The organism is Amylolactobacillus amylotrophicus DSM 20534 (assembly GCF_001434555.1).
Taxonomy (GTDB): Bacteria; Bacillota; Bacilli; order Lactobacillales; family Lactobacillaceae; genus Amylolactobacillus; species Amylolactobacillus amylophilus.
On the sequence record NZ_AZCV01000002.1, the window covers coordinates 1 to 56,280 of the forward strand.

Sequence of the window (56,280 nt, forward strand, 5' to 3'; positions counted from 1 at the left end):
GACAAGACTAGTTATCTTGGTTTTTATCACAGCTACTCCCCCATAATTTTTATGAATATTAAACGACAAGTTAGTGCCATTCTATATCTTATTACCTCAAAAATAAAATTATTCGTAAATTGCTTTAGTTGAAACCTTAAGGCTTACATTAACTTTTACCAGAATTTCCACCAACGTTTAATAGCTCTATTTGTGTGTATGCCATCTTTATTACTACCAGATTTAACAATCTTCTGTTTAGCTATTTTGCTTTTTTTATCTTGGATGTTAAAAAGATCATTTCCGGTCGACAAGTTGTCGTTAGTTTTTTGAGTTAGTTGCCCACTTAGCTTTTGTACATGATCTTTTAATCGACGGTTATCTGCTAATGTTGCTAATTGTAATTGTTGCTGCTGATCCACCAATTTTGTTAGATGATCTATTTGTCGGTCTTTGGTCGCAAGCTGTTTGTCACGTTGAGACTTTAAATCTTCTATTTCTCTTCTTAGAGTGGCAATTAGCTCATTATTTTCTTTGCTAGTCTTTGTCACTTTTTTGCTACCTGTTTGTTGGGTATTTGCTACCAAAGGCTTTGCTACCTTGTCCCTAACAATCCTTTCAGCTGTAAGGCTGATCATGTTTGTACCTTGACTATCTTTTTGTCGGTTCTTTGTTGGTAGTCTTTGGTAGTGGTATTGAATAGTTTGTTTAGAGACCTTCAATTCGTCAGCAAGTTCCCTAATAGTTTTAGGCATGATTTCCAAACCCCTTTCGGAGTTCAGCAAGTGCTTCTGGTCTTGCTTGATCTCTTATTTTTTTATCGTGCTCGGCCTGTTTATCAGCCAATGCTTGTTTCTCAGTAGAGCCTAAAGTTAACCCCTTAACCTTGTCAATGGCGCGCCATTTTTCCTGCTCTGTTAATTCACCATTATGCTGAATGTTAAAGAGTTTTTGACGTTCATCTTGAAATTGACCTTGTGAGAAGTGAGGTATACCTCAAAATTCCGTAACTATTTTTTTAGCTATTCATTTGATTTCAGAGCATCAATCATATCGATGCCCTTTAGTTTCCTGTGGGTCACGAGCATCACGATGATAGTGAACACGATGGTTAACAGAATCGAAGTGACATAGCCTACCACGCCAATTGTTAACGGGAAGATCACTTCGTCGGTCATCGCTTGTCGTAGTATGAACCACAACAAGCCATTACCAAAGGCGACACCTAATATGATACCAAAGATGGTTAGGACAATATTCTCACGCACAATATACATCGTCACCTCGCGGTCAAAGAAGCCCAACACCTTGATTGTGGATAACTCACGAATACGCTCCGAAATGTTAATGTTGGTCAAGTTGTACAACACGACGAATGTTAATAGACCGGAGAGTAGGATGAATACCGCGACAATTGGACCTAAGTTAGCAATCTGATCGTCAAGTACCTTCTTTTGCTCACGGACGAAGCTGACGTTCACGACCTGCGCATCTTCGAGCAGCTTATGACCCAAATTATCTTCCTGATTTGCTGAGAGCTGATCGTATTTCAACAGCCAGGAATTTACCGCTGGTTTACTCTTCATGACCCGCTCATAATAAGATGGCGTCATGTACATAAAGTGGCCCAGGTAATTCTCCGCCACCGCGGCCACCTTGACTCGTACTGTCTGGTTGTCACCGTTCACTACGTTGAACGTATCACCCCGTTTAACATGCAATAAACTTGCGGCTTTTCGCGACAAAAGCACGCCTTCATTTGTCAGCTTGGCGTTAACCTTCAAGTATCTGTCAAAATCCGCTTTTGCTGTAGGGACCATCACATTGACAGACTCAATGGTCTGCTTCTTGTTCTTGATGGTCACCGATTCGCTGTGCACGGGTAAATGGCTTTCGTGTTTAGTCTCCTTAGCTAGAATACTTGCTAGCTTATCCTGATCGGTGTTTTCGGTGATAGCCGAAATCGCCCGGTAGGAGATTACCTGGTCGAACTGTCTCACGCTAGTCTCCGCAATCGAGTCTCTGATACCAAAGCCGGTCAATATGAGACCTGCACCACCGGCAATCCCGACGATTCCCATCCACATCCGCGATTTGAACCGAAACAGATTCCGATAACTAACCTTACGGTTGAAACTTAGTCTGCTCCAAAGTGGTTTAATTCGTTCCAGTAGAATTCGTTTACCAACCTTTGGCGTCTTAGCGAGCATTAGGTTAGCTGGTTTCTCTCGGAGCTCTCGATAAGTCACTAGCAGGACTGCGCCAAGCGTGGCAAATAAGGCCAAAAGCACCGCTAGCAAGATAGTTAACCATTCAAATGTGACTGTTGTCTCTTTAAAGACGAACATGTTGGCCATCATTCTAGTCACGATTTTCGGCAGCGTAGTAATGCCAATCACACTCCCCAGAACAATACCAATAACGGCAGCGATGAGCGCATAGAACACGTAGTTTCGTTCAATCTCCCTCCTGTGGTAGCCGAGCGCCTTTAGCGTACCAATCTGGGTCCGCTCCTCCTCAACCATTCTGGTCATTGTGGTAAAAGTAATCAGAATGGCAATTAAAAAGAAGAACAAGGGGAAGACATCTGCGATGACCGAAATCTGTTCCGACAAGTCGCCGTAGGCTGAATAACCGGATAGAGCCGTGCGCTCATTCAGCTGATACTTAACGGGATGATCCGTCAACGATTGTTTATTAGCGTTCAACTGACTAAACGCCCGATCCAGTTGCTGTTGTTGTGCCGTCAACTCTGGTGTGGTAGACTGGCGGCCGCCACTAGCTGCAGTAATCTGTGCCTTTGCGGCAGTTAGCTGTTTTTGTGACTGTTCAATTTGCTTAAGCTGCGCGGCAATCTTCTTTAAGAGACTATCCTGCCGTGCTTCTGCCCTACCGGAGAATACCTGCTTAATCTTTTTAGTTTCCTGTGCCACCTGGGTTTGATAGTCATCCTTAAATGGATTCAATGCTGCCAGGCGGTTAAAGCGAAAACTAATCTGACTAGGCTCTCTTTGGGTGAAATTGTTCTGTCTGAGATAGACAAAATAGTCGACTGTTCCCTGACTAGAGCTCGGCCTAGAGTGCTTGTTCACGAACTGCGGTGAAGTTACAAACCCCACAATTTTGTATGATTGCTCCTTTAATAAATCGGTTTGAACCTTAACGTTCTCACCAATGCGATACTCCTTTTCTTCGCGAGCCAGATCATCAACCACAACTTCGTTGGCCGACCGCGGTAGCCGCCCCTTCGTCAGGCGCGGCAGATTCAGTTGTCGCTCGGCAGAGTATGAATAGAATTGCAGCAGGTGCTTACTGTCCGTATCAACGGTCGTGACAATCTTCTCAGCTTCGACTACAGCACCCTGAACCCGCTGGGCAAGCTCTTCATCTTTTGTCGTCAAACCAGCAGTGGACACCAACTGAACGTCACTCGCGTGTTGGGTATTCAGATAGATCCGTGCATTCTTGTACAAGTCGGGTCCGGCAGACTTGATACCGACGAACAGAAGTACGCCGAGCAGAATAATCAAAACTATGGCAATGAAGCGTCCCCGACTAGCTGCAATCTTTCTCAACAGCAATTTAGTTTGTAGTTTACTCTGCATAATTACCACTCAATCTCTTCTACTGGGACTGGGTGCTCGTTTAATTCAATCTTTCTTACCTGTGCGTCGTTAATGTAGATGACCTTATCGGCCATTGGCGCGATGGCCGAGTTGTGGGTGATAATGATCACTGTTTTTTGCTGCTTGCGACTCACATCCTGCAGGAGCTTCAAAACCTGCTTACCAGTCTCATAATCTAGTGCGCCAGTCGGTTCATCTGCTAGTACCAGCTTCGGATTCTTTGCCAAAGCGCGCGCAATGGCCACACGCTGTTGCTCACCACCCGATAATTGCGCCGGGAAGTTATCCAATCTTTTGCCGAGGCCCACCTCTTGTAAAACAGTGGTGACATCGAGTGCATCACTAGTGACCGCGGAGGCCAGCTCCACATTTTCTAATGTCGTGAGATTTGGAATCAGGTTATAGAATTGAAATACGAAGCCGACATCTGTCCGGCGATACGCCGTCAGCAAACGGTCGTTCATTTCGGCAATATTAGTTCCATCGACATAAATCTCCCCGTTCGTGGGTGAATCCATCCCGCCAAGAATGTTGAGAATCGTCGACTTGCCAGCACCGCTTGGACCAAGAATCACCGTTAACTCTCCTTGGTCAATCGTAAAGTTGATATCCTTATTAGCAATTATCTGGGTTTCGCCCATTTGGTAAATCTTATTCACATGTCTTACATCAATATATTTTGTCATCTTGCTCCTTCGCTATGAGAATTGGTCCTACCAAATCTTCAGAACTTGATCGCGGCGCATATTGGACAGGTTAAATTGATGCACGTTCTGCTTCTCGTTTGGCGGAAAATCTTTCATAAAATCCAGGATGTTGACTAACCCTGTACTGTACGTCCAGACACCCTTCTCTTTTTTGATTGGGCCAATCAGCTCATTTCTGAGCGGTTTAGCAGAAATCAAGAAATGTTTGTTGTGAAACTTAAAAACAAAGAATGGTAGCTTATATTCAGCAATTAATTCTGCATCCGTCTTGGCCAAGTTAATCACATTACGGTATGACCCGAACTTCCGTGAGAAATCGTCATTAAACGAGAAATAGAAGTTACTGATATGCACCCCAGGAAAGTTCGTTGCTGTAACCTGATCCGGGATGGCATAGACGTTGTTGTACTTAAACAGATTGCGCTCACGTTGAGCCAGCGCACTATCCATGGCATTTGGTGTAATCGAGATTACACCCTCCGGAACTGTTGGACTCTCCTCGTACCAATCATACATCTTCTTAATGACATCGGGCTTTACCCAGTGGTATTGCACCCGTACCTCGTTTCTGGATAATAGTCCCTCAAGCGTATTGTGCTCCATTAAATCAACCACAAAAAGCTCGTAGTGATACTTATCGGCCAGTGGCTGATACCGCTCAATTGATCCGGGCGCCACATGCGTGCCATCGACAATGACAGTTTCACCACGAGCCATCTTCCCCTCTACCAAACGGTCAACGAGTTCCCTTGTTTCGGCGTTTGCTTCCTGGGTGATGATGTGGTGTAACTGCTGGCTAGGCTCATCGAAACTGTAGGTTAAGTTCCGAAAGAGTAATCTGATTTCATCTTGTGAGATAGTATACGGCTGCAAATGGTGCCGTGAAATGAAGGACGATTTTCCAGAACCAGGCGCTCCCCGTAATAAAAATAATTTTCGCACTGTTTCTTCCTCAATCTTCTAGTTATGTCTAAATTTTAGCATAAAAACGGGCAAAAAAAAGAAACGATAACTATCGTCTCTTACTTTTATTACTCAAAGTAACTAATGAACTCTACTATTTCAGTTCATCTTCTGACACTGAATTAAGTTGGGCCTCAATATCCGCGGTGATTTCCTTTAGTGTATCTCCCTCAAATGGTGATGCCAAGTGGCCAATCTGCAGCAATTCCATCATCGTCTTTGAGCCACCTGCCTTGGCCATTGCTAGGTAATCACTCCAAGCGGCCTCATCGTGCTCAACCTCGCGCCGTTTCCAGAACTGTTGGGCCACAACCTGGGCAATCGTATAATCGATGTAGTAGAAAGGCACATCGAAAATATGGCCCTGGCGATACCACCAAGTACCCCGCTCAAGGTCAGGATCGGCAGAATAATCCTTGTAAGGCTGGTATTCCTGCTCCAGTTTGCGCCAAGTAGACTTCCTCTCTTCCAGTGTCATTTCCGGATGAGTGTAGACCTCATATTGGAAGTGATCAACCAAAACACCGTATGGTAGGAACGTCATCGTACCTGCGAGATGACTGAACTTGTATTTCGGTGTTTGCTCCTCGAAGAAGAGCTTCATCCAAGGATAGGCCATGAATTCCATGCTCATGCTAAAGAACTCTGCAGCTTCAGTCGTTGGGAACTGCATGTCAGGCATCTTGATCCATTGCGCCATATATGTTTGGAATGCGTGTCCCGCCTCGTGCGTAAGCACATCGACGTCACCCATCGTGCCGTTAAAGTTGGCAAAAATAATTGGCGCGTGCCACTTCGGAATAAATTCGCAGTAGCCACCGCCTTCCTTGCCCTTTTTGGTTACAAGGTCCATCGTCTCATTGTTCACCATGAAGTCAAAGAAACGACCAGTTTCAGGCGACATTTCATGATACATCTGGTTGGCTTTTGCCACCAGCTCCGCCGGCGTGCCCTTCGGAGTGGCATTTCCCGTTGGAAACTCCAGTCCGAGATCAAAGTAGTCCAGCCTATCCTTACCAAACCGCTTGGCCTGACGCTGGTAGAACCTCGTCACTGCTGGTGTGACGTATTGCTTGATCGCCGCACGATAGTCATTGATCATCTCTTGGTCATAGCCAAACCGGTCACGGTTAGCAAAACTCATCTCGGCAAAGTTAGCAAAGCCAGATTCGTGGGCAATCTTAGTCCGGAGCTTAACGAGCTCGTCGTAGATGCGATCAAAGTCGGTCTCGTGCTCAACGAACCAGGCGGTCCGGGCCTGAGCCGCAGCCTGCCTGACTTCTTGATCCGTGTCGACCGAGTATTTACCAAGTTGTGATAAATTCAGCAACTCTCCCTGAAATTCAATCTCGGCGCTAGCAATTAACTTATTGTATTCCGTATTCAACATACTCTCTTTTTGGTAGTCCGGAATCAATTCTTGTTTGAACGTTTTAACTTTATTCTGCGCCATCAGCACAAAGGGCTCTAGGATTGTTCCGTCGGCAACCAGGTCATCCCGAAAGGGTGACGCCAGAACCGCTCTCGCAAAAGCAGTCTGTAAGTCCTCAACGTGGGGAAAATTTGTGTTCCAGAAATCATTTTCCTGACTGTAGAACTCGTCACGTGTGTCGATTGTATAACGGAAGCTGGCTAGCTCCTGATAAGAAATCACATCGCTAAAATAGCCATTAATCTTCTCCACGGCTAGTTTCGCGCTGGCAAATCCACCGGCGTTCTGGAAGTTGGTGAGTTCAGCTGTCACCTGCTCTTTCAACAATTCTAGGTCGGGGCGTACGTATTCCACTTCGCTTAATTTAGTCATCAATCTACTCCTCGCTTATTAATTGTTCTCATTATACTCTAAAAATACCACGCGTAAGCGGTGGATTATTAAATAAAACTTTTTCGTGAAAACGTAGACAAAATATTTGAATTACTAACTTTTTGTAAGTATAGTAATGTTGTAAGTAAAATTTTTGAATATTCAATGATGGAGGTCATAACGATGACAGAGAAGATTAAATCAGGTATTTCAATGGTCAAGGTCCTTGAGGACTGGGGTGTCGACCATGTCTATGGTATTCCTGGCGGTTCATTCAACAGCATCATGGACGCACTGCATTCAGAACAAGACAAAATCAAGTTTATCCAAGTGAGACATGAGGAGGTAGGTGCATTAGCAGCTGTCGGTGATGCTAAGATCTCCGGTCAAATCGGTGTGGCAATCGGTACTGCTGGACCAGGTGCAACCCACCTATTACAGGGTCTATACGACGCTAAGATGGATCACGTACCAATGTTAGCGTTAGTCGGCCAAGTTGGCGCCCAGGCAATGAATACCGATGGGTTCCAAGAAATGGACGAAGTCCCAATGTTTGGTGATGTCGCTGTTTACAACAGAACGGTGATGACGCCAGAATCACTGCCACACGTTGTAGACCAAGCCATCAAGCATGCCTACGAGCAAAAGGGACCTGCAGTTGTTGTTATTCCTGTCAGCATGGGCTGGGTTGATATTGATGATACGTTTAAATCTACCGCCGCAAACTACACTGTTAATTATCCAGCACCAAAAGATGATGATCTCCATAAAGTACTGGACATGATTAAGGCAGCAAAACGGCCTTTAATTTATATTGGCCAAGGAGCAAAACGCGCATCGACTGAAGTACAAGAATTTGCGCAGATGTATTCACTACCAATTACATCAACTGCACCAGCAAAGGGCATCGTACCGGATTCAAATATTGCCTATCTGGCTAGCGCAGGCCGGGTAGCTACGAAACCAGCTGTTGAGGCGCTGCCCCAAACGGACCTGATCTTCTTCGTTGGTTCAGACTTCCCATTTGCACAGTACTTCTTCAACCCAGCTGCCAAATTCATTCAGATTGATATTGATTCATCGAAGTTTGGTAAGAGACACCATACGGACTTGGCAATCATGGCAGACGCTAAGAAGTCGCTCCAGCGTTTAATCGAGTTAGGCGAGCAACAGCCTGAATCTGCTTGGTATAAAGCAAATATCGAGAATAATAAGAATTGGAAAGCTTGGGTTAAGAAGATGGGCGAGAGCACGATAACCCCACTACGAGTTGAGCCAATCTTTAAGGAGATTAACCGGATTGCAAAAGACGACGCTATCTTTACCGTTGACGTCGGTAATGTAACAATCGATGGTCTCCGCTTCCTTGACATGAATCCAAAACAAAGCTTCACTACTTCCGGTTGGTTTGCAACTATGGGCTACGCAATGCCAGCAGCAATTGGTGGCCAACTCAGTTACCCCGACCGTCAAGTCTTCTCAATCTCCGGTGATGGCGGCTTCGCAATGGTTGCACAAGATATCATCACCCAGGTGAAGTACAACTTACCAATTACCAACGTGATTCTTTCTAACGAATCATTTGGCTTCATCAAGGCAGAACAAGATGACACGAAACAAAGCCATTATGGTGTAGATATCGCTGGCGCTGACTGGGGTGCAGTTGGAACTGCGCTTGGTGCTAAGGGCTTCACGGTCCACAACGTTGACGAGCTACACGAGGCATTTAAATTTGCGAAGGACACAAAGATTCCGATCGTAATTGATGTTAAGATTGCAGATGAGCGCCCACTGCCAGTGGAACAGCTCCAACTAGATCCTGATAACTTCAGTGCAGAAGAAATCAAAGCCTTCAATGAGATTTACGATAGCGCTGATTTAGTACCATTCTCTAAGTACCTCAAAGACTTCAATGCATAATTAATCCTGTCAAACATGGCAACATTAAAAAAACTCGAATCCATTTAAATTGGACTCGAGTTTTATTTTGCCCTACCTGATTACAATCAACACAATTGCGCCAATCATGAATGCGAAAGCCAGTAACATCATCAATACACCGTGGCGGGTTCTGTTGTCTCTAAATGCCTTAATTGCCATGAAAAAGTCGACCACGCTCATTAGAACGACGAAGAGAATGCCAAATATATATGTATCCATTATTTTACCCTCAAAAAAAAGGATGAAAATCAGTTCATCCAATAATAGTTTAGCGTTTTAATTTATCAATACGATCACTAATCTCATCACCAGCACGCCTGATAGTCCGCTTGGTATCTTCGTAGATATCTTGTGATTTATCCTTAATCTTGTCTGTGTCGATGTTCTCGGCCTTTTCTTTCACCTTCCCTGCGACGTCCTTCGTCGTTTCAGATACCTTCTTGAAAGTGTCGCTCTTCTTCACATCTTCTACACTCTCAGTAATCTTATTTTTGATTTTATCGAAATCAAATGCCATTGCTGCTACCTCCTAATCATTCTTACCAATCTCTATCATCTGTTCATCTGCACCACGCCGACATTCAGCCTGCAATGTGACGTGATTGATTGTAAACTTATTATACAATTGCTCGGCAACTTTGTCATAGATTGTTTCTAGCTCACTAACTGTCATGGCAGAATCGACATTGATATGCGCATCCATCATAATTTGCTCACCACTGAAGCGCCAAATGTGCACATGATGGATATTTTTGATTTCCGGAACCGCTAACACCGTCTCCTTAACCGCTTCAAGCGCAATATCCGGATTAGACTCCATCAATATGTTAATACTCTCAACTACTATTCTGACTGCCTCACGTAATACAATGAGCGCAACCAGAATCGTAATGGCAGGATCGAGCCATGTAATATGCCAGAACTTGATGAAGATTGCAGCAACAATGACCCCCACTGAGGAAACGGCATCTGATAACATATGCAAAAAAGTCGATTTAACATTTAGATTGCGTTTGCTGTCGGCATGCATCACGACCATGGAAATAAAGTTGCCTAGTAGTCCAACGATGGACACTACCAACATCACATTGCCACCAATCTCCACCGGCTCGCTGAACCTTCTTAAAGCTTCGACAATCAAGAAGCCGGAAATGACGAGCAAGATGATTGCATTAGTAAAGGCAGCAAGAATCTCCGCCCGTTTATAACCGAACGTCTTCTTGCTATTCTTGTGCTTTTGAGAAATTCTGTGGGACACGAAGCTCAGTAGGATTGCCCCCACATCTCCTAGATTATGGACCGCATCTGACAAAAGTGCGAGGGAACCAGAGACAACGCCACCAATAAATTCGGCCAACGTGATTACCACATTAAAGACAGTAACCCAGAGAAATTTTTTAGATAATCGATCGTGCATGTTCGCCCCTTCTTAGCTATTTTATCAGCCGTTATTTTTTACTTACGACCTCAGTATAGCAAACTGGACGAAAAAAAGAAGCTAGCTAATTACCCTAGCTTCAATATCAATTTCTGGACAACGGTGTGCTTGACGGAACTTATCAATTGCTCGTTGCATTTTCTTCTTCGCAATCACAGTACGATAAACCAGATCATATGCGTGTTCATCATCACAATTATCATATTCCAGGATGGTGACAAAGGCTGAGTTCTCATAGATTTTCTGGACACGGCCAGTAAACTCCTTCTCCATCACTCCGTTTGGTTGACAAATAACTAATTCTCCGACTTTAAGTTCTGACATAAACAACACCCCTTTCTATTTAACACATATTATACTTATGGTTTAGATAAATCAAAAGCCCTGTCAATAAAATGTAATAAACTACATTGTTATTTATTGATACACATTTATACTTATAGTCGGACCGGAAATGATGAAAATCCCTTATTATTCACGGTTTTGAGCAATTGCTTCTTCGTCGGATTTAACACTACAAGTTATTATCAGAATTATTTTTGTTATGTAACAAAATATACTGCAGGAATACCGCACACTCTCGTCATAGCAAAAATCTAATAAGCGTTATCAACTCGTGATTTTTCGGATCAATTTACTTCCCTTCAGCAGGAGCAACTATAATAAATAGTATTATACAAATGAGAAAGATACGTTCGTCTTCGCTGGGAAAACAGCTTTAGCTAAAGGTCCCTTGTGAAGCAAATTGATTTATACAGATAAAATAAGAAAAATGGAATTCTACACTCCTCTAGAAGGTAGAAGTTCAAACTTAGTTGCAAAGATTATGTGGCTGAGCATCTTTACAAGTATTATTAAACTCTATTCTGACCCTTTTGTCATCGATTTTGGGGTACCTACTTTTTTTATTTTTCCGAAAAATCCGGAACCCCAATAGATTGAACATTAATTATCCTATAATAATGAATTTTTTATCATTAACTGCCTAATCATGTAAAATATAAGTAAGCAGATAGGATGCTACCAACATTTATTATAGGAAAGGTGATGACATGCAGTATTCATTATTATTTGAGAAAGATGATCACCTCAAATATCAAATTATTCGCACAATTATTCATCACCCAGGTATGACCGTCAGTCAGAACCATTTATTCAGTCAACTAGATTGATCACCCTATAAACTCGAGCAATCGCTAAACGAACTGAATGCCGACTTCATCAGTCTTGGCCACTCCACAGACACACACATCGATTTAACGCAAAAAGGAATCATTCAGGGCTTTAAGCTGAGTACGTTATTACTACAAGAGCTAGGTCTCAAGTACATCAACAAATCACCCTTATTTACCGTATTGAAATACGAATTTTTCTACGACCAAGCCGTTACGAAGACTCGCTTTAGAGAATAAAATTACCTTAGAAGGATACGCATAAGACACCGGAAACGCAGGCCTTTCTTGATACTCAGGCTAAGACGCTCTCAGCTGCGACTGGGTTCGTCTCCTTTGACCCTGTTGTGCCAGACGGTTATGTGTTAGCAGACAAGTTGCTCTACTCTCATATTTTTACCTATGTGGGGAAACGAGCAGAAGGTGGTCTACATCCCCGTGGTTCACCAAACTGTCCACATGGATAATGATTGGTTAGACTATCTCACTAACCTTAGTTACGAATTCTATGACTCACAGGACCAAGAGATTAACGAAAACTTCGACACTTACAAGATTGCCTGCTTACAGGAACGTGACTTAGCCACCAAACAAACTAGGTATATTCCCTACTCTGGTCGAATCAATGGCTTACGTTTGACCAAACTACCTACTGTAGAGCTCCCGACGTTGCCATACGTGAAATATTTCGTCAACAACGTTACAGAAACACGCTCACTCGGTGGCTTCTGGGTCAGCTTTTCCTCGAATTATCAACTAGTAGATGGTGCGTTGCTCGAGCTACCACCTGAGAACATTCGGGTAACCATCAACAAGCAAGCAAATAATGAGACGGAGAAACCGGTAATGGCAATCCTGGCGAATCCGAGAACCCTGGTGATAAACCGGTGGATCCGACTGAGCCAGCTGAACCACCCGAATTGGTTATTCCGGAGAACCCACCAGAGACAGTGGCACCAACGATTCCAGCAGTGCCAATTACTCAGCCAGATAATCCAGCAACTGTAACAACACCAACAAAAGTAGCACTCGTTGATCCGCAACCAACACCTGTACTAGAACGGGATCTGGTTTCCAGTCCAACAAGTACTCCAAATTATGTTGCGCAAACCACACCGACATCGGCGGATAGGATGGCACCAGACGTACCGTCTAAGGAATCCAGTCGAAATAGTCAGGTCGGTCCCAGCTCCATCGTTAAAATTCAGCTACCAAAAACCCAAGCTGCAGTTGCCATACCTGCTAACTCCGACAAGAAGCATCAGAAACCGGATAAACCAGAACCAATGATTGCCTACCTTGGCGGAGGAGGCAGTTCAGGAGTAGCCTTACCTGGTGGTGGTACTGAATCATCCCAACTTGGGCTATACTTTGCTAGCCTCTCGGGTGTGGTGAACTTTGGTTCCAGATAGTATCAATCCTAGAGATGAGCCCATAAAAACTAGAAATGACGATGCTGATTAATTACATATCAGTGTCGTTTTTTTCTTCACTAGAATATTCCGGAAAACAAATAGAATAATATTCTAAATGAAATGCATGAATAATTTTTTTCAAGTATACTGTAGTCATAAGGAATGGTATTCAAGATGATTAATATTAAGAAATTTGTTAGTATTCGTAAAAAACTCGGTCTATCACAAACGGAATTATCTCAGGGCATATGTACACAGGCCACCCTCAGTAAGTTCGAAAACCTCGGCCGCATTCCATCAATTAGAATTATCACGCAACTCTGCGACCGCATGAACATCTCATTAAGCGACTTAATGGTGGACGCCACCGTCACCGCTGTTGATGCACTGTTTGACAAGGCTGATTTCAATCTCATTACCTATGATTATGATGCAATTCGAAATATTCTCAGCCAAATCGTACCTGAGAAGCTCACTGCTTCTGAAAAATGGCATTACAATTATCTGAAGGGTAGTGTGGCGCTATATGACGAGCATGATCTAGTGGCTAGCCTATTCTACTTCAACACCATTTTAACTGATCCAGAAATAGACGATACAAGCATTTACTACCTTCTCGCATTATCTGGCTGTGGTCAAATATACGAGAAGAAGAACGACGTCGAAAAGGCAGAGCATTATTTCAACATCGTCTTTGACAGCGTGATGCATAAGCATATTGATGATTCACACTCAGCAATTCAGATCCTCAGCATTCTCTTGAACGGCGGTGTCTTCTATGCACAAAAGCAGGACTACGATACGAGTAACTCGCTCCTCAACTACGCGTACCATACGTGTTCGGACAACCACATCACATATTATCTTGCACGGATCATCTACCAGCTGGCACAAAACGCCATTGCGACTAAGCAGCCACAGCATCTGATTCAGGAATATATCAGCGATGCTCGCGCATTTGCCCGCCTAAACAACAACACTACTCTACTCCAGAAAATTGCAGCACTCAACAAGAATTGAGTTGCATGATTCTATTAACACGTTATCATTGCCTTCAGTTTCTCATTTTGTCATGCTTGAATTAGATAAAATGCACTGGAGGTTTTTTTGAATGCTGAAATATTTCAAGGTTGACCAGAATGGACTCAAAGAAGCACAAGGGCAAGATCATAACATAATCCTTTTAGAAGAGGAGCACGACCCGAAATACACGGATCAATTAATCGAAAAATATGACCTCCCAAACGACCTCTTCCTGGGTTCCAATCTGCCTGAAGAAGTGACACGGTTGGAGCACCTCGAAGGAACGAAGCTAAATAACCCAACTTCTCTCGTCCTCATGGATTTGTCCGCCAACATGGAACATTCGATTGAAGAACGGCTACAGCCCCTCTCATTTATCAAGTCCGACGAATTATTAATCCTACATATCTGTGAGAACTCCGATTTCTTCGAACGACTCCTAGAGAAATTCGGTCCCCAAATCACGAATTACACCGAGTTTGTTGCGTGGAGTATCTTTCAGATTTCGACCCACTTTCTAAAGGACCTACAGGAACGTAAGAAGATTATTGACGATCTGGAGAATTCCGCTAAGACGACCGCAAAGAATGAGGAGCTTTTTCGCATGATCGATGCTGAACGCAACATGACATACCTCCAGGAGACACTCAATAACCAGCATTCCACGCTGAAAGAACTATTTGAAGAGACCGATTTCGTGGCAGAACTCGATAACGCAGGCCTGATTTACGACATTCAGCTCCGTGATCGGCAGGCAAAGAAGATGGTTGATGTCTATACTAGTCTGATGGAGAATATCAGCGGTTTATTCACAGATATGATGAACAACAATCTCAATCATTTGATGAAATACCTCGATTCACTCTCGATAGTGCTATCCGTTCCCGCGCTGATTGGGACCATCTGGGGCATGAATGCGGGTGGCCTCCTGTTTAAGAAAAGTAGTTATGGCTTTCTCATTATTTTAGCAATCTCGATTATCCTAGGCGCATTAATGGCGTTACACCTGTACAAGAAGGATTATTCTAAATGAACGATTTAGGAAAATCCTGTTGACATTTTAATTATAAAATAATATATTAGAAACATCTATATTAGAAACATCCACTTAATGAATTAAGGCAGCAAATGGTTAAGGGATAATAAATTTAGGAGTATTGAACATGCAAGATTTGTGTACTGCTCAATTACAATTAAATACCAATTTCTTTTTCGACTTCTTTGGATAGCGATTTGCATCATCGGGTGCAAATCGCGCAACCGCGCTATTGCATCCATGAAGGCGAACTATTAACGTTGCATTTACGCCACATGGACTCATAAATCCCATGTGGTTTTTATTTTCTCGAGAAATTATTGGCCAGCCACTTGGAATTTAAGTCCACAGGCTGGCCTTTTTAGTTTGCTAAATCACCTACCAGTCAAAGTGAAATCGCACTTAAAAAATTTTTGGAGGAAACAATATGATAAATAAGCGGGACAAGAAAGTAACACGGCAGAGTAACAAGTTAATGCTCGGACTAATTCTCACGGCTGCACTGGCAATTAGCTTCGTTGGTTGTGGCAAGAAAACGGCAGCTAAGGATAACGAACCAATCAAGATTGGCATTCTTCAACTCATCGACCAAACGGCCTTAACAGATGCGCGGAAAGGCTTTGAAGCAGAACTCGCAGCAGCAGGTTACAAGGGTAAGAAGATTAAGATTGATTATGTGAACGCCCAGGGTGATCAGAGTAACCTACGGACAATGAGTGAGAAACTAAAGAAGGACCAAAACGTCGTCAACTTGGCACTTGCAACACCAGCGGCCCAGGCCCTCCAGAAAGTGGACCCAGACACGCCCATGGTCTTCACCGCTATCACCGATCCAAAGGAAGCCGGCCTCACCACTAATCTCAAACAGCCGGATACGAACGCCACTGGTGTGACGGACAATGTTTCCATGAAACTGCAAATTAAATTTCTCCACCATCTGCTGCCAAAAGCGCAAACAGTCGGGATTATCTACAATGCTGCAGAATCAAACTCGCTTACGCAGGTCAAAGAGGCTGAGAAGGAACTGAAACAGCTGGGAATTAAGGTGAAGAAATTGACCGTGGCGACGACAAACGACGTGGATCAGGCAACACGCTCGATGGCAAAGAAAGTCGACGCCATCTACCTACCAACTGACAACACGATGGCCGCCGCGATGGTGACAGTGGGTAAGATTTCAAGAAAGACTAAGGTCCCAGTTATTCCTGGTGCAAGTACCATGGTGCGGGATGGTGGTGTTGCTAACGAGGGACTAGATTATGAGAAACTTGGCCGCCAAACGGCTAAGTTAGCCATCAAAATCATCAAGGGCCAGCAGGTTTCTGATCTCCCAGTCGAACAGCCAAAAGACATCACAATTATTAAAAATGAAAAGATGATGCAGGCGCTGGGTATTTCAGACGATCAATTAGAATAGATCCGCATCAGCTGAAAATTGGCACAATAAAAATTAGGCCAACACTCTTGAACAGAGATTGTCAGCCTGATTTTTCTATTCTTGGTGTGCCCGATGCCACTCCTTAATCTGTTCTAGACGTGCCTTAAACCGCACCTCTTGGCCCTCGATTGTCGGTAAATAATACTCGTGACCGGCGACCGATTCCGGCATTGTGTCCATCGTCGTTAACTTATCCTTAGTTGCATGGGCGTATTCGTAATCTTTACCATAGCCTAGATCCTTCATCAACTTCGTTGGTGCATTTCTAATCTGCAAAGGAACCGGATCATTCGCAGTCTGCTTGACGTCCTTTGCCGCAGCATTCTTGGCCGCATAAACCGCATTAGACTTCGGCGCAAGCGCCATATAAGTCACCGCCTCTACCAGATGGACATCGCACTCAGGCATCCCCAGAAACTGACAAGCCTGAAAAACGTTTATGGCTACGTTCAGCGCGTTAGTGTCTGCTAAGCCAATGTCTTCCGCTGCAAAGCGGACAATGCGGCGGGCGATATAAAGCGGATCCTCGCCACCTTCAAGCATCCGTAGTAGCCAGTAGATCGAAGCATCTACGTCACTATTGCGCATTGATTTATGCAGAGCCGAGATAATGTTGTAGTGCTCTTCACCGTTCTTGTCGTACAGGACAAATTTACGGGTAATTAGTTGGGCCAGGCTGGACGTGGTCACCGTAATCTCAGAGCCATTCTTCTCACCGTTCAAGACGGCCATTTCCAGCGTGTTGAGGGCCATCCTTGCATCCCCATCGGCGAAATTTGCAATGGAATGAAGTTCCGCAGCACCGATCTTGACATGCTGTTTCAAAAATCCAGCAGGATTGGTGAGCGCATTTTGCAGCAGCTGGCTGATTGCAGCAGTCGTCAATGCCTTCAGTACGAAAACCTTGCAGCGTGATAATAAGGCCGAGTTCACCTCAAACGAAGGGTTCTCGGTCGTTGCCCCAATCAAAATAATGCTGCCTCGCTCGACATAGGGCAAGAACGCATCCTGCTGTGCCTTATTGAAACGGTGAATCTCATCAACAAAAACCATCGTCTGTTGCCCAATCTCCCGGTCAAGCTCGGCCTGTTGCATGATCTTTTTAATCTTACTAATACTACTATCGACGGCGCTAAAGCTCAAAAAATTCGATTTGGTTGTCCGGGCAATAATCTCGGCGAGAGTGGTCTTCCCGACTCCTGGCGGCCCCCAGAAGATCATCGATGATACCTGGTCATTCTCGATGATTTCACGCAGGATTTTGCCGGGACCAAGCAAATGGTCCTGACCGACAAATTGCGCCAGCGTTTGCGGTCTCACCCGACTCGCGAGTGGCGTATTGTCTACTTGGTTTGCAAAAAGTGATTCTTGTTTCATGATAACCGCCTGTTCTTGTGCAACTTAGTTTAGCTAAATTTACTACCAATAATTATACCGCATTAACCAAACATCTGTTCACCTTTTGCCTAATAGAAAAAAAGCCATTCAAGTTTAACCTCCTCACAGAGGCAATTTGAATGGCTTAAATGAAATATCGTCACCTTATTTTTCGTATGTGCTCAGCTTGAAGACAACCTTGTCCTTTGGTGCAAGCTGGATCTCGCCTGCACCCTTTGTGGCATCCTGACCATTTACCGTGAAGGTCCAGTAAGCGCCAGCTTGGTCGTCTTGTTCTACACCATTGATCGCCGAGACGAATCCCTTACTTTCGGTCACCCGATAGCTCTTCTTCAAGGCGGCTAAAACTGACTCGCCCTTTTTGAACGACACCTTCTTGTTGCCTAGCACCTTGTTGTTGGTTCGATCAAACACCTTAATTGTTGCCGTTTGGTTCGCGACAGAACTTGATTTAGTTTGTGTATTGTCTGTTGACTTCTCCTGATTGCTGCAGCCCACTCCTAGGAGCAGTATTGGTAATACCGCCACAACCAAAATTCTTAGCAGTTTTTTCATTAAAAAATTTCCTTAATATTAGTATTACAGCCCGCACTTCAATTGTACTTTACAGTTGGTGCACGTGGTACAGCCACCAATCTTCTCCACAATTCCCTTGTGGCAGATTGGACAAATGTTTCCTTCGTCGACACCCTCGACACGGCCGGTAAACAGGCCTGTGAGCTCTTCATCAGTGGGGGCACACTGTTCTTTTGTGTCGTCCGTATCGGTAATTACGTGTAGCTCAACTTGTTCAACGGCCTTGACAGGTTCATCGGTCGTCTTAGCCTTACTTGTATCATCGTCATCCAGTAAGTTATCCATCGTGTTTTCTTCATTAGTGAGGGTCAGCACCTGTGAATCACGGCTACCATCCACGTAGACGGTACCCCCTTTTGCACCACCATCGTAGAGGTCTTGGTACACCTGGGCAACTTGTTCCACGCTGTAGCCTCTTGGCGCGTTGACGGTCTTCGAGATAGAACTATCAACCCAGCGCTGAATGACACATTGAACGTCAACGTGCTCCTTTGGAGAAAGCTCCATTGCCGAGACGAAGAAATCAGGTAAGTTTTCCTTAGTTGTCCCCGGATGACTTGCAAGGTATTCATCAACAATTGCAGCGTTTACTTCGATGAATTTGCCCAGACGACCTGAACGGAAGTATGAGAATGAGTAGTATGGCTCTAAACCGGTTGAGACGCCGGTCATAGTCCCAGTCGAGCCAGTAGGAGCAACCGTTAACAGGTGTGAATTTCTAATCCCATACTTCAAGACATCTTGGCGAATGTCCTCAGGCATCTTCTTCATGTAACCGGTATTGATAAATTTCTCCCGTAAAGCTGCTGTCTCTGCGGCAGTTTGGCCAACCAAGAATGGGAAACTACCTTTAGTCTTAGCTAACTCTATTGATTGTCGGTAAGCGGTCGTTGCGATAATTTCAAACAGATGATCGATCAATTGGTTACCCTCAACTGAACCATACCGTTTCTCACAGTAAATCAACAGGTCTGCGAGACCCATGATGCCCATGCCAATCCGTCGTTCTCCCTTAGCTTGCCGCTCGTTTTTGTCGAAAAAGTATGGCGTAGCATCAATAACGAGATCCTGGAATTGCACGGCGTGACGCACAACCCGTTTCAGCTTCTCTTCATCCACAGTCTTAGTTTCTTTATTCACGAAATTAGCTAGGTTCAAGGAAGCCAGGTTGCAGACTGCATATGGGGTCAGTGGCTGCTCACCACAAGGGTTGGTAGCTACAACCTTTTGACCGTAAGCAGTTGCATTCGTCATCTCGTTTGCGTTATCGATGAAGAAAATTCCGGGTTCAGCAGAGTAGGTTGCACAAAAAGTAATCAAATCCCAAAGTTCACGAGCTTTAATTGTTCTGTAGGTTTTGACGGCGTGACCCATTTTTTCCCATTCACGCACATCACCGACATCCTGCCACTGCTCGTCATAGATGGCCATCTCCGCTTCATCGTAGTTATCGACGTCTGGAAATCTTAGTTCATAGTTGCCATCAGTTTTAACAGCCTCCATGAATTCCTTCGTTAAACAAACCGAAATATTTGCTCCGGTCAAGAAGTCAGCATTTTGAACGGAATAGCTACCACCTAGACGGAGCTTCTCCTCAATCTCGTGTTTGAACTGACTCTCTTCAGTATGCTCAATTGCCTCTTGGTAGAAGGCTTGCTCATCAGAAGAGAGTGGCTTGAAGTCTAGCTTTTCACTCGCTAGTCGCCGGACCAACTTGCTCTTACTGTTGTTAATCAAGTACTGCAATACTGACGGATTTTGGATTTTGGCTAAAATAAATTCGAAGATGTCTGGGTGCCAGTCGGCCAACATGATCATCTGGGCCCCACGACGAGATCCGCCCTGTTCAACCAAGTGAGTTAAGTTGGCCAGGTCATTCAGCCAGGAAATAGCCCCGGAGGATTTACCATTGACACCATGGACCACTGCAGCCTTTGGCCGCAACGTTGAACCATTCGTCCCGACACCGCCACCGCGACTCATGATTTCCATTACTTCCTGTCTGTGCTTGGCTAGCCCACCACGTGAGTCCTGGATGAACGGCATCACGTAGCAATTAAAGTAGGTCACCTCAGAGTTTGTCCCCGCCCCGTAGATAACTCGACCGGCAGGAATAAAGTTCTGGTGCACGAGTTCATGGTAGAAATCTTTTTCGAGCTGGGCTTCATCACTAGCTGCTGCACTGTGAGCAATTCCTGTGGCTACCCGCTTAGCAACTTGTTCGTAGAATAACTCTAGTGGTTTCTCAATCTCCGTTTTACGACGGGTCACAATGCCATCAGCCTCATCTAGTACGCCACGGAATTCTTCCTCGACCAATATCTGGACGATCTCACCATTAATCTCGGTCACGTTACCAATACCACGCGTGGGGTAATTGGGATCATCCTTCACGGTAAGCACGACCAGATCACCTACAGCTAACGTGCTGTTACTAGGATCTTTATAGGTATACCTGTCGAGCATAATTAGGCGCGCAATGCCGGTAAAAGTCATGTGCATATCTGGCGTAATTAGCGTAATTTCAGGAAAATTTTGTGTAATAATCGTATTGAGGTTCGTATAGTCCATAACTCTTGCTCCTTGGTTAATCTACTATATTTTGTGGTGCATAATTCAATTCTATACTATATAAGGTGTAATTCAAGACTTTAAAAAATAATTTTTCTGTGCTATGGCACACACGAAGGCAACTATTTAATAACCAAATTCTGCCAAAGCACTTAAAAAAACCTGTTAGATTTTGTTAATCTAACAGGTTTTGACCGTCCGGAAAATTTATTTAAGATAATCCCGTAAGCCAGAGACTAAATCCTTGCTGCTACTGTATACTTGACCGTTTTGTTTGATTAAGCCAATCACAAAGAGGTTGATGTATGCAAACTGACTCTCTGCTACCTCCTGTAACGCCTCTAGCTTAGCCTGATTCGTTGCCCCCTGTTGCCGTGAGTCCGTGTAGAGACCGACCACCGGGATGTTTTTGCCGAAAGCTAGCCCAATCTCAGCCGCCACACCGGCATCAAGCCCTACTCCGTCCAGAACCGCTACCACCAAATCACTGGCTACTAACTCGTTCGTATCACCTTTTGCGATAGCGATGCTGTCTGCATAAGCGTTCTTGTCATTGATACTGGCGTTCTCCTGGGGTAAGTAGACCTCTACATTAGGATATTCATTTCTAATCTGTTCGACCATATAGGCGTTATAACGGGCTTCTTGCTCAGAAAAAAGACCGTTTGCAAAATAAATTTTCGTCACAATTAATTCTCCAATATCTTCTTTAGTTTAGTATTAGTATATTCCATCACGCGCTCACCAGAAGTAGGATCATAGTCCAAACCGATTTGTTGTGCATTCTGGATTGCCAGGGCCTGGTACTGTTCCTGGATCTCTACCATATTCTGCGCCACCGTCTCTAGACTCGACATGTTGCTAAAGCGCCGCAACTCATCCTGCTCGGCTACAGTCAGGTACGAAAAGAGATCGCCCACGTTCTTGCCGAGGTTAACCTGGAAATCGTGCTCGAAGGCTACTCGCCATTCGACCTGCATGAGGTACTCACCCAGAATTCCGTCGAAGTAATGGTCTACGGCGTAAAAAAATTGATTGCGCAATATTCCCTTAACGACGTACGGACCAATCCACCAGAATTCATTGGTTCGCCGGAAGAAGAAGCCCTGGGACGGTTTCTTGCGGAAGTAGCGCCGATCATCTTGGACCAACTCTAATCCGGCTAATATGTGTGCGGGATCAAACAGCACCTGTGCAATTGGATCAGCTTTAGCCCAGGCACCAATCTCAGATTCTGGTACCAGACCCAAATCCAGTCGATTGCCATCAGTGAACAGCATTAAGAAGTTAAATCTCTTCGTATAATCGATTGGTCTTGGGGTAAGATCCATCGGGGTCTGCATTACAATTCGTTCCCCAAATTCATCAAGCCAACCACGCTCATCAATTAAATGTTGCATCTGATCATCTGGCACCACATAAATGATGTCGAAATCGGTAAATTCATCACTTCTTGCCTTATAGACCCGTGAGCCATTGGCAGCAATCGCCCGCACAACACCAAGCTTCTCCGCCACAGCAAAGATCAGTTGTCTCATCTCAGCCTTAGTTCGCATTTTCACACAACCCTTCCACAATTATTGTTTAGTTAAAATTACCTCTTTGGATACTTTAAATTAGCAACAGCTACTCCCTCATGCTCTAACAGTTTAACTTTCCTGTCTAGCCCACCACTATAGCCGGTAAGTTGCCTATTTTGGCCCAGCACCCGGTGACAGGGAACTAGGATGACAAGTGGATTTCTTCCTATTGCTCCACCTACCGCCTGTGAGCTCATCGACTTTTGACCCAGGCGTTTGGCGCATTTGACCGCGATATCCCGATAAGTGGTTGTTTGTCCATAAGGAATCTGACTGATCTCGGACCACACAACTTTGGCAAACTCGCTGCCTGTTGTCCTAGTCCTCAGAACAGAAACATCCGGTTCTAAGCCAGCGAAATAATCTGTTAGCCAGTCCTTAGTTCGGGATAATAGTTCGTTATTAGCATCTAAGTGCGCAGTTTGTTCAATCTTACTCAAAAGTTCTTTCGTCAGGAAATCAATCCCGGTCAGATTCTCACCGTCACTGCGGAGTAACAGTGTGCCAAGCGGTGAGTCAGTTAGGCTGTATAAGTCCATCGTTAGTACCCCGTTTCTTAAGCGGTATTATTTACCCTATTCAAGCTCTTTAATGGTTCTTCTCAACTTATTCTGTTGCTTGACAATCCACATCTGTTCGGGGTAATTATTCACTAATTCGGTCGCAAATTCAACCGAATCTTCGCCAACGACATCCTTCAGTGGCACATTGTCCGCTGCAGCTTGTTCGAAAATTCCTAAACCATCATAGATTACCGTCATAATACCATCACCTGCTGCGAAATTGTAAATATAGCGCTCAATAGCTGCATAAGCCACCGCGTAATCATGGGGTAACTTGGCCAATCTCGCCTTGTATTCACTATATTCCTTCTTATCTCCGACCAACTTCTTTAAAATATTCTCCATTAATGTGTCTCCCTCAGTTGTGTCAATTTAGTACCAATAAAATCCCACTTCACCCAGAAATCATCTAAATATGCCTTTCCAGCCTCATTCAATGAGTAGAATTTACGCATTGGTCCCTGATCCGACTTTTTCTTCTCAATGGTCACGAGTCCCTTTTTCTCTAACCTAAGTAGAACAGTGTATACTGTTCCCTCCACCAGGTTATCAAAGCCGAGGCTTACCAGATAACTGGTAATTTCGTAGCCATAGGTTGCCTTCTTATTCTTGATTGTCTGTAATAGAACACCTTCTAGTATGCCCTTTAGAATCTCGGTCATTCCTTCCAATTAGTACACCACCCGTCAGATATTTAACTATATTGTGCTGTTAAGTACCACTATATAGTATCGTGAAGTAGATAAGTTGTCAATTATGTGCCCCCACTTGAGCGCAAAAAAAAGACCCGTAGGTCTTTGCTGATTAATTCATGTTTAATTATGCAACTTCATTTGCAATCTGGTTCATGCCACCTAAAACGTTAATCACATTAAAGTGTAGTTGTGCCAGAAATTCCGTTGCGGTAAAGGACCGACTACCAGAACGACAAATAACGTAGTACAACTCGTTTTGGTCTAATTCATCAACGCGAGCACCCATTTCACTCACAGGAAAGTTAATGGCGTTTGGAATATGGTGTTGTTGATACTCGTCTTCCTCGCGGACATCAAGGACGTTGACCGAGCCTTGCTGCAATAAAAGTAAAAATTCTGCACTAGAAATTGACTCAACCACAAAGATTTCCCCCCAACAGTTATCTCTAACCATTATTAAACAGGGATTTGCAGTGCTTGTCAATTATCTTTTGTGAATTATTGCTCTAACTGACCTGGCCAAGCCTTAATACCGCCAACTAGTTCAACCACGTCAAACTCTTGACTAGCTAAGAACGCCGTCACCACTTGTGAACGATGGTCAGTGTGTGCGACAAAATAATATGTTTGCTCTGAATCTATTCTCCCCAAGTACGTGACAATATCACGAATTGGAATGTTAATTGAGCCCGGAATATGACCAGAATTGAACTCCGGTGCCTCACGGACATCAACTATTGGGGGATTGCTCGGAAAAATATTTTCGTAAAAATCGCTCATGGACATTTGCTTACTCATGCTGAACACCATCTTCTTCCTCATTTGCCTTAATTATATCAGGCGAATAAGGAAAGCGTTATTGGTAAACGTTTTCAATTTAAAAATACAATCTTACATCGATTTCATGCTATACTAATTTTAAATTTAATTTTCATCTGACAGGGAGAATGGGGAGGTAAGTTATGGTAAGTATTTTCAATTCAAAGCATATTCACTTTAATACGGGGCACGATTTCGATGATGAAGGCTTCGACCAAATAAAGGAAGCACGTCGCTTGTTTGACGAAGGGATTCTAACTGAAGCCGAATTCAATAAGATTAAATCAGATCGACTTGCTGAGCACTTGGAACCAACAGATTCACTTGAAGAGAACCTTGAAGCATTGGCATCATTTAATGAGCTGAAAGAGAACGGCATTCTGACGGCGCCGGAATTTGCCCACCTGAAAACCAAGTTTCTTGCACCGGAAAATTATGATTTAGATCGCGATACCGACGAGGTGCTAGAAGCCATCTCTACTGTCCACAAATACATCAATACTGGTGTAGTGAACGAGCAGGAATTCACGAACTTTAAACAAGCTTTATTGGCGGATTTCTAGCCAAGAGGATAAAACACTGAAAGCCATCTGATCTGGCTTTTTATTTTGGAAGAAGGAGTAACCGCCACAATGAATGATTTAGAAATTGCCCAGAAAGCCATGATGTGGCCCATTACGAAAGTCGCCGCCAACCTGGGGCTTAATCCAGACGACTTTGAGCAGTATGGTAAATATAAGGCGAAGCTCAACTTAGACGTGATTGCGGACAAGGCACCGACAAAGCACAAATTAATCCTCGTAACATCTATTAACCCAACACCGGCCGGTGAAGGTAAATCAACGGTCATGGTTGGCCTGGGTGATGCACTCAATCTCCGTGGCCTAAAGACGGTGATTGCGATTAGAGAGCCCTCCATGGGTCCCGTTATGGGCATGAAAGGTGGCGCTGCTGGTGGTGGCTACAGCCAAGTAATGCCCATGGAGGAAATAAACCTCCACTTCACCGGCGATATTCATGCACTCACTAGTGCTAACAATACGCTCGCCGCACTGATTGATAACTACATTCAACGAGATAATCAAATCGGTCTTGATCCACGACAAATAATCTGGAAACGGGCAATTGACGTCAACGATCGCTCACTCCGCAATATCATCACTGGCCTGGGTGGCAGAATAAATGGCATTCCGCGTGAGGCAGGATTTGATATTACCGCTGCGAGCGAGTTGATGGCCGTCTTGTGCTTAGCGACAAGTATTAGCGACTTGAAACAACGAGTCGGCCGAATCATTGTTGGTTACACCACGGAGCAAGAACCCGTGAGTGTTGCCGACCTGGGTTTTGCCGACGCGATTACGATCCTCCTAAAAGAGGCATTAAAGCCAAACCTCGCTCAGACCTTGGCCCATACGCCCGCCATCATTCATGGCGGCCCATTTGCCAATATTGCGCACGGCTGTAACAGCGTTTTGGCAACAAAGGCCGCACTGACATTAGGTGACTATACCGTAACAGAAGCTGGCTTTGGCTCCGATCTTGGCGCAGAGAAGTTTCTGGACATCAAGACACCTGTGCTTGGTAGAACTCCAGATGCCATCGTAGTGGTCGCTACGGTGCGTGCCTTAAAGTACAACGGCGGGCAAAAGCTGGGAGAACTAACCAACGAAGACCTCGAAGCACTGAGAAAAGGGATGCCAAACCTCCTCCGGCACATCGCCAACATGCAGCAGTATGGTTACCAACCGGTGGTTGCAATCAATCGCTTCACAAGCGATACACAGGCAGAACTTGAGCTGATTAAACAGGAATGTGCGCAGATCAACGTGACAGCTGTGGTTGCTAATAGTTGGGCAAAGGGTGGTGCAGGTACACTGGACCTTGCAGATGCAGTCGTTTCTGCTACCGCGAATCCCGTCTCCTTCCAGCCGTTATATGACCATAACGACCCTATCGAATCTAAGTTACAGACCGTTGTGACCAAGACCTACGGCGGCAGCGGCATAGTTTTGTCGGCTCAGGCCAAGCGCCAGTTACGCCGCATTTCAGACAACGGATGGGCTAACCTTCCCGTCTGTATCGCAAAGACCCAATACTCCTTCTCAGACGATCCACAACAACTTGGTGCTCCAGCTGGTTTCGAAGTTACTGTACGTGAATTGATTCCGAAGATTGGTGCAGGATTCATCGTCGCGCTGACCGGTTCGATTTACACTATGCCTGGGCTACCAGCCACTCCGGCGGCAGTAAACATGCATATCGATGCAGAAGGCAAAGTCGAGGGACTCTTCTAGCCACAGAACCTAATAACCGCTAAAAAACAAAGAGACGTTACAGCAAAGATGGCGATGTTGCCAGTTGCTGTAACGCCTTTTTTGCGTCTGTCTCCTACTTTGCGCCCAGAATCTCTTCCTTCGCGTGCACTAACTGCGTGAGGAAGGTACAATACGGCGTACTGATCCCGTACTTCTTTCCTTTGGCAGCGACGGCACCATTGATGTAGTCAATCTCGGTTAATCGCTGATTCTTGATTAAATCCTGGTACATGGACGGATAATGGAGCCCAATTCCAGCAGGATCGTACGTTGCAGTAATGTGCTCGTATACCTCGGTTTGATCAAGCTCTATCCCTTCTTTTGCGGCGACTAAGGCGAACTCATTAATGATTGTTTGGACCATTTCGGCAGCAGTGGATGTCGTCCCCACACCCGTAATATTTGTATCAAGGATTGTACATAAGCCATTCAATGTACCGTTGACACAAGCTTTACGCCAGATAGAATACTTCACATTCTGACTGTATGTTGCATTAAGACCTGCATCATCAAAGATTTGGACCACGTCTTTTGTGAACGTGGCACCCGCAGGCGCGAGATTCTGCAATTCGATGTTGCCAGTGCCAAACAACTTAACTTTGCCTGGCCCCTCCATCGCAGCGGTCCACATCGTGACTCCCAGAATAATGTGGTCCCGATCCACAAACTCTGCTAAATCTTCGGCATGACCCAAACCGTTCATCAGGCTAAGAACATACGTATTCTCTGTAATGATCGGCTTAATTTCTTCAAACATTTCCCGCAGGCCCATCGACTTCGTCAAGGCAACAATCAGGTCAACTGACTCGTGTTTAGCGTCAATTTCCTCGGGTGAGTATATCTGCATGTGCTCGACGATATCTTCACCGTTATAGTTCGCCCTCAGTCCATGATCTCTAATCATCTGGATGTGAGCTGCCCAACGGTCAATCAAGATAACCTCGTTTCCGGCCCGATGAAGCATTAGGCCTATTCTACTTCCCATCGCTCCTGCACCAGCAATTGCTATTTTCATTTTTTTGCCTCCTACACTTTTAGTATGCACTTTTAGTATAGTCACTTTGGCAGCTCCGTGACAGGATTTAAACGTAAAAAGGGCGTTATGATTCGCATAACGCCAGTTTCAGTTAACTGATTATTTACCTTTGGCCTGCTTCCGTTGTGCTTCCTTAATCAGCTTCAACGCGCGTCCCTTGGTCTTTTTATTCGGACTCTTCAATTCGCGATAGGCCCTTCCTAAATTCGCTTGCTTCATTTGCCATCTCTCCTAAAAATCTATTACAGTGCGCCACGAGCCTCAATAATGCGCTGCCCGAGTTTGGTATCCGGCAGTGTCTTAACCATCGCAGTAAACTCATCCAGGGGTAGGTCGGCGCCAAACAGCGGACTGCCCGGCTCAAGAATCTGTCCGTGCCGTAGTTCACCTAAGTCATAGGGCTCAAAGCCAAATTGGCTAATAATATTGGCTGCCTCTGCTCTTACCTCTGGATGATCGGTGGCAAATGCAATGACCTTCTTGACCCGCAGATTTCTATCAGCCTCAATCTCCAAGTCATGGTAACCCATATGATTAAAGGCCTTCACAATCTTGGCACCCTTGAAATAATCCTGCATTACTTCACTAGATGACTTGTGGATACTCGAGACATGGTTGATGGTTCCGTCAACCTCCCACCAATAATTCATTGCGTCGAGAACCAACTTACCATCGAGAGCGTTGCTCTCTAACCGGTCATACTTGCTCAAGGGCAGCGCCAGAATGATTGTGTCGGCACCGGCTAACACACCGGCTGTATCTACGACCCGTGCATTATGCGCAACAGCATTGATAATCCAGGCACTTTCCTTTGCCGGCTTAGAGTTAGCAATTAGGACATAATATCCTGCTTGGTCACCCAACCGAGCTAGCGTTGTACCGAGCTTTCCGGCTCCTAAAATTCCGATAACTGGTTTTGCCATTATTCTGCATCTCCTAGTAATTCTTTCACACGAGGAATCACAACTTCACCATAAAGCTTGATGGTCTTCTCACGATCAGATTGGAATTGACCACCAGTACCGTAGACGAGATCGAAGCGTTTCATGCCGAGATCCTTCATGTTCTTAGCAATTTTTTGTGCAACCACTTCTGGTGTACCGACATAGTAAGACCCTTCGGCAACTTCAAACTCAAAACGTTCACGAGTCATCGGTGCCCAGCCACGGTCGATTCCAATCTTATCCATCTCTTTCTTAATGTACTCAAACCCAATCTCCATTGCCTCCTCTTCGGTATCAGCAATCACACCGTGTGAGTGCATCCCCAGTGGTTCGATTGGTTGATTAAACTGCTCAGCAGCACGATTATAAAGATCAACATATGGCTTGAAGCGAATTGGTTGACCACCAATAATCGCCAACATCACTGGGAAACCGTAGTGAACCGCACGCACGATTGACTCTGGCGTACCACCAACACCAACGGTTGTTCTAATCTGGTGTCCCTTGTCGACTTTCGGGTAAATTTCCACGTCGGTCAACTTCTGGGTCAATGTACCATTCCAGCTGAAACGTTCGCCCTTCAATAATTCAGCCCACAGCGCGACTTTTTCCTCAAAGAGTTCATTGTAATTCTCCAGGTCATAACCGAAGAGCGGGTAGGATTCCGTGAATGAACCACGACCAAGCATGATTTCTGTGCGCCCATTCGATAGGCCGTCGAGCGTGGCAAAACGCTCATACACCCGGACCGGATCGTCAGAACTGAGCACCGTTACGGCCGTCCCCAGACGAATATTATTGGTTTCCTGGGCCATCGCAGCTAACACAATTTCAGGACTGGAAACTGAGAATTCATCACGGTGATGTTCACCAAGCGCGATCACATTAATCCCCAGTTCATCGGCCAGCTTGGCCTCCTGGACTAGATTGCGCAAAGACTCACCGTAAGTCATTGATTCGCCAGTCTTATCATCTATCGCCACATCACCAAACGTATTTAAACCAAATTCATATTTCGTCATTTTGCTCTCCATTTTTCAGTTAATTGATTTACTTACTTTTTGTTAGTAATAATATAATTCATTTTATTAGAGTATGCAAGCAAAAAGTTTCGCATTGTTAGTTTGACGACGCCGAGCCTTTTTCTCCGTTTACTTATGTTGGCTAAAAAATAAGCATCACTAACGAACCTGACACTACTACTCGTTAATGATGCTTAAATTATTTGGTGGGAAATACAACATGAAATGTTTCGAGCACAACATGCGAAGTGTGCCGGTTGAAAACCAGCTTGTGTTTCTTATAATCTCGGTGGAAGAATTTGGCGTGATTGATCTGCCAACTCAAAAGCGCCCGGTCTCCTTCGCCCTCCTTGAAGGCGTGCTCAGCACTAACATGACTAAATGGCACGACCTCCACGGTATCAATTAGAATGATACAAACGGGCTTGTGATCATCGTCAAGCAGTACATCATAGGTGCCTGCCTTTGGCAGGGACTCATGCGTCACATCATAAATCTCAAAGCCACTTGATGTGGCCGTTTTAACTCCATGCAGTACCAATTTTGCCAAATCGGATGCGTTAACGCCGAATGCCCATGCGTCGTTCAGGTCGGCATCTTGCGGTACGGCATTTACTTGTCTTGCCTGCTCAAAAAATTCTTTTGCGTTCATCATTCACCATCTGCCTAACACATTCGCTATTATCATCAAGTAACAACTATAGTTTCCACCAATACTACATAACATTGTATACTTTTTTTGCGAAAAAACGATGAAGATTTTATTTATTATATTATGACTAGTAAAATACCCGTCAAATTGACGGGTAACTAGAATTTATTAGACTGCTAATGGTGTTTCTACAAGCATTGACGGGCTGAAAATGGCCTCGGCAATCCGGTCCGCCGTAATCAGGCTATTATCGTTCACACCCGGGCGGAAACTGACATTTGTGAACCAGTGCTTCCCCTCAGTTGGCACACCCCAGAGATAAAGATTAGCTACCACTTCTTTGTCTGCCGTGATTAACCGGTCCGTCTGTTGTTCAACATTAATTGCCCGAGTCAAAAAACTAGTGCCATCAGCAAGCTGACGGGCGTCAAGTGAAGCTAATCCCCGCTCCAACAACTTTTTGATCAACGGATTTGCTGTCACCTCGTTGTCATTGACCGGAATCCGGGCGTCCACCAAGTACCGTGCTTCATATTGGAACTGTGGCTTACGCTTACTAATCGCTTCGAAATGGTCATTAACTGGGCGCACCTGCATCCCGGCTGGCACCAACTCCACAATCCCCACCTTGATTAAAGCAACTAGCTGTTTCAGTCGCAATACTGGTGGTCCTGTCGCAATGAAATTCTGTAATGGGGTATATTTTCTAATCAAGAAATCGAGGTACTCATCGTTTGAAAGGTATCCCTGTTCAACCACGAAACGAATTTGGTCGCGCAGATCCTTGAAGGCCTCCAGTGCACCCGTGATTGGACCATGCTTATTTCCCGCAGTCGCATCCTTAATAAGCTGCTGCAAGAACTCGACCACAAAATCCTGATAATTTGTGCTCGCGAGCGCTCGTTGCTCAGGATTGAAGACGAAATCTAGATCTAATTGTTCTGCTCGATCAAACAGCCGGTCAATGAGAACGGCAGGGTCAGTAGTCGCCTGATATTGCGTTCTAAAGTCGGCAATTTCTGCTTCCCGATCTTTCTGGTGGAGCAATAACGAGTAATAGACCAGCTCGATTTCTCTTTTCATCAGACCAAACAGAACATTACCCGTTAACTCACCGGCCTCACCCAACTGCGTCAGCTTTTCCTTGGTGACAAAACTTGGTCTGATTTTCTCACCATAACCTTTCTCATTGTTTGGCTTCGGGTAATACGGAAAGCCCCTTCTGGAGCCCGCAATGATGTGTGGCTCACTCCCAGAAACATGATAGTGCAACTTGTTGCCCACCGGCTCAAACCAGCCGCCACGCCCGATGGTTAACTCCGCCATGTAGTCATAGAAGCTGAGCCCTAGCCCACGGACAAAGACATTCTCTTGTGGTTGAATCACACTCAAGTCAGCATCGCCAGGGAACATTGGCGGCAGGTAAGTCACATTGCTTTTAGCTGCAAAATCAATCAGCTCTTGTTGGTCAATCGTCGCCTGGTTTGTGAAATGGCCTGAGGCGACAATGACGTTATCTGCCTCGAAGCTGCCCTCACTCGTAACTACCCGAAACCCCGGGTTCAGTGGTACCAAGTCCTGAACCAAGTCCTGGACGAACGTTAGTTTAACTCCTGCTGGAAGATGCTGCTGCAGTTGTTTGAAAACGAACCTTTGATAAACACCATAGAGCCGCCGTGGGGCATAATCATTTGGTCCCAGGCGCCTGGCAACAGCAATTAAATCCGCCGCGTCAGGTTCACCCTGCTCCGAAATAAAGTCAGGGGCAAAGTCACGCAGCCACTCATACAGAGTCGGTCCAGTTCTAAGCGGACCGTGCATTTGTACGGTCTCGTCAGTATAGAGTGTCGTATGGGCAGTTGGCGTGTTCATAATCAACTCTGTGGGTTGGTCAATCCGCCAAATATGCCCACCAATAGGAAATTGATCGAACAAGCGCACCTCTAACTCGGCTATCGCTTCATTCTCTTCGTGTTCTCTTTCGTACCAAGCCACAATTCTCGTTAGAGTAGCGATTCCCCGCGGACCAGCACCAATAATTGAAACTTTCATCGTCATCCTCCTCCACCAATGACAATTAGCATACTAGACAAAAACCCCAGCTGAAATCAGCCGGGGTAGCCTAACTATTTAACTTCACGAAAAAGAGTTTTCCGACGCAGTTTCTGGGAGTACTTCATCAACTCCAATCGTTCTGGCTGGTTTCGTTTATTCTTTGTGGTCAGGTAAAGTCTTTCACCAGTTTCTGGCGCCTCAAATAGTATATTCACACGCATGTTCATTCCTCCAAATATTTTCCTCACATTAAGTAAGTGTATCTTTAGAAGAATATTAGCATGCTACAATTAATTCGTCAAATTTTCGAGTCGCAAATACCCCCAGTGGTGTCCTAATCAACCACCGCACTATTATGATCAAGGTAATCAAGGAGCTCGTAAGTAGCCTGGTAGGCCTCGCAAGCATCCTGTGGCACTGCATAATGATTGGTGACTGACTCCATTTGACTCAGCTCAGACGAGAAGTCAAAGTTTCCGGCCAAGGCCTTATCCCTCAGCTGGACAAATAGAGCACGGACCTGGGCTAATTCAGGGTGCCGTTGCCCGTGGACCTTCACAATCTATTTGGTAAAAAATTCTAACTTTGGAAATTCCTCCGCAATAAATTTGGTCATGTTCATATTAATCCCGTCCTTTCATTTTCTATATAGTCCATAATACACGGGCCACCCACGTATAAAATTGATTCAAATCAAACTTTTCGATTGTTTATTCGTAATCTTTTTGCTATAGTAAGTTCAATTAATATTATTCACATCGGAGTATTGCCTTATGAGCGGGTTAAACAACTAACCAATTAGTTGAATAGCTAGACAAATTGATGCTTGATCGTCAGTTTGTTTGGTGTGCCCACAGGATACCTCTGCAAAAGCAACAATTAATTAAAGGTAGCTTGCTACCTTTTTTGTGTGCTCAGGTACCTTTTTTACAGGAGAATACCACTACATGAATACCGCAATGCTTAATAAAATTCAATTCGACCAAATTAGAGAACAGGTTGCCCACTACGTGCTGGGAAATCACACAAAGGAAAGGCTTGATGCGACTTTGCCGTCGTCTAACCTGGCCACTGTTAGCAATTGGCAACAAGAAACTAAGGAGGCTCGTTTCATCTTAGACAGCGGGCAGCACGTGCCCTTCATGGGGATTACGAGGATCGATGCGCTTTTCAAAAAAATCGCCAAGGGCCTCATTCTCACTCCGAATGAGTTGAGCACGTTCTCCGCTCACGTGGCCCAGATTGCCACAATTCTCCGGCACACAGGACGAAACACGCTGATTCTGCTGGATGAGCTTGGGAGTGGCACGGAGCCAGGAGAAGGTGCTGCTCTCGCAATTGCCGTGATGGAGTCCTTGTATCGCATGGGCGGGCTAATCGTTGCTACCACCCACTATGCTGAAATCAAGAACTTTGCCGAGCGCCACGCGGACTTTATTCCCGCAGCGATGGCCTTTGATAATGAGACCTTAACGCCGAAATACCAACTGCAGTTGGGGCAAGTTGGCGCCAGCCAGGCTTTATGGATCGCCCGGAAGATGCAGATCACTCCCGCTGTTGTGCAGCGTGCTGCGCACTACATCAATCACGCTGATTATCAGTTAGACAAGATTGAATTTAAAAATATCACGCAAAAAAGTACACTAAAAAAGAACACACGTCCCCTATTTAAACGCGGTGACCGCGTGCTCGTGAAGACCAATCATACGCCAGCTTTGATTTTCAAGGATGAAGATGAGATGCAAGACACGCTTCTAATCTCTCAAGATGATGAAATTAAAGAGGTGCTGAAGAAGCGCATCGAGTTGATCACACCGGCTACAGAACTGTACCCTGCCGGCTATAATCTGGATAATTTATTTGGCAAATATTCGGACAGAAAAAAAGAGCATGATCTCCTACGCGGTGCAAAGAGTGCGCAAAAGCGGCTCGATCAAGAAATGCGTGCGCGGAGAAAGGCGCAAGCCTAAGCTAGGGATTAACTCAGTGGGTCACGGCAATATTAACACACTTTGTTATAGTTTAGCTAACACTTGTGCACCAATTCCTAGGCCTAGTCGATGGGCTTGTGCACCCCAGCTACGATAATCATAATGCAAAACGTCCGCCAAAGAGTCCGCCGCGAAGAGAATTGGGGCAAAGTCAATCTTTCTAAATTGCGCACATGCAGCCATCCCAGCACATTCCATTTCGACCATCGCCGCACCCAGCTGCCGAAATTCCTTCACCTTTCTTGGTGTCTCTCTGAAGAAACCATCCGTGGTCCAGGTCGTAATTTCCGCATATGTCTGGCCAAGCTCATTCAGAATATCTTCAATTTGATCCAGGAAAGCCGACTGTAAATCAACAAACTGACCGGGTTTTATGTAATGAAACGAGGTCCCCTCATCACGAAGTGCCCTTATGGAGATCAACATGGCATTCTCTGGTAAATCAATGAGTGCACCTGCGTTACCAAAAGCCAGAACCTGCTCTACGCCGTAGGAAATAAGCCAATCTAGCAATTGTGTCGCTGCCGGCGCACCCAGTGGTGCTTGGCACAGTGTGAATTTCTCACCGTGATAATCAACTTCGTAGACATTTGGGCTAAATGAGATGGTCTCAAATTTGCCTGCAATTACGTGGGGGACCTGCTCCAGGAAATGCTCAACATCCTCACGTTCAACGAATGCAAATAATAATCGTCGCTGAAATTTAAACGGGAGTTTCTCCGTCCGAGGCTCGAGGACCGCCTTTTGATCTGGGTCAAAGTCTAACAGGAACTAGTCTGCATTCATCTTTCGCGCCTCAATTCATTTTTAACTGATTATAGCATACAGGCTTACTAACATTAATGGTTATGAAATTAAAGGCATGAGCCCGGTTCATTGCCGAAATCATGCCTTAACAGTTTAATATTCTAAATTTGTCTAACTTTTATATCGCCCTACCAGCCTATTCCGGTTGAAACAGGATCTTTCCCTGATTACTTAATAACGGGCGATTGCCACCACGGGTTCTGTGGCAGGATAATCATCTTCAGGGAGAATTCGCACCCTTCCCTGATATTGGAGCACCTGATCACTCAGTTCTAGCAGCCAGTCGCTTGGAGCTGTCAGGACTTCACTCCGGTTAATCAATAGCGTATCAATCCTACCCATTCGAGCGGCTTCCAGGATTTCCGTGCGATCGCTTAGCGCTAATTGCTGACTGCGTGCGGCATCGTACCTGTCTTGCAAAATCGCTACTAACCCAGCCTGCCATTGTTTCTGGAGCGGTGCTATTTCACTTTTCATCTGGGTTAAACTGAGATTTAACGGCGATTTCTGGATACTTAACTGCTCAGAGACATATGGATTCTTATTAATCTGCCGGAAGAGGCTCTGATTCTCTGGCAGGGCGAAGAGAATCACAGCCCTTTTGCGCTCAGCAATCAGCCCATTCAGATAATCAGCCACAGCTTGATAGTAGTTGCGGTGGTCAATCTCTTTCTCCGCGTCCAAAGTGTTATGCCCGTGAACGCCGACGCCGCCACTCTGACCGTTCGTGAACGAGCGGAAGTTTGTCTCGCCACCGCTTAATTCCGTTCCCAACGCCTTTTGTAAGTTCGTCGGTGCATCCCCTGGCAACTCCAGCTCATGCACTTCACCCTCACTTACTTCAAAGAGCACAAATGAGTCCTGGTTGAGTGTCAACAGGTCGAAATTCACGGCCAATTGCTGCGTCCCAATATATGGTAGTAAATTGGGCCAGTCAGCCACGTTAACTTGAGGTTCAACGTCAATTTTCAAAGGCAAGACAACCTGTTGAGTGGCACTCACGATTACCCCGAAGCTTTGTGGTAAATCACTGTCAGCCGCTAGTAAATCATCAGGCAGTTGGTCTAACTGGCGGTCAAATTTCTCCCAGTCTAATGCGGGATAGTTGGCTGTAAATTGCTCGGCCGCAGATTTTTGTAGCTGTTTCAGAACCAACCGGTTTTTAGTACTTTGGCGTGTCTGTTCGATTGGCAAATAAAGCGAGATAAACGGTCCTTGGTCAAGTTTAGCTAGTAACGATTTCAAATTAGTCTGGGTAAGAGTTGTTGTCATAAGTTACCTCCTTAGTAAGCTAACAATGTAATCTCGTAACCTTATATACCTAGCGTATCATGGTCCAAAACATCGGTGCTACTTTGCGGTTTGGTAACAGTGTGATTTAATTCTTTGCTTAATATTTTAAAAAAACTGGCGTAGTCAGTACTTTCCATGAATCATAAACACGATCGGATTCGTCAAAGTCAAAAAGCCAAATTACATTCACGCTTTCAAAGATGCTGCACTATTGGCCGCGTTGTAGCGGTTACCCCACTTTTCCATTTCAGTTATAACATCCTCAAGCGTCATCGCAAAATCAGTCAGACAATACTGCGGATCTGAAAAGCCAACACGAGATTCTCAACATTATTGCTGATCTCCTAGATTCCGCAAAAATAAAAAGTACGGTCACCAAAACGCTCAGCCCAATCAGCGCCGTTAACTTGCGTGAGGCACTCAGATTTGTGGAAACAAACCACATGCTTGGTAAGGTTGTCGTAACTAAATGATCAGATAATCTTGCTGAATTTCCGTATTCATTGACAGACTAAAAACGTAAGACCTACAATTAGATTGGTTAGCGCTACAGAAGTTTCAAAGACACAAACGGTTACTACAAAACATCGTAGGAATCGTTTTTATTTTAAGGAAAGGAAAGCAAAATGACAGTACAAACAGAATTAATGCGTAAATTAGATGCTGCGGAGGAAGAGATGGTCGCAATTCGGCGCCACCTCCACGAACACCCGGAAGTCTCGTTTCAAGAGAAAGAGACGGCCGCATACATCAAGGCTTTCTATCGAGACTTGGACTGTACGGTCACCGACTTCGGTGAAGGCTATGGCTTTGCAGTCGATATTGATAGAGACCACCCCGGAAAAAAGCTTGCTTTACGTGCTGATTTCTATGCGTTGGCCATTCAAGAAGATAATGACCTCCCCTTCAAATCACAGAATCCTGTTGTCATGCATGCCTGTGGCCACGATGCCCACACGGCATATATGATGGTACTCGCAAATTCGTTAATCGAATTAAAGGAGCAACTCTAAAGGGGAGCATCCGGATCATTCAACAGACAGCTGAAGAGGTCTCACCCGGCGGTGCCAAGGTAATGCTCGCCGCCGGCGTCCTGAACGGGGTCCACAAGATCCTTCGGAGGATTTCGCATACTTCGCACAAGCTAAGCCGAGTAGCTTCATCTACGTTGGTGCACAAGCCGCAGATGGTCTGAATCATCCGCACCACAGCCCCGACTTTTTGATGAACGAAGATGCTATCTTGATTGTCAGCAAGGCAGTGGGTGCTGCTACACTGAGCTACCTGCAGTGATTATTTATATTTGGTTGAGAAAATCACGTCGTTTTCTCAACCTATTTTTGTGGTAATTTCTACAAAAAAATACTCACCAATCGGTGAGTATCTTGTCTAAAAACGCCAATCTGGATATTAACGTTTTGAGAATTTTAAGTTATTGTAACAGGAACAAAGTTACCTAACTATCAAGGTTAATCCATTTGAATCCATACAATTTTTAATTAATTAGCACATCATATGGAAAAAACTGGAACAAAATTCTTCTACTTGGAAAACTTTGTGACCAATTGTGACCATTTTAAGTCGATTATCTTACTGAATCATAAAAATAAGAAGACTATTAAATAAGCGTCATTTAGTTTTCTAAAATTCTATTTTTACATAAAAACACTGTTAAACCATGATATCAATCAGTCATCATTTAACAGTGTTTTTATTACTTTAAATTTTGAAGTTTTAGGTTACTTACTTTTTACTAATCGATATAGTTCCAAAACACCTAAAACTAGACTAAATCCTCCTAAAATAAAATAGTCATATGTCGATTCAGCTTTTCCGGTATGTACTAATCTTGCAGAAAACCAACCTGTAAAAAATATAAACATAAACGCTAATATGCTTTTAGCAATTTTACTAGTCAAAATTTTTCTCATAGTACTTTTTTATACTCCCATTTAACAGATTGCAGATGTTTTCTATGAGAATCAGTATAGGTATAAGTTTTCCACGCATAATACTCATATCCTCTAGTACAATATTCCTTTACCGTATACCATTTATTTTTCGGATTCTTTCCAAAAATATCATTATAAACAGTGTAGGCTAAACCACCACCAGAAACATAGGGACCAACTACAGGAACAAAGCCAAGTAAACCAATAATAATATCCTTAGTAGCTCCTTTTAATCTTCTTAATGTATCTGCACTATATTTCTCTGTCGTCAAGTAATAATACTTTCTACCTGCATGTTTAAATGCTACCTTACAATTTGCATATGTAAAATTAATAAACGGACTAAAACCGCCTACACTTGTTGTGGGTAACTGGCTATCATTTACATCAACTGAATACACTTCTTTATTATTCAAATAGATAGTATATATACCATTGTTTGAAATGATGTGATATGAAGAGATTTGACCGTTATACTTAATCTTCCCACTTAATTTTGAAGAATTATCTGGAAGAATTTGCATTTCAGTTCCATTCATTAACTTCACATTCTGCCAAGTATCTTCACTATTCTTATTATTCAAGCTACTTTCAGCCGAATTTAATGTAGAAGCATTAACAGTATTAGAAACCATTCTTCTCCTGCTGTCAATAACATTGTAGCTGCCATTAAAGACACAAAACTCTTAGATACGCTTTTCATGTTTTCATTCTTCTTGAATATTAAATATTTTCTGATGCTTATTCTACCTCTATTAAATAAAAATACAAGTAATAACTAAAAAATTTCTAAATAAGACAATATTAAGTGAACCCCTTAAGTTGGAGAAAAACAACTTAAGGGGTTCAGTTCACACGCTTCTTTTTTATTTAGTAATAATATACCTTTATCTTATGTTAGTCGTAGATTAGGACATGATTCAATCTTAACTACTGAAAAATATTATCTGGAATTACTGCCAGAAAAAAAGCACTCGCAAGATGCGAATGCTTTAAATCTATTGGAATCCCTATAGCATTGTGACCATAGGTGACCAACTGAAATCTCGAAAACGTTGATATAAAAACATTCTTGAACGTAAATATTAACGTTTTGAGAATTGTGAAGCTTTACGAGCCTTCTTCAGGCCTGGCTTCTTTCTTTCCTTCATCCGTGAATCACGTGTCAGCATACCTGCACGTTTAAGAGCTCCACGGAAATCTGGATCTACTTGAAGTAAGGCACGAGCAATACCGTGACGGATTGCGCCGGCTTGTCCAGTGAAACCACCACCGTTAACGTTAACGAAGATGTCGTATTGACCTTCTGTTTCAGTGATATCTAATGGTTGTTTCAAATCTTGAATAGCCAAAGATGAAGGAATGTAATCTGCAACATCTTTTTTGTTAACTGTAATTTGACCTTTACCAGGAACCAGACGTACGCGAGCTACTGAGCTCTTGCGCCGGCCTGTGCCTGTATATGCAACTGTTTGAGCCACTATAATTGTCCTCCTAGATTAATTTGTTAATGTCTAATAATACTGGTTGTTGAGCTTGGTGTTCATGTTCTGCACCTGCATAAACATGTAACTTAAGAAGTTGATCATGACCAAGAGAATTCTTTGGCAGCATTCCCTTAACAGACTTTTCAACAAGCTTCTTTGGGCTCTGTGCAAGTAATTCGCCAGCACTAATTGACTTCAAACCACCTGGGTAATCAGAATGACGGTAGTAAATCTTGTCAGTAGCTTTCTTACCTGTAAGGACTAATTTGTCCGCATTAATGATGATTACAAAATCACCTGTGTCAGTATTTGGTGTGAATTGAGGTTTGTTCTTACCTCTCAAGATAGTAGCAGCAGCAGTTGACACACGACCTAGTGAAACACCAGTTGCGTCAAGTACATACCATTTACGTTCAATTTCACCTGGTTTTGCTAATGGGGTTGTACGCAATGTTCTTTCCTCCGTTTTCATGTTTGACATACAATAAGTTCCGGGGCTTATCGGTGGACAAACAATACTTGAATAATGTACCTGATTTTAGAACGTTTGTCAAATTTTCGTTTTGTCGAATATGTGTCAATGTCGTTCGCAAGTGATAATGTCTCAAGTAATCGCAAACGAAAATGTCCTAGGCCAAATTTCCTCGTAAAATAAAAAAGTTTCACCCTATTTTCACGTATTTATTAACAAGGTGTTTCGTGGACCACATCTCTGCAGATTAAAGTTGAGGGGGATGGTGTCTATGAAGGAATGGAAAGGTAGAAGCGGCTAGTAAGTGGATTTATTCAACTTATTGAAATTCATCGAGCAGCTGGTTAATGGTTTGAAAGCCATCGACTGGTTGATCAAGAAGATCAAAAAAACTCTTAATCACAAAGATTAAGAGCTAAGCCTTCCACGAAATCACCCAAGGTCAGAGGTCTACGCCAACCTCTGGCTTTTTTCGTACCCCCAGTGTAACACGACGCTAAAGGAACAAGTCAAGTAAAATTCTCATATCTTTTACTTACACACAAATACAAAAGTGTGTATACTGGTTAATTGAAGTTCCAAAAAAGCTTCACCACTTACACTTACTGTAGGAATGCGTGTTTAAAACCTCCAATTCCGAGGGTTCTGTACTCTGCCAGATGCAGCGTACACTTCTGGAATTGTTGGCTATTTTTTTGCCATTTTTCCTAACGTTTAAGTAATCTAGAAAAAGGAGATTTGTTTATGCCTACAAATAAAAAAGAAGGTTTGATTTTTGGTTCGTTAATGTGTTTCTTGATGGTGCTTGGAATGAGTATTTATAATCTGGTAATTCACAATTCATTCAGCTTAGTTGCTTTAGCAACTGGCCTAGTTCCTGGCTTCGTTGTCGCATTTATTCTCGACAACTTCGTGGTGGGAATTGTTGCAAAAAAAATTGCATTTTCCCTACCTATTAATAAGGAAAGTAAATTACAGCTGATCCTGACCATCTCCACATTCATGATCCTTGGTATGGTAACCTTCATGTCACTGTTTGGCATGCTAATGGAGGGTGGCATTCCTGCCGACTTCCTCGGAACATACCTGAAGACTTGGGGCATGAACCTTATTGCTGCTTTCCTATATCAACTACTAATTGTGGGACCATTCTCACGACTTGTACTTGGTTGGGTTCAGAACAATGCAGCTGACGACAGCGCTGAAGAAGCAGCTTAATAGGATTTCTATCGAAATCTGTTCTACTAGAAAAGCCACTCGCAAAAAATCTGCGAGTCGCTTTTTTTGTGTGCGATGCACCTAACACTTAAAGTTTAGGTTCAGTAACAGCTGATTCATTCCATCTACTATATTTCGAATCGATAGTTTCAGTCATCGCTGCACCCCCAAGATCCAGCTTAATTTTCACTTTTAGCTGTTCGGGTAACGACGTCTTTTTGTCAATCACGTAGTGATAATTAACCGACTTTACCTTGGTCTTGGCAGCTACGGATTTTGACATATCGAGCGATTCATTCCCCTTCTTTATCAGCTTATCTGCGGCCTTACCAGTAAGCTTCATTTTGATCGTATAGTTACCATTTATTTCGGTTACTTTGGCTGCTTTCTTGGCATCAGCCGATAAATCAGCCGTATCTGCACCATTCGCGTGACTGATCAACGAATCCAAATCAATTCCTAAACTGTCAGATTGATCAGACATATCTTGCCATTCGTGCTCATCATCCTTGAGGTAAAATTTATCCTTTGCCGCATAAATTCTAAATTCCCGACTATCATCGTCAATTGCCATGCTATATTTGCCATCCATTGCTACTGGTTTAAAACTGAAATCAGCATCAACCAGCATTTTCATTTTTTCATCAGCAATACCAGCAACAGTATCGACTGCTAGATGAACGTTATCCTGCTTTTTCTGATTAGCGGTTGTCTTCTTCAGGATAGCGGAAGCACTAGGAATCTTTTCCTCGGCCTTTTGATTCGTGGCTTGATTGCTGCAGCCAACAAAGACGAATGTTAGCGCTGCTGCGGTAATTAAAACCTTTTTGTTCATTATATAGTTCTCCTCTAAGTATTAAATTTTATTCTGTTGACCTATTCGCTCAGAGCGCCGCATTACAATTTCTAATATTATTAGAACACTAAAGAGCGCAAAACTGAATATCAGGATTACAATTGCATTTTTTATGATAAATTGTGCGACATCCATCGCATCAATCAGCTTTATCAACAATTTAAGTCGCGCACCCAGGACCTCCGAATTTGGCGTGCAACGAGAATAAACATCCAGCATAGCTTAATTTATTCGACTACTGAAGACACCCAGCCTTTTGAAATAGCTTTAGACCAGTTACCTGAGCAAATGCAGGAGAACTGGGAGAAAATCACGCAGCAAGTAAGGTACCATTACGATGCAAAGAAAATGAAAAAATTCATCCAAGCAAATTTGCCCGACTATCAATTTAAGAATGTCCTGCTGGATGAACCCTATTCCAAACCGTATTACTGGCAAAAAAATGGTGGTCGTTGGGTAGCCGTTATGCCACATGGTAAAAAGCTATTCTACATTCAAAATAAATACGAAGAAGGCGGCCGTAAAGTCAAAACACCTTTGGGTCAAAGGTTGGTTAACATGATTTTTATGATTTTTTTTCACTAGCATACTCACGACCATTAAGTTGTTCTATGAACCTCATTCAATCTGTAAACTAAAAAACTCCTACCAAAATTTGTTGGTAGGAATTTTATTTGTTTATTCACAATTTCTAGATTGTTCTTTTCAATAGATGTGTTGCTAACCAAAATATTCCAGTAATTCTTGCTTCGTAATTTCGTTCTTTTCCTGTTGATTATAATCTGCCACAATCAGGCCCTGATCGAGCACAATCAGGCGATTACCATACTTCAACGCATCATCTAATTGGTGGGTAATCATGAGCGCAGTTAACTTATTCTCTGTCACAATCTGATTGGTCAACCCCATAATTGCCATACTCGTATGCGGGTCTAGTGCTGCTGTGTGCTCATCCAGCAACAAAAGCTCCGGCAACTTAATTGTGGCCATCAAGAGGCTCAGCGCCTGCCTTTGGCCGCCCGAAAGCTGCTCGGTAGGCTTATCTAACGCCAAGTCCAACCCGTTACCAGACTTTTGCGCCAATTCTTTAAATCGACTCATCTGTTGGCGTACTTGGCGCGACTGGAACATCAAACGCTCCCCGCGGTGCGTCGCTAACGCCAAGTTCTCCGCCACACTCATCCGGGGAGCCGTGCCCATCTTCGGGTCTTGGAATACCCGACTAATAAATTTCGCCCGTTTCTCCGGACTTTTCCTCGTCAAGTCGACACCAGCAATTCGAATACTTCCCTCCGTTGCCGCCAGGTTGCCAGAGATTGTGTTGAAGAGCGTCGATTTTCCGGCACCATTCGTGCCAAGCACGGTCACGAAGTCGCCTTCATCAATCGTCAAGTTGATATTATTGAGCAGCGTTTTCACCTCTGACCCAGCAGAGATTCTAACGGAAATATCTTGCAAAACTAGTTTAGCCTCAGTCATCCTTTCGTACTCCCTTCGTTAAAGTCTGCTTTAACCGAAATTTATCTTCTAACGTCGGCACCATGATTACTAACGCCAAAATAATGGCGGAAATGAGTTTCAAATCATCAGGATTGAATCCTAACGCGAGGACGATCAGCAAAATGAAACGGTAGATGATGCTCCCAAGAACAACGGCGATCAGGCGCTGGCTGAGGGTCAGATTACCGAAGCTCACCTCGCCAATAATAATAGCCGCGAGTCCAATAACAATCACACCAATTCCCATGTTAACGTCGGCGAAGCCATTATTCTGGGCGATTAACCCTCCCGCTAGACCAACGAGACCGTTACTAATCACCAAGCCCAGAATTTTCTGGCGGTCAGGATTGATTCCGAGACTACGAGCCATATTCGGATTGTCACCAGCGGCGATGAATCCTTGACCAAGCCTCGTATTCAGGAACAGCGTCAGCATGATTACCACGATAATCACGACTAAACCGCCAACTATAACACTCGCAAAAGCAGGTGGTAATTGCGGTAGAAATCCTTGTTTAAAGAGGTTGGGCTGGTTCAATAATGAGAGATTTGCGCGACCCATTACCCGGAGATTGATGGAGAATAAGCCAGTCATCACCAATATGCCAGCTAATAACACCGGAATTTTCCCCTTCGTCGTCAATAAGCCCGTCGAAAGGCCCGCAACCATGCCCGCTAATGTTGCCAAAATAGTCGCTACTAGCGGGTTAATACCGTTTGCAATTGCACTCACGGCAACGGCCGCACCAAAGGGAAATGTACCCTCAACCGTCATATCTGGAAAGTCCAATATACGAAAGGTGAGAAAGAGCGCTATGCCCAATATACCAAATAATAAACCTTGCCCGATGGCTGATACCCCGATTGTCATTTAATAATTTTCCCCTTTTCTTGTGCTTTTTGCATTACTGGCGCTGGAATCTTGAGTCCCAATTTATCCGCCTGTTGCTTGTTGATGATCAACTGCCCCGTTTTTTCAAAGTGGATTGGCGTTGTCGCTGGTTCGCTCTTCCCCTGCAGAATCGCCGCGACCATCTTACCCGTCTCCTGGCCAAGCTTAAATTGATTGATACCACTCGTGGCCACGCCCCCCTGTTTGACCATTGTGTCAACAGTCGGGAAGACTGGGATGTTCTGGGCGTTCGTGGCAGCTACTAACGTCTCCATCGAGCTAGCTATCGTGTTATCTGTTGGGACGAAAACTGCATCAACATTCTGGACCATTTGTGCGGCGACCTGCGTGATGTCGTTAGTCGAGTTCACACTATACTTCTTCACTGTTAAGCCTGCCTTTTGAGCTAGTGTTGCCATCATTTTCGCTTGGGTTGCTGCCGAATCGTCGCTTGACGTGTAGATAATTCCCAGGTTTTTCATCTTTGGTAATATTTCCTGCATCAGGTCGAGTTGCGCTCCTAGTGGTGCCTGATCGGATACCCCTGTAATATTACCGCCCGGGCGCCTATTGTTCGCTACCAGCTTAGCGCCAACCGGATCGGTAATTGCCCCAAGAACTATCGGTATGTCCATCGTCGCATTTGCCAACGCCTGAGCTGCTGGGGTAGCAATCCCAACGGTTACAGCCGCCTTCTCATTCACGAATTTCTCGGACATGCTCTTCAGATTACTCTGATCTCCTTGCGCGTTTTGAAAGTCAATCTTGACGTCCTGGCCTACTTCATAGCCCGCATCCTTCAAACCATCCTTGATACCGTCATAGATAGCGTCAAGCGCCGGATGACTCATCAGCTGTAAGACACCTACCGTTGGTGTATCTGTCTTTTGCCTGCTCTGTGAAATCTCCCGTTCACCAAAGTAAAATGCCACCCCAAGAAATGCTAATAATAATACGATAAAGCCAATCATTTTTTTCATTTTATCTTCTCCATTAATCCCATTAGTTTTCGAAAAAAAAAGCTCCCACAGGTCGTGGAAGTTTTCAGAGAAAATAAAAACGTCCACATAGTTACCACTAAATTGAGGTATCTATGCAGACGACGAATTGGAACCAACATAGACACGACCTGCGTCTGGCAGGACGTGTTCACGCCTGCCTACTGTTGGCTTTGCCAAGTTAATACTACAGTAGACAATGAATTTCTCATGTTGGTTTCCTCCTTGTTGTTGATGAATTTAAGGTTAAACTATTCGTAGCAGTTTAGCAAGGTTTTTTTTACTTGACTTGCTACTTGTGTGTCGTGTTACACTTTAGGTACGAAAAAAGGCCAGAGGGGGCTGATGTCCTCTGACCTTGGGTGATTTCGTGGAAAGCTTTAGCTCTTAATCTTTGTGATTAAGAGTTTTTTTGATCTTCTTGATCAACCAGTCGATGGATTTCAAACCATTAACCAGCTGCTCGATGAATTTCAATAAGTTGAATAAATCCACTTATTAGCCGCTTCTACCTTTCCATTCCTTCATAGACAACATCTCCCTCATCATTAATGTGCAGAGATGTGGTCCACGAAACACCGTGTTAATAACTACGCAAAAACAGGGTGAAACTTTTTTATCTTTGAAAAAATGATGCCACAAATATTTTAGATTATGATTTAGTGGTTTGACGGATGCATGTCATCTCTTAATTCAAACCACTTATGCTTTCTTAGACATTAGCCGAAATGTAATCAAGCGGCTCAGATAGATGAGGATTTGACCAATACCAATTAACTGGAAAACGCGCCAGTCTTTCAGATCAATTGTTGCGGCTAACAGACTACCGATAGGTACAAAAATTCCACTAATTACAAATATCAGACTGAATACTCTTCCGAGATAATCCGTATTGACATTAGTTTGCAGGTAGGACATCAGATACACGTTGAAAATAGTCACACTTGCAGAAAAAATACCAAACAGAACTAGCAACAAGATCATCAAAATTAATCTGGAGTAGTTTCGAATATTTGAACAAGCAACAATATGTTGCGTCAAAAAAGCCATGTAGACATGGCTTGATTCGTATTTTATTTCAACCGAAATTGCTCTGGAATTTCATCATAGTAGACTTCCTGCAGATAAAGTCCACTCGCTGGTGCCGTTGCTCTCGCCTCATTTCTATCACGGACCATAATTAACCGCTTGAAATCATCAATTGGTCTTCTACCATTGCCTATTTCAAGCGCTGTGGCAACCAGAATCCGTACCATATTATACAAGAAGCCATTTCCGACAAAGTCGAAGATGAACTCATTTTGTCCCTCATCATATTCGACGTTTGCATAATAAATCGTCCGTACCTTGTTCTTGATTACACCACCGCTCGCTGCAAAACTCGTGAAATCGTGTTCTCCAAGTAATGCGGGCAAAGCTAATTTAATGCGTTCAATGTCGACAGGATACGGATAATGACCCGTATAGAATCGCTTGAAGGGATCGGTGTAACGCCCGAGGTCAACACGATAACGATACCATTTACCAATCGTATCAAACTGGGCGTGAAAGTTTGCATCGACGATTGCCCCCGCCAAGAAGATGGTATCGAGTGGCATCATACTATTTAGCGCCCTAATCATATTCTGTGGTGGAATATTTCCCGGGTAATCAAAGTGAATTACTTGTCCCTTTGCGTGTACTCCTGCATCGGTTCGGCCCGAGCCGTGAACAGCCACTTCTTTCCCCTTCGTCATTTTGAATAGTGCTTTTTCGACAGTCTCTTGGACCGTGCGATCTTTTATCTGCTTCTGGAAGCCATGAAAAAGATGGCCGTCATAAGCCATCGTCATCTTATATCTTGTCATTAATGTGTCCTAAAAATAATTAGTAAGCCAGTCATCAGCGCAAAGTAGCCTAAATTGATTAAATCGAGCCAATGCCATTGGAGAATCCTGTATTTTGTCCTTCCGTCGCCGCCTTGATAGCCTCTTGATTCCATCGCCTGTGACAGGTCGAAAGCTATCTTTAAGCTATTCACAAATAATGGAATTAAGAGTGGAATGATCGACTTCATCTGTTTGAAAAGATTACCCTCACCGAAGTCCACACCACGTGCACGCTGTGCATTCATGATTTTAACCGTCTCGTCCATCAACGTCGGAACGAAGCGGAGCGCAATGGACATCACTAGTGCGATCTGGGTGACCGGAAAGTGAATTACCTTCAATGGTTTCAACAAAGATTCCATGGCATCAGCAATCGATAACGGTGGCGTTGTGAGCGTCAATACGGTAGAAATCAAGATAATTAAGACGAACCGGAGGAAAATATAGAAGCCGTTAATTAGTCCAAATTCTGAAATTGTAATGATCCCCCAGTGATAGTAGGTTTGGCCGCCAGCAGTAAAGAAGACCTGCAGTGCACTTGTAAAGAGGATTAACCAAATCATCGGCCGCACCCCACGCCAGAATACCTTGAGTGAGATTCTCGTCGCAACAACGGCCGCCAGTGAAAAAAGCGTGACAATAAGGTATGTAAGCCAATTATTCGCGAGAAATATAATACCAATGAAGAAGAATGTTGCTAACAACTTACCCCGGGGATCCATCTTGTAAACAATCGAATCACCTGGGATAAAGCGTCCTAAGATAAGTTTATCCATTGCTGCCTATCCTTTATCGAGATTTTGTACAATCTGTTGCGTCAAACTAGTGAGTGTCAGCGGGTTCTTGCTAAACTCAAAACCCCGCCTGCTCAATACTCTGCCATAATTGCTGGCTGTCGGCTCGTCCAAGTGATGTGCTGTCAACCAATCGCGATCCGCAAAAACACGCTCTGGGGTGTCATGGAGCAGCAGCTCGCCCTTTTCTAGCACCAGGACATCGTCAGCATAGTAGGCCACATCATCCATGTTATGCGTGATTAAGATAACAGTATGGCCCGCTGCTTGGTAATCAGTGAAAATTTTCATCATTTCGAAACGTCCCCTTGGATCCAGCCCAGCCGCGGGTTCATCCAATAACAAAACGTCCGGTTCGCTCGCCAGTACACCGGCAATCGCCACGCGGCGCATCTGCCCACCGGACAGATCAAACGGTGTCTGCTCTGCAACCTCTTCTGATAGGCCAACCCGTTCTAGCCATGTTTGTGCAAGTTGCATTGCCTCTTTCTCTAGTACACCAAAGTTTTTCGGACCAAAGGCAATATCACGCAGCACCGTCTCCTCGAATAATTGGTTCTCAGGAAATTGAAAGACCATGCCTACTTGTTTGCGTAGGGCCTTCAGGCTCTTATTGGTCGTATCCTTATTGATTTCAAAACCAGCAATTCTAATTGTGCCGGCGGTCGGCTTCAGTAGCGCATTAAAATGCTGTAGCAGGGTGGATTTACCGCTACCGGTATGACCAATTACGGCCACAAAACTGTTCTCTTTGAGTGTGAAACTTACGTCCTGTAACCCTTTCTTAGCCATCGGCGTGTTGGGTGCATAGGTGAAGTCTACATGTTCGAATTTAATTTCCACAGGTAATCTGTTAGCTCACTTTCATTGGTTACTGCAAGCGGAACATCGATGCCGTTGGCCCGCAGCTGGGCAATTAGCTGGTTGATGAATGGCACCTCGAGGCCCATCCGATCAATCAATTCCACTTGCTGAAAAATCTCTTTTGGTGTGCCAGTTTGAACTATTTCACCATCATTCAAGATGATGATATCGTCTGCCTCACTCGCTTCCTCAATGTCATGGGTGATTGAAACAACCGTGAGGTCATTTTGTTCCTTCACCCGCCTAATTAGGTCGAGGACATCTTTCTTGCCCTCAGGATCAAGCATACTGGTCGATTCATCCAGAATAATAATCTTCGGTTTAATGGCGATAATTCCGGCAATGGCCACTCGCTGCTTCTGTCCCCCGGATAAACGTGCCGGCTCGGACTTAATGAAATCCGTCATGCGGACATCGGCCACGACTCGTTGGACCACTTCCTGCATTTCTGCACGGGAAACGCCCCGGTTCTCCATCCCAAAAGCGACATCATCCTCGACGGTCGCTCCAACGAACTGATTATCAGGATTCTGAAAGACAATTCCAATATCATTCCTAATCTGCCAGACGGTGTCGTCAGTCAGCTCAATCCCGTCAATATAAATTTTGGACTTTTCGTCATCCGGCACGAGGAGACCGTTTAATAAACGTGCTAATGTACTCTTACCACTACCATTATGACCGATGATGGCGGTCCAGCTGCCTCTTTGCACACTTAAAGATACATCATGCAGTGCTGGTCTCTCAGCTTCATTATAAGTGAAGGTAACGTTTTGTACCTCAATAATATTGTCCTTTTGCGTCATGCCAACCACCTTTAAACACATTTATTACATTGTACCGTTTTTTGAGCAAAAAAAAATCATTCATGAAGGGATAGTTTAACTATCTAAGCTAGACTAGGCAAACGCCAACATCATCACGCTCATTCTCGCTTCTATGAAATGAATTTTTAAGGGTTGATTATTCAAATATCGATTAAACTAACTCGATAATAACCATAGGTGCGGCGTCACCACGGCGTGGTGTAGCCATCTTATACATTCTAGTGTAACCACCATTACGTTCTGCATAACGAGGTGCAATTTCACTGAAAAGTTTTTGGAGTGCAGATTGTACCACAACACCATCTTTCTCTTCGCGAATATCAGCAATTTCATTACGAACATAAGCTGCAGCTTGTCTTCTAGAGTGCAAGTCACCATGTTTACCAAGTGTAATCATCTTCTCGGTAGTCTTACGAATCTCTTTAGCACGAGTTTCAGTAGTGACAATGCGTTCGTTGATAATTAAATCAGTAGTCAAATCTCTCAACATCGCGTTTCTTTGAGATGAATTACGACCTAATTTACGGTATCCCATGAGTTTCCCTCCTTATTCAATCTTTTTAATCGTCTACACGTAGTCCTAAGCCAAGATCAGTTAACTTGTTCTTAACTTCTTCAAGCGACTTGCGGCCAAGGTTTCTAACACGCATCATGTCTGCTTCGGACTTCTCAGTTAATTCTTGAACTGTGTTAATACCAGCGCGTTTCAAGCAGTTGTAAGATCTAACAGAAAGATCAAGCTCTTCGATAGTCATCTCGAGTTGTTTCTCTTTCTTAGTATCTTCCTTCTCCACCATCACATCAGTGAACTCAGTTACAAGATTTGTATTCATAAACACGTTTAGGTGTTCGGTTAAAATCTTGGCACCAAAACTCAATGCATCGTTAGGTGTAATAGAGCCATCCGTCCAAACTTCCATCGTTAACTTATCATAGTCGTTGTTCCGTCCAACACGGGTTCCTTCGACTTGGTAGTTAACCTTTTCGATAGGTGAAAATAGTGAATCAACTGGCACAACACCAATCGGCATATCATCGGATTTATTCTGGTCCGCTGGAACATACCCACGACCCTGTTTAATGGCAACAGTCATCCGAAGATGTGCTCCCTCAGCAACCGTAGCGATGTACTGATCAGGGTTCAAAATTTGAACTTCATCATCAACTTTAAGATCGCCGGCAGTAACAGTTGCGGGACCTTCTACATCGATTTCTGCTAACTTTTCATCAGCCGCGATTGACTTTAAGGTAAGCTTCTTAAGATTCAAAATAATCTGTGTAACGTCTTCTAATACACCAGGAATTGTTGAAAATTCATGTAAAACACCATCAATTTGGAGATAACTAACTGCGCTTCCTGGTAAAGAAGCTAGTAAAACACGACGAAGTGAATTTCCTAAAGTAGTACCATAACCACGTTCCAAGGGTTCAATTACGAATCTGCCGTAATTTTTATCTTGTTCTACAGCGGTAATACTTGGTTTTTCAAATTCTATCATTACTGGGGCCCCCTTCAAAACGTATTGTTCGCTATTAAGTAAACAAATTGATAACTAAACACGACGACGTTTTGGTGGTCTTGAACCATTGTGAGGAACCGGAGTTACGTCACGAATAGCAGTAATTTCAAGACCCGTAGCTTGTAAAGCTCTGATAGCAGCTTCACGGCCAGAACCTGGACCCTTAACGGAAACTTCAACATTCTTCATGCCATGTTCCATAGCCTGCTTAGTTGCTGCTTCTGCAGCCATCTGTGCGGCAAATGGAGTTGACTTACGGCTACCCTTGAATCCAAGTGCACCAGCACTTGACCAAGAAATAGCGTTACCTTGAACGTCCGTAATCATGACCAACGTGTTGTTAAATGTTGAATGGATATGAGCAACACCTTTTTCGATGTGCTTCTTGACACGGCGTTTGCGTGATGCTTTTTTAACAGCCATTTTGTTCCCTCCTACTTATTATTTTTTCTTACCTGCGATAGAAACCTTAGGACCCTTACGAGTTCTAGCGTTGTTCTTAGTGTTTTGACCACGTGTAGGTAAACCACGACGATGGCGAATTCCACGGTATGAACCGATTTCTTGCAGACGTTTGATGTTCAAGCTAACTTCACGGCGTAAGTCACCTTCAACACGGTATTTATCAACTTCGACACGAATCTTGTCTTCTTGATCAGGTGTAAGATCTTTTGTCCGAACGTCAAAAGATACATCTGCAGCGTTCAAGATTTTTTGTGCAGTATTATCACCAATACCAAAGATATAAGTTAAAGCAACAACTATTCTCTTTTCTCTTGGTAAATCGACACCAGCAATACGAGCCATTTTTGCACCTCCATTATTTTATTTTTGTATTAGCCTTGGCGTTGTTTGTGCTTAGCGTTAGCAGAGCAAATAATCATAACGCGGCCATTTCTTTTGATAACTTTACAATGTTCACACATTGGTTTAACTGATGGTCTAACTTTCATTATTTTGCCTCCAGAATCTTACTTATTACGATAGGTAATTCTACCTTTTGTTAAATCATAAGGAGACAATTCAACTGTGACACGATCGCCTGGTAAAATTTTGATGTAATGCATCCGAATCTTACCCGACACGTGCGCCAAAATCGTTGCTCCGTTCTCTAATTCAACTTTAAACATAGCATTAGGTAAGGTATCAATTACCTTACCCTCAACTTCAATGACATCTTCTTTAGCCAAAGTGACCCTCCAAAAAAATTCAAATACGTCATACCTGAGAATTATAGCACTTTTTAGTTAAATTTGAAAAGAACAAGCCACCAATATTAGTCAGCCAAGGCTGCCTCGATGTCCGCAAAGACCTTCTCAGGTGCTTGGTTACCGTTGACATGAGTCAACAGACCTTTGGCATCATAGAAGTCAATTAACGGTGTGTTCATTTCTTTATTAACTTTAAGTCTGTTCTTGACTACTTCGGGTTTGTCATCTTCTCTTTGGTAAAATTCTTTACCGCCGCAACGATCACATACTCCCGCAACTTTTGTTGGATTAGAAATCTTGTTATAAGTCGCACCACAATTCTTACAAATGTAGCGTGCCGAGAGGCGCTCAACCAGAATGTCTTCTGGCACGTCGATACTAATCACTTTAGACAAAGGCTTATTCAAGCGTTCTGTAATTTGATCTAGTAGCTCAGCCTGGACAGTTGTCCGTGGAAATCCATCGAGGATAAAGCCATTTAGAACGTCCGACTTCTGTAATCTTTCTTCAACCAACTTAGCTGTGACTTCGTCAGGAACTAAATCTCCAGCATCCATATACTTCTTTGCTTCCAAGCCCACAGGTGTTTCTTCGGCCATTGCCTCTCTAAACATATCCCCTGTTGAAATGTGAGCCACGTGATATTTATCGATAATCGGTGCTGAGGCTGTGCCTTTGCCAGCACCAGGTAAACCTAATAGAATAATGTTTAACATTTTTTATAAGCTCCTATCTAATAAATCCAACGTACTCTTGTTTCATTAACAAACCATCGATTTGGCGTGAAATTTCTAAAGCAACCCCGATTACGATCAACAAGCTAGTTCCACCCAAGCCAATTGACTGTGGTAGACCCCAGATGTTTGATGCAAGTTGAGGTAGCAAGGCAACTAGGCCAAGGAACACAGCACCAACAGTTGACAGCTTCATCAAAAGGCTGGAAACATATTTTTCGGTTTCTTTACCTGGCCAAACACTAGGGATATATGCTCCCTGCTTTTGTAAATTCTCCGCCAACTTTTCGGGATTCACCTGAACGAAGGCATAGAAGAAGGTAAAGAGGATAATCAAAAATGTATAAATCAATGCACCAGTTGTCGTTTGTAAACTAAAGATTTCTGATAAAACCTTGTACCAAGTTGCATCACTGTAACTTGATTGGAAAGCAACCAGAACCGTAGCGGGTGTCACAATGAAAGAACTAGCAAAGATAACTGGAATAACACCAGCAACGTTTACCTTTAAGGGCAGATAACTTTCTGAACCGCTAACCGCGGCTCTTCTAGTATACTGAATCGGAATCTTTCTATTAGCCTGCTGAACGTAAGTGACGAAAGTTGTAACTAATAAGACAGCTACAACGACAGCAACGATAAAGATGATTCCAGTAGTACGATCACTAGCTGACGCGTTGATGATGTACTCCTTAATCAGTGCATATAAGCCACTTGGTAGACGAGCGATGATCCCGGCAAAAATCAGCATGGAAACGCCATTTCCCAGACCCTTATCAGTAATTTGATCACCTAACCAAGTCAGTAACATGGTTCCGGCGGTCATAATGATACCGATCTGAATATATGAGGTCACCGTTTGCTCTTTCACCAGCCCAGCACTTGTCAAAGCATTGAAACCTAATGTAATCCCAATACTTTGGATAAACGCCACAACGAGTGAAAGATATCTAGTTACTTGGTTTGTCTTACGCCGGCCAACCTCACCTTGTTTCCCCCATTCAACTAATCGTGGCACGATGTCCATCTGCAAAAGTTGAATAACGATTTGTGCGGTAATGTACGGCGAAACACCGAGTGCAAAGATTGAATAGTTAGCCAACCCGCCACCACTAACGGTGTCGAGGATTGGAATCAGCCCAACCTCTGCAACTTTACTAATTGCACCAGCGTTAATCCCAGGCACTGTGATATTTGATCCAATCCGATAAAGAAACAGAATGAATAAAGTGAAAAAAATCTTCTTTCTAATCTCTTTATCCGCAAATGCGTTCTTCAACGTTGAGAACATTAGATCACCTCGATAGTTCCACCAGCTGCTTCAACTGCCTTTTTGGCAGCCTCTGATACCTTGTTAACCTTCACAGTCAACTTAACAGAAAGCTCACCGTTAGCTAAAAGCTTTACACCAGCTAATTCTTTCTTAACTAATCCACTTTCAACTAATAAAGCAGGTGTAACTTCAGTACCTTCTTCAAATCTGTTTAAGTCAGCCAAGCTAACTACTGCATATTCTTTACGGTTAATATTCTTGAAACCACGTTTTGGCATTCTTCTGAATAATGGCATTTGACCACCTTCAAAACCAAGACGTGTTTTACCACCTGATCTTGCAAGTTGGCCCTTTTGACCACGACCAGCAGTTTTACCTGTACCAGATGAAGTTCCACGACCTACTCGCTTACGATCACTACGTGATCCCTCAGCAGGCTTCAATTCATGAAGTTTCATTAAACCGCACCTCCTTATTTATTATTTTGATTAATCTTTAACTTCTTCAACACTAATTAAGTGCGCAATCTTGAGTAATGCGCCACGAATAGCTGCATTATCGGGTTTTACGACGCTACTATTTACACGGTTCAAACCAAGCTCTTTAACAATAGTTCTTTGAGCTGGAAGACGATGAGCAGCGCTTCTGATTAAAGTAACTTTTAATTTAGCCATCTACTCTTCCTCCTAGTTTTGTAAACTCTTAGCATCGGCACCACGAAGGGCTACAAGATCTTCTCTAGTATTCAAGCTCTTCAAGCCATCCATCGTTGCGCGGATAACATTAATAGGTGTATTTGAGCCAAGTGACTTACTTGTAACATCGGCAACACCTGCAAGGTCCATCACGATACGCACTGGACCACCAGCTGCAACACCAGAACCTTCTTCAGCAGGTTTCAACATAATCCGACCTGCACCATAACGGCCAACAGTTTCATGAGGAATAGTTGAGC

64 protein-coding genes and 3 pseudogenes (1 of these 67 only partly in view) are annotated in these 56,280 nt (G+C 43.9%); 14 read left to right on the forward strand and 53 right to left on the reverse strand.

The genetic code is table 11. From position 1 onward, the window contains the following. Positions 1-155 precede the first annotated feature (155 nt). The 6 genes and pseudogenes from FC62_RS02855 to FC62_RS02875 form a co-directional block, all read right to left on the reverse strand. The gene (locus FC62_RS02855; protein ID WP_056946547.1) at positions 156-734 is read right to left on the reverse strand and encodes a DUF536 domain-containing protein; all 579 of its coding nucleotides are present in this window, start codon (positions 732-734) and stop codon (positions 156-158) included. Further along, positions 727-963, reverse strand: a pseudogene (locus FC62_RS07930) (replication initiation protein); the annotation flags it as partial. The pseudogene FC62_RS07930 and the gene FC62_RS02855, both read right to left, overlap by 8 nt. A gap of 38 nt (positions 964-1,001) precedes the next feature. Continuing rightward, the gene (locus FC62_RS02860) at positions 1,002-3,584 is read right to left on the reverse strand and encodes an ABC transporter permease (RefSeq protein WP_054745446.1); all 2,583 of its coding nucleotides are present in this window, start codon (positions 3,582-3,584) and stop codon (positions 1,002-1,004) included. A 2-nt stretch (positions 3,585-3,586) separates the two neighbouring features. Next, positions 3,587-4,291, reverse strand: a complete 705-nt coding sequence (locus FC62_RS02865) for an ABC transporter ATP-binding protein (protein ID WP_056946549.1) — start codon at positions 4,289-4,291, stop codon at positions 3,587-3,589. A gap of 27 nt (positions 4,292-4,318) precedes the next feature. Then, positions 4,319-5,254 carry an AAA family ATPase gene (locus FC62_RS02870; protein ID WP_056946552.1) on the reverse strand — a complete coding sequence of 312 codons (936 nt, stop codon included), beginning with the start codon at positions 5,252-5,254 and terminating at the stop codon, positions 4,319-4,321. Positions 5,255-5,369: 115 nt separating this feature from the next. Continuing rightward, entirely contained in the window at positions 5,370-7,079 is a 1,710-nt protein-coding gene (locus FC62_RS02875; RefSeq protein WP_054745444.1) for a M3 family oligoendopeptidase, read from the reverse strand. Positions 7,080-7,262: 183 nt separating this feature from the next. Between FC62_RS02875 and spxB the strand changes: the two genes are divergently transcribed. Next, a complete protein-coding gene (spxB, locus tag FC62_RS02880) occupies positions 7,263-8,999 on the forward strand; it encodes a pyruvate oxidase (RefSeq protein ID WP_054745442.1) in 1,737 nt (578 codons plus the stop codon). Between the two features lie 72 nt (positions 9,000-9,071). Here the strand turns inward: spxB and FC62_RS08080 are convergent, their stop codons facing one another. From FC62_RS08080 to FC62_RS02895, 4 genes are all read right to left on the reverse strand, one after another. Next, positions 9,072-9,239 carry a hypothetical protein gene (locus FC62_RS08080; protein ID WP_156408174.1) on the reverse strand — a complete coding sequence of 56 codons (168 nt, stop codon included), beginning with the start codon at positions 9,237-9,239 and terminating at the stop codon, positions 9,072-9,074. A 49-nt stretch (positions 9,240-9,288) separates the two neighbouring features. Then, positions 9,289-9,537, reverse strand: a complete 249-nt coding sequence (locus tag FC62_RS02885; RefSeq protein ID WP_054745440.1) for a hypothetical protein — start codon at positions 9,535-9,537, stop codon at positions 9,289-9,291. A 12-nt stretch (positions 9,538-9,549) separates the two neighbouring features. After that, positions 9,550-10,437, reverse strand: coding sequence for a cation diffusion facilitator family transporter (locus FC62_RS02890; RefSeq protein WP_056946554.1), 888 nt, complete (start codon positions 10,435-10,437; stop codon positions 9,550-9,552). Between the two features lie 81 nt (positions 10,438-10,518). Continuing rightward, positions 10,519-10,782, reverse strand: a complete 264-nt coding sequence (locus tag FC62_RS02895; protein WP_054745438.1) for a hypothetical protein — start codon at positions 10,780-10,782, stop codon at positions 10,519-10,521. A 1,286-nt stretch (positions 10,783-12,068) separates the two neighbouring features. Here FC62_RS02895 and FC62_RS02900 point away from each other — a divergent pair. The 5 genes from FC62_RS02900 to FC62_RS02920 all read left to right on the forward strand — a co-directional run bounded on the left by FC62_RS02900 (position 12,069) and on the right by FC62_RS02920 (position 16,521). Next, entirely contained in the window at positions 12,069-12,638 is a 570-nt protein-coding gene (locus FC62_RS02900; RefSeq protein ID WP_156849153.1) for a hypothetical protein, read from the forward strand. Then, positions 12,581-13,042, forward strand: a complete 462-nt coding sequence (locus FC62_RS08085) for a hypothetical protein (RefSeq protein WP_141322561.1) — start codon at positions 12,581-12,583, stop codon at positions 13,040-13,042. Before FC62_RS02900 ends, FC62_RS08085 begins: the two co-directional genes overlap by 58 nt. Positions 13,043-13,219: 177 nt before the next feature. Then, positions 13,220-14,065 carry a helix-turn-helix domain-containing protein gene (locus tag FC62_RS02910; protein WP_056946560.1) on the forward strand — a complete coding sequence of 282 codons (846 nt, stop codon included), beginning with the start codon at positions 13,220-13,222 and terminating at the stop codon, positions 14,063-14,065. A gap of 91 nt (positions 14,066-14,156) precedes the next feature. Beyond that, positions 14,157-15,101, forward strand: a complete 945-nt coding sequence (locus FC62_RS02915; protein ID WP_054745433.1) for a magnesium transporter CorA family protein — start codon at positions 14,157-14,159, stop codon at positions 15,099-15,101. 430 nt (positions 15,102-15,531) lie between these two features. Continuing rightward, on the forward strand, positions 15,532-16,521 hold the full coding sequence (locus FC62_RS02920) for an ABC transporter substrate-binding protein (protein ID WP_371857347.1): 990 nt from the start codon (positions 15,532-15,534) through the stop codon (positions 16,519-16,521). Positions 16,522-16,596: 75 nt separating this feature from the next. Here FC62_RS02920 and FC62_RS02925 read toward each other — a convergent pair whose 3' ends face one another. The 10 genes from FC62_RS02925 to FC62_RS02970 all read right to left on the reverse strand — a co-directional run bounded on the left by FC62_RS02925 (position 16,597) and on the right by FC62_RS02970 (position 24,723). Continuing rightward, a complete protein-coding gene (locus FC62_RS02925) occupies positions 16,597-17,919 on the reverse strand; it encodes a replication-associated recombination protein A (protein WP_056946562.1) in 1,323 nt (440 codons plus the stop codon). A 165-nt stretch (positions 17,920-18,084) separates the two neighbouring features. Then, positions 18,085-18,495 carry a DUF4430 domain-containing protein gene (locus FC62_RS02930; RefSeq protein ID WP_056946564.1) on the reverse strand — a complete coding sequence of 137 codons (411 nt, stop codon included), beginning with the start codon at positions 18,493-18,495 and terminating at the stop codon, positions 18,085-18,087. Positions 18,496-18,519: 24 nt separating this feature from the next. After that, positions 18,520-21,087, reverse strand: coding sequence for a vitamin B12-dependent ribonucleotide reductase (locus FC62_RS02935; protein WP_056946566.1), 2,568 nt, complete (start codon positions 21,085-21,087; stop codon positions 18,520-18,522). Positions 21,088-21,294: 207 nt separating this feature from the next. After that, positions 21,295-21,774 (reverse strand): nucleoside 2-deoxyribosyltransferase, encoded by a 480-nt coding sequence (locus FC62_RS02940; RefSeq protein WP_056946568.1) that lies wholly within the window; start codon positions 21,772-21,774, stop codon positions 21,295-21,297. A gap of 2 nt (positions 21,775-21,776) precedes the next feature. Then, a complete protein-coding gene (locus tag FC62_RS02945; protein ID WP_236693777.1) occupies positions 21,777-22,643 on the reverse strand; it encodes an aminoglycoside 6-adenylyltransferase in 867 nt (288 codons plus the stop codon). 38 nt (positions 22,644-22,681) lie between these two features. Next, positions 22,682-23,206, reverse strand: a complete 525-nt coding sequence (locus tag FC62_RS02950; protein ID WP_054745423.1) for a methylated-DNA--[protein]-cysteine S-methyltransferase — start codon at positions 23,204-23,206, stop codon at positions 22,682-22,684. A gap of 36 nt (positions 23,207-23,242) precedes the next feature. After that, positions 23,243-23,575 carry a DUF1048 domain-containing protein gene (locus tag FC62_RS02955; protein WP_054745421.1) on the reverse strand — a complete coding sequence of 111 codons (333 nt, stop codon included), beginning with the start codon at positions 23,573-23,575 and terminating at the stop codon, positions 23,243-23,245. Then, positions 23,575-23,901: a PadR family transcriptional regulator gene (locus FC62_RS02960; RefSeq protein WP_054745419.1), complete on the reverse strand. Its 327-nt coding sequence runs from the start codon at positions 23,899-23,901 to the stop codon at positions 23,575-23,577. Before FC62_RS02960 ends, FC62_RS02955 begins: the two co-directional genes overlap by 1 nt. A 148-nt stretch (positions 23,902-24,049) precedes the next feature. After that, the gene (locus tag FC62_RS02965) at positions 24,050-24,346 is read right to left on the reverse strand and encodes a rhodanese-like domain-containing protein (RefSeq protein ID WP_236693768.1); all 297 of its coding nucleotides are present in this window, start codon (positions 24,344-24,346) and stop codon (positions 24,050-24,052) included. A 77-nt stretch (positions 24,347-24,423) separates the two neighbouring features. Next, positions 24,424-24,723 carry a rhodanese-like domain-containing protein gene (locus FC62_RS02970; RefSeq protein WP_162254388.1) on the reverse strand — a complete coding sequence of 100 codons (300 nt, stop codon included), beginning with the start codon at positions 24,721-24,723 and terminating at the stop codon, positions 24,424-24,426. Positions 24,724-24,887: 164 nt separating this feature from the next. On the opposite strand from FC62_RS02970, the gene FC62_RS02975 reads away from it, so the two are divergent. Then, positions 24,888-25,307 (forward strand): SHOCT domain-containing protein, encoded by a 420-nt coding sequence (locus tag FC62_RS02975; RefSeq protein ID WP_054745413.1) that lies wholly within the window; start codon positions 24,888-24,890, stop codon positions 25,305-25,307. A 69-nt stretch (positions 25,308-25,376) separates the two neighbouring features. Then, positions 25,377-27,038 (forward strand): formate--tetrahydrofolate ligase, encoded by a 1,662-nt coding sequence (locus FC62_RS02980; protein WP_056946572.1) that lies wholly within the window; start codon positions 25,377-25,379, stop codon positions 27,036-27,038. Positions 27,039-27,132: 94 nt separating this feature from the next. Here the strand turns inward: FC62_RS02980 and FC62_RS02985 are convergent, their stop codons facing one another. The 8 genes from FC62_RS02985 to FC62_RS08320 all read right to left on the reverse strand — a co-directional run bounded on the left by FC62_RS02985 (position 27,133) and on the right by FC62_RS08320 (position 33,252). Further along, positions 27,133-28,074 (reverse strand): 2-dehydropantoate 2-reductase, encoded by a 942-nt coding sequence (locus FC62_RS02985; protein ID WP_054745411.1) that lies wholly within the window; start codon positions 28,072-28,074, stop codon positions 27,133-27,135. Between the two features lie 120 nt (positions 28,075-28,194). Continuing rightward, positions 28,195-28,314 carry a putative metal homeostasis protein gene (locus FC62_RS08210; RefSeq protein ID WP_162254389.1) on the reverse strand — a complete coding sequence of 40 codons (120 nt, stop codon included), beginning with the start codon at positions 28,312-28,314 and terminating at the stop codon, positions 28,195-28,197. A 23-nt stretch (positions 28,315-28,337) separates the two neighbouring features. Continuing rightward, a complete protein-coding gene (locus FC62_RS02990) occupies positions 28,338-29,018 on the reverse strand; it encodes an NADPH-dependent F420 reductase (RefSeq protein ID WP_056946574.1) in 681 nt (226 codons plus the stop codon). Next, positions 29,018-30,061, reverse strand: a complete 1,044-nt coding sequence (locus FC62_RS02995) for an LLM class flavin-dependent oxidoreductase (RefSeq protein WP_141322560.1) — start codon at positions 30,059-30,061, stop codon at positions 29,018-29,020. Before FC62_RS02995 ends, FC62_RS02990 begins: the two co-directional genes overlap by 1 nt. Positions 30,062-30,260: 199 nt before the next feature. Beyond that, positions 30,261-30,716 (reverse strand): ASCH domain-containing protein, encoded by a 456-nt coding sequence (locus FC62_RS03000; protein WP_307722781.1) that lies wholly within the window; start codon positions 30,714-30,716, stop codon positions 30,261-30,263. A 165-nt stretch (positions 30,717-30,881) separates the two neighbouring features. Beyond that, the gene (locus FC62_RS03005; RefSeq protein ID WP_056946578.1) at positions 30,882-32,765 is read right to left on the reverse strand and encodes an FAD/NAD(P)-binding protein; all 1,884 of its coding nucleotides are present in this window, start codon (positions 32,763-32,765) and stop codon (positions 30,882-30,884) included. Between the two features lie 74 nt (positions 32,766-32,839). Beyond that, complete coding sequence (rpmG, locus tag FC62_RS03010) at positions 32,840-32,989, reverse strand: 50S ribosomal protein L33 (protein ID WP_054745407.1); 150 nt, start codon at positions 32,987-32,989, stop codon at positions 32,840-32,842. 113 nt (positions 32,990-33,102) lie between these two features. Then, positions 33,103-33,252, reverse strand: a complete 150-nt coding sequence (locus FC62_RS08320) for a hypothetical protein (RefSeq protein WP_236693769.1) — start codon at positions 33,250-33,252, stop codon at positions 33,103-33,105. A 463-nt stretch (positions 33,253-33,715) separates the two neighbouring features. Between FC62_RS08320 and FC62_RS03020 the strand changes: the two genes are divergently transcribed. Beyond that, entirely contained in the window at positions 33,716-34,738 is a 1,023-nt protein-coding gene (locus FC62_RS03020; RefSeq protein WP_056946580.1) for a MutS-related protein, read from the forward strand. A 45-nt stretch (positions 34,739-34,783) separates the two neighbouring features. Here FC62_RS03020 and FC62_RS03025 read toward each other — a convergent pair whose 3' ends face one another. Beyond that, complete coding sequence (locus tag FC62_RS03025) at positions 34,784-35,527, reverse strand: nucleoside phosphorylase (protein WP_054745404.1); 744 nt, start codon at positions 35,525-35,527, stop codon at positions 34,784-34,786. Positions 35,528-35,737: 210 nt separating this feature from the next. Then, a complete protein-coding gene (locus FC62_RS03030; protein ID WP_056946583.1) occupies positions 35,738-36,838 on the reverse strand; it encodes a baeRF6 domain-containing protein in 1,101 nt (366 codons plus the stop codon). Between the two features lie 341 nt (positions 36,839-37,179). On the opposite strand from FC62_RS03030, the gene FC62_RS07935 reads away from it, so the two are divergent. Together FC62_RS07935 and FC62_RS07940 are read left to right on the forward strand one after the other, a co-directional pair. Then, positions 37,180-37,332, forward strand: a complete 153-nt coding sequence (locus FC62_RS07935; RefSeq protein ID WP_335622592.1) for an oxidoreductase — start codon at positions 37,180-37,182, stop codon at positions 37,330-37,332. Between the two features lie 153 nt (positions 37,333-37,485). After that, positions 37,486-38,152: pseudogene (locus FC62_RS07940) on the forward strand (M20/M25/M40 family metallo-hydrolase). A gap of 634 nt (positions 38,153-38,786) precedes the next feature. On the opposite strand, the gene FC62_RS03040 reads toward FC62_RS07940, so the two are convergent. Then, complete coding sequence (locus tag FC62_RS03040) at positions 38,787-39,446, reverse strand: hypothetical protein (RefSeq protein ID WP_236693770.1); 660 nt, start codon at positions 39,444-39,446, stop codon at positions 38,787-38,789. 216 nt (positions 39,447-39,662) lie between these two features. Between FC62_RS03040 and FC62_RS08325 the strand changes: the two are divergent. Next, positions 39,663-39,827, forward strand: a pseudogene (locus FC62_RS08325) (site-specific integrase); the annotation flags it as partial. A 69-nt stretch (positions 39,828-39,896) separates the two neighbouring features. Here FC62_RS08325 and rpsI read toward each other — a convergent pair. Both rpsI and rplM read right to left on the reverse strand, forming a co-directional pair. Further along, positions 39,897-40,292, reverse strand: coding sequence for a 30S ribosomal protein S9 (gene rpsI / locus FC62_RS03045; protein WP_056946585.1), 396 nt, complete (start codon positions 40,290-40,292; stop codon positions 39,897-39,899). 13 nt (positions 40,293-40,305) lie between these two features. Further along, entirely contained in the window at positions 40,306-40,749 is a 444-nt protein-coding gene (gene rplM / locus FC62_RS03050) for a 50S ribosomal protein L13 (protein ID WP_054745398.1), read from the reverse strand. 765 nt (positions 40,750-41,514) lie between these two features. On the opposite strand from rplM, the gene FC62_RS03055 reads away from it, so the two are divergent. Continuing rightward, positions 41,515-41,988 carry a DUF2798 domain-containing protein gene (locus tag FC62_RS03055; protein ID WP_056946587.1) on the forward strand — a complete coding sequence of 158 codons (474 nt, stop codon included), beginning with the start codon at positions 41,515-41,517 and terminating at the stop codon, positions 41,986-41,988. 88 nt (positions 41,989-42,076) lie between these two features. Here FC62_RS03055 and FC62_RS03060 read toward each other — a convergent pair whose 3' ends face one another. Next, complete coding sequence (locus tag FC62_RS03060) at positions 42,077-42,823, reverse strand: DUF6612 family protein (protein WP_056946590.1); 747 nt, start codon at positions 42,821-42,823, stop codon at positions 42,077-42,079. Positions 42,824-43,192: 369 nt separating this feature from the next. Between FC62_RS03060 and FC62_RS08095 the strand changes: the two genes are divergently transcribed. Further along, entirely contained in the window at positions 43,193-43,429 is a 237-nt protein-coding gene (locus FC62_RS08095; RefSeq protein ID WP_156849154.1) for a hypothetical protein, read from the forward strand. 135 nt (positions 43,430-43,564) lie between these two features. On the opposite strand, the gene FC62_RS03070 is transcribed toward FC62_RS08095, so the two are convergent. The 19 genes from FC62_RS03070 to rpsE form a co-directional block, all read right to left on the reverse strand. After that, positions 43,565-44,323, reverse strand: a complete 759-nt coding sequence (locus FC62_RS03070; RefSeq protein ID WP_056946593.1) for an ABC transporter ATP-binding protein — start codon at positions 44,321-44,323, stop codon at positions 43,565-43,567. Beyond that, the gene (locus tag FC62_RS03075; RefSeq protein WP_054745388.1) at positions 44,316-45,215 is read right to left on the reverse strand and encodes an ABC transporter permease; all 900 of its coding nucleotides are present in this window, start codon (positions 45,213-45,215) and stop codon (positions 44,316-44,318) included. The genes FC62_RS03070 and FC62_RS03075 overlap by 8 nt, the downstream gene beginning before the upstream one ends. Continuing rightward, the gene (gene trpX / locus FC62_RS03080; protein WP_056946595.1) at positions 45,212-46,216 is read right to left on the reverse strand and encodes a tryptophan ABC transporter substrate-binding protein; all 1,005 of its coding nucleotides are present in this window, start codon (positions 46,214-46,216) and stop codon (positions 45,212-45,214) included. Before trpX ends, FC62_RS03075 begins: the two co-directional genes overlap by 4 nt. 720 nt (positions 46,217-46,936) lie before the next feature. Next, positions 46,937-47,218 carry a hypothetical protein gene (locus tag FC62_RS03085; RefSeq protein ID WP_056946597.1) on the reverse strand — a complete coding sequence of 94 codons (282 nt, stop codon included), beginning with the start codon at positions 47,216-47,218 and terminating at the stop codon, positions 46,937-46,939. An 89-nt stretch (positions 47,219-47,307) separates the two neighbouring features. Next, positions 47,308-48,081 (reverse strand): tRNA pseudouridine(38-40) synthase TruA, encoded by a 774-nt coding sequence (gene truA / locus FC62_RS03090; RefSeq protein ID WP_054745384.1) that lies wholly within the window; start codon positions 48,079-48,081, stop codon positions 47,308-47,310. Further along, on the reverse strand, positions 48,081-48,878 hold the full coding sequence (locus FC62_RS03095; protein ID WP_056946599.1) for an energy-coupling factor transporter transmembrane component T family protein: 798 nt from the start codon (positions 48,876-48,878) through the stop codon (positions 48,081-48,083). The genes truA and FC62_RS03095 overlap by 1 nt, the downstream gene beginning before the upstream one ends. A gap of 6 nt (positions 48,879-48,884) precedes the next feature. Next, on the reverse strand, positions 48,885-49,739 hold the full coding sequence (locus FC62_RS03100) for an energy-coupling factor transporter ATPase (RefSeq protein ID WP_054745382.1): 855 nt from the start codon (positions 49,737-49,739) through the stop codon (positions 48,885-48,887). Then, positions 49,715-50,566: an energy-coupling factor ABC transporter ATP-binding protein gene (locus tag FC62_RS03105; protein WP_054745380.1), complete on the reverse strand. Its 852-nt coding sequence runs from the start codon at positions 50,564-50,566 to the stop codon at positions 49,715-49,717. The genes FC62_RS03100 and FC62_RS03105 overlap by 25 nt, the downstream gene beginning before the upstream one ends. A 172-nt stretch (positions 50,567-50,738) precedes the next feature. Next, positions 50,739-51,122: a 50S ribosomal protein L17 gene (gene rplQ, locus FC62_RS03110; RefSeq protein ID WP_056946601.1), complete on the reverse strand. Its 384-nt coding sequence runs from the start codon at positions 51,120-51,122 to the stop codon at positions 50,739-50,741. Between the two features lie 25 nt (positions 51,123-51,147). Beyond that, the gene (locus FC62_RS03115) at positions 51,148-52,086 is read right to left on the reverse strand and encodes a DNA-directed RNA polymerase subunit alpha (protein WP_054745378.1); all 939 of its coding nucleotides are present in this window, start codon (positions 52,084-52,086) and stop codon (positions 51,148-51,150) included. Positions 52,087-52,140: 54 nt separating this feature from the next. Continuing rightward, complete coding sequence (gene rpsK / locus FC62_RS03120; protein WP_056946602.1) at positions 52,141-52,530, reverse strand: 30S ribosomal protein S11; 390 nt, start codon at positions 52,528-52,530, stop codon at positions 52,141-52,143. An 18-nt stretch (positions 52,531-52,548) separates the two neighbouring features. Further along, on the reverse strand, positions 52,549-52,914 hold the full coding sequence (rpsM, locus tag FC62_RS03125; protein WP_056946605.1) for a 30S ribosomal protein S13: 366 nt from the start codon (positions 52,912-52,914) through the stop codon (positions 52,549-52,551). 29 nt (positions 52,915-52,943) lie between these two features. Beyond that, the gene (gene rpmJ / locus FC62_RS07950; protein WP_075362782.1) at positions 52,944-53,060 is read right to left on the reverse strand and encodes a 50S ribosomal protein L36; all 117 of its coding nucleotides are present in this window, start codon (positions 53,058-53,060) and stop codon (positions 52,944-52,946) included. A gap of 18 nt (positions 53,061-53,078) precedes the next feature. Continuing rightward, the gene (infA, locus tag FC62_RS03130) at positions 53,079-53,297 is read right to left on the reverse strand and encodes a translation initiation factor IF-1 (RefSeq protein ID WP_054745365.1); all 219 of its coding nucleotides are present in this window, start codon (positions 53,295-53,297) and stop codon (positions 53,079-53,081) included. A gap of 86 nt (positions 53,298-53,383) precedes the next feature. Then, a complete protein-coding gene (locus FC62_RS03135; RefSeq protein ID WP_056946607.1) occupies positions 53,384-54,034 on the reverse strand; it encodes an adenylate kinase in 651 nt (216 codons plus the stop codon). 13 nt (positions 54,035-54,047) lie between these two features. Further along, positions 54,048-55,343 (reverse strand): preprotein translocase subunit SecY, encoded by a 1,296-nt coding sequence (secY, locus tag FC62_RS03140; RefSeq protein WP_056946609.1) that lies wholly within the window; start codon positions 55,341-55,343, stop codon positions 54,048-54,050. Then, entirely contained in the window at positions 55,343-55,783 is a 441-nt protein-coding gene (gene rplO, locus FC62_RS03145; protein WP_054745361.1) for a 50S ribosomal protein L15, read from the reverse strand. Before rplO ends, secY begins: the two co-directional genes overlap by 1 nt. 30 nt (positions 55,784-55,813) lie before the next feature. After that, on the reverse strand, positions 55,814-55,999 hold the full coding sequence (gene rpmD / locus FC62_RS03150; protein WP_054745359.1) for a 50S ribosomal protein L30: 186 nt from the start codon (positions 55,997-55,999) through the stop codon (positions 55,814-55,816). A gap of 12 nt (positions 56,000-56,011) precedes the next feature. Beyond that, positions 56,012-56,280, reverse strand: the 3' portion of a protein-coding gene (gene rpsE, locus FC62_RS03155) for a 30S ribosomal protein S5 (RefSeq protein ID WP_054745357.1). It continues 235 nt past the right edge of the window; only the last 269 of its 504 coding nucleotides appear in the window; the start codon falls outside the window, past its right edge — the gene reads right to left on this strand; it ends in the stop codon at positions 56,012-56,014.

What these genes read in the sequence shown, in the direction of transcription:
- FC62_RS02855 (WP_056946547.1), bottom strand. Translation starts at nt 734, where the DNA reads ATGCCTAAAACTATTAGGGAACTTGCTGACGAATTGAAGGTCTCTAAA.
- FC62_RS02860 (WP_054745446.1), bottom strand. Translation starts at nt 3,584, where the DNA reads ATGCAGAGTAAACTACAAACTAAATTGCTGTTGAGAAAGATTGCAGCT.
- FC62_RS02865 (WP_056946549.1), bottom strand. Translation starts at nt 4,291, where the DNA reads ATGACAAAATATATTGATGTAAGACATGTGAATAAGATTTACCAAATG.
- FC62_RS02875 (WP_054745444.1), bottom strand. Translation starts at nt 7,079, where the DNA reads ATGACTAAATTAAGCGAAGTGGAATACGTACGCCCCGACCTAGAATTG.
- spxB (WP_054745442.1), top strand. Translation starts at nt 7,263, where the DNA reads ATGACAGAGAAGATTAAATCAGGTATTTCAATGGTCAAGGTCCTTGAG.
- FC62_RS08080 (WP_156408174.1), bottom strand. Translation starts at nt 9,239, where the DNA reads ATGGATACATATATATTTGGCATTCTCTTCGTCGTTCTAATGAGCGTG.
- FC62_RS02885 (WP_054745440.1), bottom strand. Translation starts at nt 9,537, where the DNA reads ATGGCATTTGATTTCGATAAAATCAAAAATAAGATTACTGAGAGTGTA.
- FC62_RS02890 (WP_056946554.1), bottom strand. Translation starts at nt 10,437, where the DNA reads ATGCACGATCGATTATCTAAAAAATTTCTCTGGGTTACTGTCTTTAAT.
- FC62_RS02895 (WP_054745438.1), bottom strand. Translation starts at nt 10,782, where the DNA reads ATGTCAGAACTTAAAGTCGGAGAATTAGTTATTTGTCAACCAAACGGA.
- FC62_RS02910 (WP_056946560.1), top strand. Translation starts at nt 13,220, where the DNA reads ATGATTAATATTAAGAAATTTGTTAGTATTCGTAAAAAACTCGGTCTA.
- FC62_RS02915 (WP_054745433.1), top strand. Translation starts at nt 14,157, where the DNA reads ATGCTGAAATATTTCAAGGTTGACCAGAATGGACTCAAAGAAGCACAA.
- FC62_RS02920 (WP_371857347.1), top strand. Translation starts at nt 15,532, where the DNA reads ATGATAAATAAGCGGGACAAGAAAGTAACACGGCAGAGTAACAAGTTA.
- FC62_RS02925 (WP_056946562.1), bottom strand. Translation starts at nt 17,919, where the DNA reads ATGAAACAAGAATCACTTTTTGCAAACCAAGTAGACAATACGCCACTC.
- FC62_RS02930 (WP_056946564.1), bottom strand. Translation starts at nt 18,495, where the DNA reads ATGAAAAAACTGCTAAGAATTTTGGTTGTGGCGGTATTACCAATACTG.
- FC62_RS02935 (WP_056946566.1), bottom strand. Translation starts at nt 21,087, where the DNA reads ATGGACTATACGAACCTCAATACGATTATTACACAAAATTTTCCTGAA.
- FC62_RS02945 (WP_236693777.1), bottom strand. Translation starts at nt 22,643, where the DNA reads ATGCGAACTAAGGCTGAGATGAGACAACTGATCTTTGCTGTGGCGGAG.
- FC62_RS02950 (WP_054745423.1), bottom strand. Translation starts at nt 23,206, where the DNA reads ATGGACTTATACAGCCTAACTGACTCACCGCTTGGCACACTGTTACTC.
- FC62_RS02955 (WP_054745421.1), bottom strand. Translation starts at nt 23,575, where the DNA reads ATGGAGAATATTTTAAAGAAGTTGGTCGGAGATAAGAAGGAATATAGT.
- FC62_RS02970 (WP_162254388.1), bottom strand. Translation starts at nt 24,723, where the DNA reads ATGAGTAAGCAAATGTCCATGAGCGATTTTTACGAAAATATTTTTCCG.
- FC62_RS02975 (WP_054745413.1), top strand. Translation starts at nt 24,888, where the DNA reads ATGGTAAGTATTTTCAATTCAAAGCATATTCACTTTAATACGGGGCAC.
- FC62_RS02980 (WP_056946572.1), top strand. Translation starts at nt 25,377, where the DNA reads ATGAATGATTTAGAAATTGCCCAGAAAGCCATGATGTGGCCCATTACG.
- FC62_RS02985 (WP_054745411.1), bottom strand. Translation starts at nt 28,074, where the DNA reads ATGAAAATAGCAATTGCTGGTGCAGGAGCGATGGGAAGTAGAATAGGC.
- FC62_RS08210 (WP_162254389.1), bottom strand. Translation starts at nt 28,314, where the DNA reads ATGAAGCAAGCGAATTTAGGAAGGGCCTATCGCGAATTGAAGAGTCCG.
- FC62_RS02990 (WP_056946574.1), bottom strand. Translation starts at nt 29,018, where the DNA reads ATGGCAAAACCAGTTATCGGAATTTTAGGAGCCGGAAAGCTCGGTACA.
- FC62_RS02995 (WP_141322560.1), bottom strand. Translation starts at nt 30,061, where the DNA reads ATGACGAAATATGAATTTGGTTTAAATACGTTTGGTGATGTGGCGATA.
- FC62_RS03000 (WP_307722781.1), bottom strand. Translation starts at nt 30,716, where the DNA reads ATGATGAACGCAAAAGAATTTTTTGAGCAGGCAAGACAAGTAAATGCC.
- FC62_RS03005 (WP_056946578.1), bottom strand. Translation starts at nt 32,765, where the DNA reads ATGAAAGTTTCAATTATTGGTGCTGGTCCGCGGGGAATCGCTACTCTA.
- rpmG (WP_054745407.1), bottom strand. Translation starts at nt 32,989, where the DNA reads ATGCGTGTGAATATACTATTTGAGGCGCCAGAAACTGGTGAAAGACTT.
- FC62_RS03020 (WP_056946580.1), top strand. Translation starts at nt 33,716, where the DNA reads ATGAATACCGCAATGCTTAATAAAATTCAATTCGACCAAATTAGAGAA.
- FC62_RS03030 (WP_056946583.1), bottom strand. Translation starts at nt 36,838, where the DNA reads ATGACAACAACTCTTACCCAGACTAATTTGAAATCGTTACTAGCTAAA.
- FC62_RS03040 (WP_236693770.1), bottom strand. Translation starts at nt 39,446, where the DNA reads ATGGTTTCTAATACTGTTAATGCTTCTACATTAAATTCGGCTGAAAGT.
- FC62_RS03055 (WP_056946587.1), top strand. Translation starts at nt 41,515, where the DNA reads ATGCCTACAAATAAAAAAGAAGGTTTGATTTTTGGTTCGTTAATGTGT.
- FC62_RS03060 (WP_056946590.1), bottom strand. Translation starts at nt 42,823, where the DNA reads ATGAACAAAAAGGTTTTAATTACCGCAGCAGCGCTAACATTCGTCTTT.
- FC62_RS08095 (WP_156849154.1), top strand. Translation starts at nt 43,193, where the DNA reads ATGAAAAAATTCATCCAAGCAAATTTGCCCGACTATCAATTTAAGAAT.
- FC62_RS03070 (WP_056946593.1), bottom strand. Translation starts at nt 44,323, where the DNA reads ATGACTGAGGCTAAACTAGTTTTGCAAGATATTTCCGTTAGAATCTCT.
- FC62_RS03075 (WP_054745388.1), bottom strand. Translation starts at nt 45,215, where the DNA reads ATGACAATCGGGGTATCAGCCATCGGGCAAGGTTTATTATTTGGTATA.
- trpX (WP_056946595.1), bottom strand. Translation starts at nt 46,216, where the DNA reads ATGAAAAAAATGATTGGCTTTATCGTATTATTATTAGCATTTCTTGGG.
- FC62_RS03085 (WP_056946597.1), bottom strand. Translation starts at nt 47,218, where the DNA reads ATGATCTTGTTGCTAGTTCTGTTTGGTATTTTTTCTGCAAGTGTGACT.
- truA (WP_054745384.1), bottom strand. Translation starts at nt 48,081, where the DNA reads ATGACAAGATATAAGATGACGATGGCTTATGACGGCCATCTTTTTCAT.
- FC62_RS03095 (WP_056946599.1), bottom strand. Translation starts at nt 48,878, where the DNA reads ATGGATAAACTTATCTTAGGACGCTTTATCCCAGGTGATTCGATTGTT.
- FC62_RS03105 (WP_054745380.1), bottom strand. Translation starts at nt 50,566, where the DNA reads ATGACGCAAAAGGACAATATTATTGAGGTACAAAACGTTACCTTCACT.
- rplQ (WP_056946601.1), bottom strand. Translation starts at nt 51,122, where the DNA reads ATGGGATACCGTAAATTAGGTCGTAATTCATCTCAAAGAAACGCGATG.
- FC62_RS03115 (WP_054745378.1), bottom strand. Translation starts at nt 52,086, where the DNA reads ATGATAGAATTTGAAAAACCAAGTATTACCGCTGTAGAACAAGATAAA.
- rpsK (WP_056946602.1), bottom strand. Translation starts at nt 52,530, where the DNA reads ATGGCTGTTAAAAAAGCATCACGCAAACGCCGTGTCAAGAAGCACATC.
- rpsM (WP_056946605.1), bottom strand. Translation starts at nt 52,914, where the DNA reads ATGGCTCGTATTGCTGGTGTCGATTTACCAAGAGAAAAGAGAATAGTT.
- rpmJ (WP_075362782.1), bottom strand. Translation starts at nt 53,060, where the DNA reads ATGAAAGTTAGACCATCAGTTAAACCAATGTGTGAACATTGTAAAGTT.
- FC62_RS03135 (WP_056946607.1), bottom strand. Translation starts at nt 54,034, where the DNA reads ATGTTAAACATTATTCTATTAGGTTTACCTGGTGCTGGCAAAGGCACA.
- secY (WP_056946609.1), bottom strand. Translation starts at nt 55,343, where the DNA reads ATGTTCTCAACGTTGAAGAACGCATTTGCGGATAAAGAGATTAGAAAG.
- rplO (WP_054745361.1), bottom strand. Translation starts at nt 55,783, where the DNA reads ATGAAACTTCATGAATTGAAGCCTGCTGAGGGATCACGTAGTGATCGT.
- rpmD (WP_054745359.1), bottom strand. Translation starts at nt 55,999, where the DNA reads ATGGCTAAATTAAAAGTTACTTTAATCAGAAGCGCTGCTCATCGTCTT.